General features: G+C 42.5%; 34 protein-coding genes and 2 pseudogenes (1 of these 36 running past the window's edge). 3 read left to right on the top strand and 33 right to left on the bottom strand.

Annotated features, from left to right (window positions below):
• Positions 1 to 240 precede the first annotated feature (240 nt).
• The 4 genes from BXY_RS10290 to BXY_RS10275 form a co-directional block, all read right to left on the bottom strand.
• Entirely contained in the window at positions 241 to 996 is a 756-nt protein-coding gene (locus BXY_RS10290; protein ID WP_004298485.1) for a succinate dehydrogenase/fumarate reductase iron-sulfur subunit, read from the bottom strand.
• A 36-nt stretch (positions 997 to 1,032) separates the two neighbouring features.
• Positions 1,033 to 3,012: a fumarate reductase/succinate dehydrogenase flavoprotein subunit gene (locus BXY_RS10285; protein ID WP_004311072.1), complete on the bottom strand. Its 1,980-nt coding sequence runs from the start codon at positions 3,010 to 3,012 to the stop codon at positions 1,033 to 1,035.
• Positions 3,013 to 3,049: 37 nt separating this feature from the next.
• Complete coding sequence (locus BXY_RS10280; protein WP_004298481.1) at positions 3,050 to 3,754, bottom strand: succinate dehydrogenase/fumarate reductase cytochrome b subunit; 705 nt, start codon at positions 3,752 to 3,754, stop codon at positions 3,050 to 3,052.
• A gap of 211 nt (positions 3,755 to 3,965) precedes the next feature.
• The gene (locus tag BXY_RS10275) at positions 3,966 to 4,835 is read right to left on the bottom strand and encodes a helix-turn-helix domain-containing protein (RefSeq protein WP_015531837.1); all 870 of its coding nucleotides are present in this window, start codon (positions 4,833 to 4,835) and stop codon (positions 3,966 to 3,968) included.
• Between the two features lie 273 nt (positions 4,836 to 5,108).
• Here BXY_RS10275 and BXY_RS10270 point away from each other — a divergent pair, with 273 nt between their 5' ends.
• Positions 5,109 to 6,071: a glycoside hydrolase family 18 protein gene (locus tag BXY_RS10270; RefSeq protein ID WP_008023391.1), complete on the top strand. Its 963-nt coding sequence runs from the start codon at positions 5,109 to 5,111 to the stop codon at positions 6,069 to 6,071.
• A gap of 128 nt (positions 6,072 to 6,199) precedes the next feature.
• Here the strand turns inward: BXY_RS10270 and dinD are convergent.
• The 19 genes and pseudogenes from dinD to BXY_RS10175 form a co-directional block, all read right to left on the bottom strand.
• Positions 6,200 to 6,988: pseudogene (dinD, locus tag BXY_RS10265) on the bottom strand (DNA damage-inducible protein D).
• Between the two features lie 27 nt (positions 6,989 to 7,015).
• The gene (locus BXY_RS10260) at positions 7,016 to 7,654 is read right to left on the bottom strand and encodes an HU family DNA-binding protein (RefSeq protein WP_008023386.1); all 639 of its coding nucleotides are present in this window, start codon (positions 7,652 to 7,654) and stop codon (positions 7,016 to 7,018) included.
• Between the two features lie 690 nt (positions 7,655 to 8,344).
• Positions 8,345 to 9,928: a S41 family peptidase gene (locus BXY_RS10255; protein WP_008023384.1), complete on the bottom strand. Its 1,584-nt coding sequence runs from the start codon at positions 9,926 to 9,928 to the stop codon at positions 8,345 to 8,347.
• Between the two features lie 83 nt (positions 9,929 to 10,011).
• Entirely contained in the window at positions 10,012 to 10,467 is a 456-nt protein-coding gene (coaD, locus tag BXY_RS10250) for a pantetheine-phosphate adenylyltransferase (protein ID WP_004311084.1), read from the bottom strand.
• Positions 10,464 to 12,341 (bottom strand): DNA topoisomerase IV subunit B, encoded by a 1,878-nt coding sequence (locus BXY_RS10245; protein WP_004302623.1) that lies wholly within the window; start codon positions 12,339 to 12,341, stop codon positions 10,464 to 10,466. The genes coaD and BXY_RS10245 overlap by 4 nt, the downstream gene beginning before the upstream one ends.
• Before the next feature lie 10 nt (positions 12,342 to 12,351).
• On the bottom strand, positions 12,352 to 13,488 hold the full coding sequence (locus BXY_RS10240) for a GNAT family N-acetyltransferase (RefSeq protein ID WP_004302622.1): 1,137 nt from the start codon (positions 13,486 to 13,488) through the stop codon (positions 12,352 to 12,354).
• Between the two features lie 178 nt (positions 13,489 to 13,666).
• The gene (locus BXY_RS10235; RefSeq protein ID WP_009038863.1) at positions 13,667 to 15,586 is read right to left on the bottom strand and encodes a sialate O-acetylesterase; all 1,920 of its coding nucleotides are present in this window, start codon (positions 15,584 to 15,586) and stop codon (positions 13,667 to 13,669) included.
• A gap of 18 nt (positions 15,587 to 15,604) precedes the next feature.
• On the bottom strand, positions 15,605 to 16,384 hold the full coding sequence (locus BXY_RS10230; protein ID WP_009038864.1) for a DUF5040 domain-containing protein: 780 nt from the start codon (positions 16,382 to 16,384) through the stop codon (positions 15,605 to 15,607).
• Between the two features lie 2 nt (positions 16,385 to 16,386).
• Positions 16,387 to 19,117: pseudogene (locus BXY_RS10225) on the bottom strand (family 78 glycoside hydrolase catalytic domain).
• Positions 19,077 to 20,471, bottom strand: coding sequence for an MFS transporter (locus BXY_RS10220; RefSeq protein WP_015531832.1), 1,395 nt, complete (start codon positions 20,469 to 20,471; stop codon positions 19,077 to 19,079). The pseudogene BXY_RS10225 and the gene BXY_RS10220 overlap by 41 nt, the downstream one beginning before the upstream one ends.
• Positions 20,472 to 20,481: 10 nt before the next feature.
• Positions 20,482 to 21,651, bottom strand: coding sequence for a glycoside hydrolase family 130 protein (locus tag BXY_RS10215; protein WP_004298408.1), 1,170 nt, complete (start codon positions 21,649 to 21,651; stop codon positions 20,482 to 20,484).
• Positions 21,652 to 21,677: 26 nt separating this feature from the next.
• Positions 21,678 to 23,039: an apiosidase-like domain-containing protein gene (locus BXY_RS10210; protein WP_015531831.1), complete on the bottom strand. Its 1,362-nt coding sequence runs from the start codon at positions 23,037 to 23,039 to the stop codon at positions 21,678 to 21,680.
• A gap of 4 nt (positions 23,040 to 23,043) precedes the next feature.
• On the bottom strand, positions 23,044 to 24,084 hold the full coding sequence (locus tag BXY_RS10205; protein ID WP_015531830.1) for a glycoside hydrolase family 5 protein: 1,041 nt from the start codon (positions 24,082 to 24,084) through the stop codon (positions 23,044 to 23,046).
• A gap of 10 nt (positions 24,085 to 24,094) precedes the next feature.
• On the bottom strand, positions 24,095 to 26,665 hold the full coding sequence (locus BXY_RS10200) for a glycoside hydrolase family 2 protein (RefSeq protein WP_134993198.1): 2,571 nt from the start codon (positions 26,663 to 26,665) through the stop codon (positions 24,095 to 24,097).
• Between the two features lie 18 nt (positions 26,666 to 26,683).
• Entirely contained in the window at positions 26,684 to 27,769 is a 1,086-nt protein-coding gene (locus BXY_RS10195; RefSeq protein WP_004302613.1) for a glycoside hydrolase family 5 protein, read from the bottom strand.
• Between the two features lie 59 nt (positions 27,770 to 27,828).
• Positions 27,829 to 29,001, bottom strand: a complete 1,173-nt coding sequence (locus BXY_RS10190) for a glycan-binding surface protein (RefSeq protein ID WP_004302612.1) — start codon at positions 28,999 to 29,001, stop codon at positions 27,829 to 27,831.
• A 28-nt stretch (positions 29,002 to 29,029) separates the two neighbouring features.
• Positions 29,030 to 30,793 carry a RagB/SusD family nutrient uptake outer membrane protein gene (locus BXY_RS10185; protein ID WP_004302611.1) on the bottom strand — a complete coding sequence of 588 codons (1,764 nt, stop codon included), beginning with the start codon at positions 30,791 to 30,793 and terminating at the stop codon, positions 29,030 to 29,032.
• Between the two features lie 12 nt (positions 30,794 to 30,805).
• Positions 30,806 to 34,057, bottom strand: coding sequence for a SusC/RagA family TonB-linked outer membrane protein (locus BXY_RS10180; RefSeq protein WP_009038868.1), 3,252 nt, complete (start codon positions 34,055 to 34,057; stop codon positions 30,806 to 30,808).
• Positions 34,058 to 34,176: 119 nt separating this feature from the next.
• Positions 34,177 to 35,154, bottom strand: a complete 978-nt coding sequence (locus tag BXY_RS10175; RefSeq protein ID WP_008997599.1) for a glycoside hydrolase family 5 protein — start codon at positions 35,152 to 35,154, stop codon at positions 34,177 to 34,179.
• Between the two features lie 311 nt (positions 35,155 to 35,465).
• On the opposite strand from BXY_RS10175, the gene BXY_RS10170 reads away from it, so the two are divergent.
• The gene (locus BXY_RS10170; protein ID WP_008770544.1) at positions 35,466 to 37,463 is read left to right on the top strand and encodes a DUF2961 domain-containing protein; all 1,998 of its coding nucleotides are present in this window, start codon (positions 35,466 to 35,468) and stop codon (positions 37,461 to 37,463) included.
• Here BXY_RS10170 and BXY_RS10165 read toward each other — a convergent pair.
• On the bottom strand, positions 37,460 to 38,449 hold the full coding sequence (locus tag BXY_RS10165) for a calcium/sodium antiporter (protein WP_004317083.1): 990 nt from the start codon (positions 38,447 to 38,449) through the stop codon (positions 37,460 to 37,462). The genes BXY_RS10170 and BXY_RS10165 overlap by 4 nt on opposite strands.
• Before the next feature lie 127 nt (positions 38,450 to 38,576).
• Here BXY_RS10165 and BXY_RS10160 point away from each other — a divergent pair, with 127 nt between their 5' ends.
• A complete protein-coding gene (locus BXY_RS10160) occupies positions 38,577 to 40,433 on the top strand; it encodes a mechanosensitive ion channel family protein (RefSeq protein WP_004317084.1) in 1,857 nt (618 codons plus the stop codon).
• A 205-nt stretch (positions 40,434 to 40,638) separates the two neighbouring features.
• Here the strand turns inward: BXY_RS10160 and BXY_RS10155 are convergent, their stop codons facing one another.
• The 9 genes from BXY_RS10155 to BXY_RS10115 all read right to left on the bottom strand — a co-directional run.
• Complete coding sequence (locus BXY_RS10155) at positions 40,639 to 41,571, bottom strand: metallophosphoesterase (RefSeq protein ID WP_004317085.1); 933 nt, start codon at positions 41,569 to 41,571, stop codon at positions 40,639 to 40,641.
• 167 nt (positions 41,572 to 41,738) lie between these two features.
• Entirely contained in the window at positions 41,739 to 44,549 is a 2,811-nt protein-coding gene (locus BXY_RS10150; RefSeq protein WP_008997600.1) for a TonB-dependent receptor, read from the bottom strand.
• 191 nt (positions 44,550 to 44,740) lie between these two features.
• Complete coding sequence (locus BXY_RS10145; RefSeq protein WP_004317088.1) at positions 44,741 to 45,229, bottom strand: hypothetical protein; 489 nt, start codon at positions 45,227 to 45,229, stop codon at positions 44,741 to 44,743.
• Between the two features lie 20 nt (positions 45,230 to 45,249).
• A complete protein-coding gene (locus tag BXY_RS10140) occupies positions 45,250 to 45,903 on the bottom strand; it encodes a hypothetical protein (RefSeq protein ID WP_004317090.1) in 654 nt (217 codons plus the stop codon).
• A gap of 47 nt (positions 45,904 to 45,950) precedes the next feature.
• Positions 45,951 to 47,141, bottom strand: coding sequence for a class I SAM-dependent methyltransferase (locus BXY_RS10135; RefSeq protein WP_009038869.1), 1,191 nt, complete (start codon positions 47,139 to 47,141; stop codon positions 45,951 to 45,953).
• Positions 47,142 to 47,210: 69 nt separating this feature from the next.
• Positions 47,211 to 47,990, bottom strand: coding sequence for a M15 family metallopeptidase (locus tag BXY_RS10130; protein ID WP_009038870.1), 780 nt, complete (start codon positions 47,988 to 47,990; stop codon positions 47,211 to 47,213).
• A 211-nt stretch (positions 47,991 to 48,201) separates the two neighbouring features.
• Complete coding sequence (locus BXY_RS10125; protein WP_208946799.1) at positions 48,202 to 51,105, bottom strand: DUF6493 family protein; 2,904 nt, start codon at positions 51,103 to 51,105, stop codon at positions 48,202 to 48,204.
• A gap of 13 nt (positions 51,106 to 51,118) precedes the next feature.
• A complete protein-coding gene (locus BXY_RS10120; protein ID WP_015531826.1) occupies positions 51,119 to 54,106 on the bottom strand; it encodes a DUF6493 family protein in 2,988 nt (995 codons plus the stop codon).
• Positions 54,094 to 55,448 carry the 3' portion of an SWIM zinc finger family protein gene (locus BXY_RS10115; protein ID WP_015531825.1) on the bottom strand. Its footprint extends 1 nt past the window's final position, so 1,355 of the gene's 1,356 nt are visible here — the last part of the coding sequence; only part of the start codon is in view: it crosses the right edge, with 2 bases visible at positions 55,447 to 55,448; the stop codon is at positions 54,094 to 54,096. The genes BXY_RS10120 and BXY_RS10115 overlap by 13 nt, the downstream gene beginning before the upstream one ends.

Raw genomic sequence — 55,448 nt, 5'->3', positions numbered from 1 at the left:
GCGGTAACGAATGATTTTACCTTATTTCAGTCCTCGCTTTCACCCGTAATTCTCTCATTCATAACAGTTTTGGCTATAAGGTGAAATCGGTGAAACTTATGAATTAAAAGTTCATGTTACTGATCCGTATTAATAATAATTGTGATCTACTCATATATAAAGAAATCCCCTGTCGAACTAGCCGGCAGGGGATTCTGTCATTAATCAAATTAAGCTCTCGCTATTGAAATCTAGCAATTTCTAGTCTTTTAATTTTGCGATGATGAAGTCGCGGTTCAAGCGAGCGATGTTGCTGATAGAAATATTCTTCGGACATTCAGCTTCACAAGCACGAGTGTTTGTACAGTTACCGAATCCCAGTTCGTCCATCTTTGACAACATAGCTTTTGCCCGACGCAAAGCTTCCGGTTTACCTTGCGGCAGCAAGTTCAACTGGCTAACTTTTGCAGAAACGAACAACATAGCAGAACCATTCTTACATGCAGCTACACAAGCACCGCAACCGATACAAGAAGCAGCATCCATAGCTTCGTCAGCGATAGGTTTCGCGATCAGGATAGCGTTAGCATCCTGCGGAGCACCTGTGCGTACGCTTACATAACCACCAGCTTGCATAATCTTGTCGTATGCAGTACGGTCTACCATCAAGTCTTTGATGACAGGGAAACCAGCCGAACGCCAAGGTTCAACAGTGATGGTATCGCCGTCGTTGAAACGACGCATATAGATTTGGCAAGTAGTAGCACCTGTTGCAGGACCGTGCGGGTGTCCGTTGATGTAAAGAGAACACATACCGCAGATACCTTCGCGGCAGTCATGATCGAATACTACCGGTTCTTTTCTTTCGCTGATGAGCTGTTCGTTCAGAATATCCAGCATTTCGAGGAAGGAAGTATCACCGGGGATATCTTTCATTTGGTAGGTTTCAAAAGCACCTTTAGCTTTCGGACCAGCTTGGCGCCATACCTTCAGTGTAAATGATATATTTTTATCCATTTTCTTCTAATTCTTTTAAATGTTTAACTTCACCGATTAGCTCTTGTAGTTACGAGTCTGAACCTTGATAGCTTCGTATACCAGCGGTTCTTTGTGCAATACCGGAGCCTTTTCATCATCACCTTGATATTCCCAGCATGCTACATAGAAGAAGTTTTCGTCATCACGTTTTGCTTCTCCTTCTTCAGTCTGGTATTCTTCACGGAAGTGACCACCACAACTTTCGTTACGGTTCAATGCATCGTAAGCAACAAGCTCACCCATAGTGATGAAGTCGTACAGACGGATTGCTTTGTCAAGCTCTACGTTCATACCTTCCTTAGAACCGGGGATAAACAAGTTCGTTTCGAATTCCTTGCGGATTTCTTTCAGTTCGGCGATACCTTTCTTCAGGCCTTCTGCTGTACGTCCCATACCTACATATTCCCACATGACATGACCCAGTTTCTTGTGGATAGAATCAACAGATTCTTTACCCTGGATGCTCATGAACTTGTCGATCTTAGCTTGAACAGCTTTTTCAGCTTCAGCGAATTCAGGAAGATCGGTAGAGAAACGAGGAACAGTGATCTGGTCTGCCAGATAGTTCTGGATAGTGTAAGGCAATACGAAGTAACCGTCAGCCAAACCTTGCATCAATGCAGAAGCACCGAGGCGGTTTGCACCGTGGTCGGAGAAGTTACATTCACCGATAGCGAACAGACCCTTGATAGTGGTTTGCAGTTCGTAGTCTACCCAGATACCACCCATTGTATAGTGGATAGCCGGATAAATCATCATCGGATTATAATACTTTACGCCATTAATTTCTTTTGCCAGTTCTCCCGGATTAACGTCAGTGATTTCTTCATACATATCGAAGAGGTTACCATAACGTTGAAGAACAACGTCGATACCTAAACGGTTGATAGCTTCAGAGAAGTCGAGGAATACGGCCAAACCTGTGTTGTTTACACCGAAACCAGCGTCGCAACGTTCTTTAGCGGCACGGCTGGCAACGTCACGCGGAACCAGGTTACCGAATGCCGGATAGCGGCGTTCCAAGTAATAGTCGCGGTCTTCTTCCGGAATATCACTTCCTTTGATTTCGCCTTTCTGGAGTTTTACAGCATCTTCTTTCTTCTTCGGAACCCAGATACGACCGTCGTTACGGAGAGATTCAGACATCAAAGTCAGCTTAGACTGCTTGTCACCATGTACCGGAATACAAGTCGGATGAATCTGAACGTATGCAGGATTTGCGAATACAGCACCCTTGCGGTAGCAAGAGATAGCAGCTGTACAGTTACAACCCATAGCGTTAGTAGACAGGAAGTAAGCGTTACCATAACCACCGGTAGCGATTACTACAGCGTGAGCGGCGAAACGTTCCAATTCGCCTGTTACAAGATTTTTTGCGATGATACCGCGGGCACGTCCGTCAACGATGACAACATCCTGCATTTCATAGCGGGTATACAGTTTAACAGTACCTACGTTTACCTGACGGCTCAATGCAGAGTAAGCACCCAGTAGCAACTGCTGACCAGTCTGGCCTTTAGCGTAGAAAGTACGAGATACCTGTGCGCCACCGAAAGAACGGTTGTCCAGCGTACCGCCATATTCGCGAGCGAAAGGAACACCTTGCGCTACACATTGGTCGATGATAGCGTTAGACACTTCAGCCAAACGATATACGTTTGCTTCACGGGCACGATAGTCGCCACCTTTTACAGTATCGTAGAACAGACGGTAAACCGAGTCACCATCATTTTGATAATTCTTTGCAGCATTGATACCACCCTGTGCAGCGATAGAGTGTGCACGACGGGGAGAATCCTGAATACAGAAATTGAATACTCTGAAACCCATTTCACCAAGTGAAGCAGCGGCAGAAGCACCTGCCAGACCCGTACCCACAACGATGATGTCCAAACGACGTTTATTAGCGGGGTTCACCAATTTCTGGTGAGCTTTATAGTTGGTCCATTTCTCAGCCACCGGGCCTTCTGGAATTTTTGAATCTATCTTGATCATAATATTATTTACAATTTAATCATTTACAATTTACTATTTAGCAAGCACCGCCACAAATCAGTGTTTTCACGAAGAATACCACTACTACCAGTGCGAAACCGAGTACAACAATCGTAGAATAGATGTTAGAAATACATTTCCAACGATTGATCCATACTTTGTTGTTCCATCCCAGTGATTGCATAGAGCTCCAGAAACCGTGAGTCAGGTGGAACCACAAAGCAAACAGCCAAACGAGGTAAAGAACTACGTAAACCGGGCTAGAGAAAGTCTGCTGGATGTGATAAGCACCGTTAGCGGCATAAGCCAGCGTCAGTGTATCAGCGTGCATGCCCATGTTGTGCATCAGTTCCGGCAACTGCATTTTTGCCCAGAAGTTGAAGAGGTGCAAACCAAGACCTACGATAACGATCAGACCCAGCACCAACATGTTTTGAGATGCCCATTCTACAGTTTTTGGTTTGTCAACCACTGCATAGCGTTCGCTACCACGCGCTTTGCGATTCTGCATTGTCAGCCAGAATGCGTAGATGATGTGAATCACAAAAAGAGCGGCTAGTCCTGCGGTAGCCACTAACGCATACCAGTTTGCTCCCAGGAACTCACAAATCATGTTGTAACCATCAGCCGAGATGATTGCAACCAAGTTCATCGCCATGTGAAATGTTAGAAACAGGACAAGGGCGATACCGGTAACGCTCATCACCACTTTCCTTCCTACAGATGAATTACTTAACCACATAAATGATTGAATTTAAATTATTTAATTGTTAGAACTAAAATTTCGACGTTTTACACCTCTTACGGACTGCAAAAATAGGGGAAATAGATTGATTGAGCAAGGAATTAAAGAAATAATTCTTTAATAATGGATCAATGCGCCAATGTGTCAATATGCCAGCCAGTATGCGCGCATGGTGCAACTGATTGGCACATTAGTAGGATGGGACTGTTTATTGTACCTTTCCGATTTTCTCACCACCGGCTGCTTTTTTGCGTAAAGCGCGTGGGGTATCGCCAAAAGAGTCTTTACAGAAGTGTGCGAAATGCGACAGGGAGTCGAATCCGTATCTGTTACAGATTTCAGTGATTCGCATTTTGGTGTGTTGCAGGTCTTCCAGGATTCCTTCCCGTTTCTTTTCCAGTATCCATTCGTATACGGGCACACCATAGAGGTTTTTGAAAAGTCGGCGGAAAGTAGTGGTCGTATATCCTCCCAGATGCGCAAATTCTTCCACGTTCTTCACGTTGCTGTAATTCTGCATGACGAAATAGTGGAAACTTTCCGTATAAGTGCTGATCGGATAGAAGAATGAACCCAGTTGGGGCAGCGGATAGAAGTTGGTAATCAAGAAAACCAATTCTTTGCATTTTAAGTCGATATACTTGCTGCAAGGGTTTTCTTCAGCGAGGAATTCGGGCATACTGGTGACAAGGTGGTAAAGCCTTTCGCTCATAATCAGTGGAGTGTAGGTCAAAGGAGCTTCCGCCTGTTCCATCATTTCCCTATATCGGTCTTCGCAAAGCAAAGGCAGTTCGTTGAACCAGTAGACAACGTATTCAACATCTGTCAGTGCCAGTATTTCGACCTTGGAGCCAATAGCTTGCAAAACAATTTGTCTCTCGCGTAACGTTATTCCGGGATGCTCTTCGCTATTGATAAGTAATTCGCCCTTTATCATAAAAAGCATACAATTCTGCGTACACTTATCCTTGGGGATATGCTCTCCTTTAGGTAAGTTTCTATATACAAGGATATTCTCAACATTTTTTGGACATCCCGTACAGTTGGTATATTGTATGCAAAATGAATCTCCTGGCATGAGTTTTATGCGTGATTTATTATCTTAACGGAACAAAGATAGGCTTTTTTTGCGGAAAATGGAACTCTTTCTTTTATTTATGTTTTAGTAGAAACCTGCAAATATTATTCTTATCCCTTTGGATGATGTTAAAGAATTCAATATTTATCTGTTTTAAATTTCTGAATAGAAAACTTTATGTTGATTTTTGGAAGTATTATAGTTGTTTTTGAACATCTGTTTGCTTTTGATATGCGTATTTTTGCGATCTAAACGTTTTAATTATCAATCATTATGCTAATGCTAAGAAAAATTGTATTCTTCCTTTTTGTGTTTGTTGGATTATCATTGTTTGCACAACAAGACTATATGGTCAGTTCTTATGTGCGGGGTAATTTTTACAACCGTGGTCGTATTTCTACAGAAAGCTTGCGGGCAAGTAACGACCTTATTTTCTTGAATGTTCATCCTAATAAAGACGGATCATTGTCATTTGAGAATCCACGTGTATTTCAGGGAAAAGGGGTGACCACTTGGGAAGGTTTGATTAAATCGGTTCGTGCAAAAGTAAAAGGTACAAAAGTGAAAATACGTTTGGGTGCTTCCAGTGGCGAATGGAAAGCGATGGTGGCCGATGAGGCCGCTCGTACGACGTTTGCAAAGAACATAAAGACTGTACTGGAAAAGAATAAACTGGATGGCATTGATCTTGATTTTGAGTGGGCGGAAAATGAGAAAGAATATAAAGATTATAGTTTGGCTATCCTGAAGATGCGTGAAGTGTTGGGAGACAAGTATCTTTTCAGTGTATCTCTGCATCCTGTTTGTTATAAGATTAGTAAGGAAGCTATTGAAGCAGTTGATTTTATTTCACTTCAGTGCTATGGTCCTTCACCGGTTCGCTTTCCGATAGAGAAATATTGTTCGGATATACAGATGGTATTGGAGTATGGTATTCCGAAGGAAAAACTGGTGGCAGGAGTTCCTTTTTATGGGGTGACCAAAGATAATTCAAAGAAGACAGAGGCTTATTTCAATTTTGTACAGAATGGATTGGTTACGAGTCCTGCACAGAATGAAGTGATCTATCAGGGAGATACTTATGTGTTTGACGGTCAGGATAACATTCGTATCAAAACCCGTTATGCAAAGGAACAGAAGCTGAAAGGTATGATGAGTTGGGATTTAGCTACGGATTTGCCGTTAAGTGACAGCAGGTCATTACTAAAAACAATGACTGAAGAATTGAGGGAATGACTTAGTTTGCACGACTGCTGCTTGTAAATCCTTTTTATAGATGCTGCCTAACAGGCTCTGTTTTAATAGGTTCCTCCCCTCCTTTATTATAAATCAGATTTATAAAGAATGTGTTAAAACGTTTTTCTTTAGAGAAATACCCCTGCCGCAATATCTTCATTTGCAGGAATTTGTTCAGGAAATATGCCTCTACCAACAAGCATATCTCTGACTGCGACATTATTGTCAACATGTTCATTTTCAATGGCAGTTTGTCCGTATAGGTCTTTTTGCTGAACATTCACAGAGGTCATTTCTGCGGCAAAGTCTTTGGCTTTTATGCTGATGGTCGGAAGAAAATCAGCCAATGGTCGACTATCAGGTACGTCAAGTTTACGTTTTAGCATTTTGGTGTCCATGTGAAACAGTGCTTTATCTCCTTTGGAACGTATAATGGCGAATCCTTGATTGTCAACTCCTCTTTCATATAAAACACCCGAGAGAAGTTTCTCTGTCTCGGCTAGTTTGGTACGTGCTTGGACACGTTCATATTCTATTAAACGTTGCTCTACTAATTCTGCACGGCGCGTTTGTATTGCAAAGTAGTTTTGAGCAAAGGCAATTTCTTGCTTTCGAGAATCTCCATTTTGTGCTACCAGATAGCAGGCATAACGGGTCAGAAAGATGTTATCTACTTCTCTTTCAGCGCCTGAACCTAATATAACCATTTTGCTGACGTCAGCAAAATGGTATGCAATATTTTCTCCGGCATTTTTACATGTATCTTTTGCTTTCTATATGATAGACAGGAAGTTACGCCATTGAGAATATCCTAACAATGGATAAAGTTCTCTCGCACTCCAACATTCCACTTTGTTGTATTCGCAAACAATGCTCTCAAACTGCTTAAATAGCTCTTTTATTTCTTCTGATTTCATTTTATTTCTGTATTATGTTGGTTCCTTTTATTCATCTGTCTTTATCTCTGCCTTGCCATAATATCCTGGCATCGGCACATAAATCGGATTATAATAAGTATTGATATTCTTCAACTTCTTCTCCTCCTCTTTCAGCCGTTTGATTTGCCGTGCGGCAGTGGTAGGGGCAAAGCCGCACAATCCTTGAAAGTCGCGACGGGTTAATACAGGGTTGCTCTTGAAGTAGTTTGTCAGCAATTTGTCTATCTCGTCATTTGAAAGGACAGCCGAATGGGGTTTCAGTTTACTTCGCTCCACATGAACAACACTGACTGACCTTTTTAGTTTGGCATCCGCTTTAAAGCTGATATTGGCTTTGAGTTTTATCTGATTCGCTTTTAGTTTGGGCGAAGTGATAGGTTCTTGACTATTCAGCTTTATCTGGAAATAACCGATGCCATCCAGATGGACGCTTTGTCCTTCCCGAAGACGATCCCCCATAAAATGACTTAGGGATTCGAGAACTGACTTTACATCCCCTTCAGTTAGAGAAGTTGCTATCTGGATTTCTTTTGCCAAATAGTCTGTGTCAATGTGTTGGAAGTTGACTACACGTGCGTGATACACTTCTTTGTCTTCCTCATCCTTGGGACGGGGAGTCTTGTACAATTCAAATTGTATTGCCATTATTTATTTGTTTTTTGCCTTATACATTACTACGTACCTTTAATTTACCGTTGCAAGCCTATAAGGACATTGTTTTCTGTTGTTGCAAAGCTAATCGATCATCTTCGGACTTAGGGGGAGGGTGTTATATAGCTGTTGTTTGTTTGTTATCAAGCGGCTTTTATAAGTTATCCTGCCTTTATTCTTGGACTAAGGCATAGGGATAGTTGTCTTCCGGTGCCTTTATCATTAGTTTCCCACGGCCGTGGAGAGATCTCTTCATGGCTGTGGTAGTATCTTTCCACGGCCGTGGTAGGAATTCGCCACGGCCATGAAGAATGAACTATATCGGTAACAAAGATAAACTATATCAGGGAGAAAAGCAAACTATCTCTGCTTGTTTGAGGTATTTATACGCCTTGTTCTATCTGATAGATATAGGGCAGGGGAGAATTAAACTATTCAACAAAAACAAGCTATCTTATGCATATAGGGCCTTTATTCGGCTATTTTGTAGATGATAGATAACCTGTTTTTGCTGGTAAAAGTATGATAGATACCTTTTTTAAAAGCTATCTGTCATACTTATTTCTTTGATAATGAGAAGAGTATCAAAATGAATGATACTTATGATAGATATTTTTTCACTATAGTGAGTATATATGTCCACCGAACTGAAAAATGATGTCTTATGATTGTTTACTGAATACCTTATTTCAGCTTCTTCTGATACTCATCCGAATTCAGTATCTCCAGCGCCTTTTGTATACTCTCATTGGTGGTATTCATTACCCGGAAATATTCGTTCATATCCCAAAGGTCACGGGCTATCAGTGCTTTAAGCTGTGTTTTGATGAGAGGGAGCGACTTCTGATATTGTTCTTCATTAAATTTCACTCCTTCTTTCTCTCCTATTTCTTTTAAAGTGGCGAGCATATTATCATCAACGACGAACTTCTCATCAAACGATTCGAATTTCTTGTATTTGTTTTTCAACTCTTTCCGGTGCCCTTCGATAAACTGCATGGTGAATTTAATCACAGCTCCTTTAGCCACCAGATTACGGTGATAATCCGTATAAAGAGTAGTATCGATAGGTACGAAATAATCCGGCATGATACCCCCTCCGCCATAAACAGTGCGTCCTAGCTTCTTGGTTTGTACTTTCAGTGAATCCGGGAAGTGAATACTGTCAGCATTCATCAGTTCACCGTGGTTGAAACGTTCTATCAGATCCTTGTTGTAATCGACAGTACTGTCGTACGGTTTCTGGATGGAACGTCCCGATGGAGTATAATAGCGCGCAATAGTCAAACGAATCATGGAACCGTCCGGCAGGTCGATAGGACGTTGCACCAATCCTTTGCCGAAAGAACGGCGTCCTACGATAATTCCTCTATCCCAATCCTGCACTGCACCGCTGACAATTTCGCTGGCGGAAGCCGTATATTCATCTACCAGGATGATAAGGCGTCCATTACGGAAATCTCCGTTTCCTTTGGCGTAGAAATCACTGCGTTTGGCAGTCCGTCCTTCCGTGTAGACAATCAATTCTTTTTGCCCCAGGAATTCGTTGGCAAGGTCGATGGCTGCATTCAGGTAACCTCCTCCGTTTCCTTGCAGGTCGAGAATCAGGTCCTTCATACCTTGTTTCTGAAGGCTTGTCATTGCTTTCTTGAATTCTTCGGCAGTGGTTGCTCCGAAGCGGTTGATGCGGATATAACCTGTTTTAGGCTGAATCATGTAAGAAGCATCGAGGCTAAGGATAGGTATTTTATCTCTTTTCACTGTGAACAATAAAGGATCTTGCACGCCACGACGAACGATAGTCAGGTTGACTTTAGAACCTTTCGGACCACGAAGACGCTTCATAATATCTTCCGTACTCATTTTCACTCCGGCAATGGCGCTGTCATTGACCGCAACAATACGGTCACCGGCAAGGATGCCGACTTTTTCGGAAGGTCCGTTGCTGACGGGTTGCACTACTAACAGGGTATCTTCAATCATCTGAAACTGAACTCCAATACCTTCGAAGTTACCTTGAAGAGGTTCGTTCATTTTCTTCACTTCTTCTGCGTCCGAGTAAGTAGAGTGCGGGTCGAGTTGTGCCAGCATCTTGATGATGGCTTCTTCCACCAACTTGTCTTCATCTACTTTGTCTACATAGAAATGGGAGATTGCGAACTCTGCCATTTGTAGCTTGCGCATGGCTTCAGAACCGAAATTTTGGGCCTGTAAGGCTGATACTGCCCACAGGCAAGCCAAAAGGACGTATATTTTAATCTTATTCATAATCTTACTTTATATTAATAGCCGAGTATTAACAACCGGGTACAGATACGCCTGCATCCTTCTCAACTCTCCATTCTCAACTTTCAACTTATCCTCATTCCTTTGGGAATAAACTGGCTGATATCTTTATTATAAGTCAATAATTCGCGTACAATCGTCGAGCTGACGCAAGTCAGTTCCGGTTCTGTGAAGAGCAGGATGGTTTCAATGCCTGCCAGTTTGCGGTTGATGTCCGCAATCGTTTCTTCATACTCGAAATCTTTCACTGTACGGATACCGCGGACAATAAACCTGGCCCCTACTTCCTGCGCAAAATCAATGGTCAGACAGTCGTAGGACATCACTTTTATACGAGGCTCATCCTTGTAAAGCTCCCGAATCATTTCCTCTCTTTTCTCAATGGGAAAGTATGTATTCTTGTTCTCATTGATACCGATTCCTATCACGATTTCGTCCATAAAGGTGAGTGCACGTTCCACTACCGAATAATGTCCGATGGTGAAGGGGTCAAAAGTACCCGGGAATATTGCTTTTCTCATGATGCCAAGTCTTCTTCTATAACCAGATTGTCTATAATAAAGTTCTGTCGTTCCATGGTATTTTTGCCCATGTAGAATTCGAGTAGTTCTTTTACCGCATCCGTTTTGCGCAGTGTCACCTGCTCCAGACGCATATCTTTACCAATGAAATGTTTGAACTCATCCGGTGAGATTTCTCCCAAACCTTTAAATCGGGTGATCTCCGGATTCGGTCCTAGTTCATTGATAGCATTGATGCGTTCTTCCTCGCTGTAGCAGTAATTTGTCTTTTTCTTGTTGCGTACACGGAACAAAGGCGTCTGCAGGATATATACATGTCCTTTCTTGATGAGATCAGGGAAGAATTGCAGGAAGAAAGTAATCAGCAACAGGCGGATGTGCATACCGTCCACATCGGCATCGGTTGCTACGATTACTTTGTTGTAGCGTAATCCTTCAATACCATCTTCTATATTCAGGGCTGCTTGAAGCAGGTTGAATTCCTCGTTCTCGTAAACCACTTTTTTGGTCAGTCCGAAAGAGTTCAATGGTTTACCACGGAGACTGAATACTGCTTGGGTGTTGACATCACGACTTTTGGTGATGGAACCGCTTGCAGAGTCTCCCTCGGTGATAAAGATGCAGGAGTCTTCCTCCAGTCCTTTGCCTTTCGGATCGTTGAGGTGTATGCGGCAGTCACGTAGTTTGCGGTTGTGCAGGTTGGCTTTCTTGGCACGTTCACGGGCAAGTTTCGTTACCCCTGCAATGGCTTTACGCTCCTTTTCAGATTCTTGTATCTTTTGTTGAATTGCTTCGGCTATGTCCGCATTCTTGTGCAGGAAGTTGTCCACTTCCTGTTTGATAAAGTCGCCTACATACTTATTGACCGTTACGCCACCGGGAACCATATTGGTAGAACCCAGTTTAGTTTTCGTCTGACTTTCGAAGATCGGTTCTTCCACATTGACGGCAATGGCGGCAACCAATCCATTACGGATATCGGTGTAGTCCATGTTCTTGTTGAAGAACTCTTTGATGGTACGGGCAATGTGTTCTTTGAAGGCACTTTGATGCGTACCACCTTGGGTAGTATGCTGACCGTTGACGAAAGAATAATATTCTTCTCCGTATTGTCCGGTATGCGTGAAGGCGATTTCGATGTCTTCCCCTTTCAGGTGGATGATCGGGTAAAGCCCGGTTGCCGTCATGTTGTCGTTCAAAAGGTCTACCAGACCGTTGCGCGACAAGATACGGTGTCCGTTATAGATGATAGCAAGCCCCGTATTGAGATACGTGTAGTTACGTAGCATTGTCTCAATAAATTCGGGCTTGAAACAGTAATTCAGGAATAGTGTATTATCCGGTTCAAAGAAGATGTAAGTTCCGTTTTCTTCTTCGGTATTCTTTGTCTCATCGGTCAGTAAGTTTCCTTTTGAGAAAGTGGCGATACGCACTTTGCCGTCGCGGTAACTGCGTACCTCGAAACGGGAGCTTAAAGCGTTGACGGCTTTCACACCGACACCATTCAGTCCGACACTTTTCTTAAATGCCTTGCTGTCGTATTTACCACCGGTATTCAGCATGCTGACAGCCTCGATGAGTTTTCCCTGTGGGATGCCTCGTCCGTAGTCGCGTACACTGACACGAAGGTTTTCTTCAACGGTAATCTCGATTTTCTTACCGGCTTGCATTTTGAACTCGTCAATACTGTTGTCAATTACTTCTTTCAGGAGGACATAGATTCCATCTTCGGCATGTGCACCGTCGCCCAGCCTTCCGATATACATACCGGGGCGTGTGCGTACATGTTCCATGTCACTCAAGTGGCGGATGTTGTCGTCAGTGTACTCTACTGCATTGTTGTTGTCTACAGGTATCAATTCGTTCTCTTCCATAGCTGTTTTTTTATTTTATCTCTTTGATGAACGCACGGCGGCGCTTATGTTGTTGAGTCTCAAAGTAATCCCATTGTGCCTGAACTTTTCCATTCAGTTCCAGTTCGGGGTTGCTTTCCGCAAAGATAAAACCTAATTTTTGATAAACTGGAATTAAATCGGAAAATAACAAAGCGTTAACACCTTTATTTTGATATTCCGGTTTCACTGCAACGAGTAGCAGATCAAGCATTTTGGCACGACGTTTCATGAATAATGCCTTTAACAGATAGAACCATCCGAGCGGCAACAGACGTCCGTTTGATTTCTGTAAAGCTTCAGCGAGAGATGGCATAGAGATACCTACACAGACTAGTTCATCATTGGCATCAGTAATCAGTGTAACCATCCGTAAGTCAAGGATCGGCAGATACATTTTCACGTATTGGTCGATTTGCCGCTGTGTCAGCGGAGAATAACCATAAAGTGGACTATATGCTTCGTTCATCAGTTCGAAAATCTTCTGTCCATAGTCTTTGGCTATCTTTCTTCCGGAAGTATATTTCTTTATCTTAAGGTTGTATTTTCGTTGGATCAGTTCGGAGATACGCTTATGTTTGTCGGGAATAGCATCCGGTATGTAGATTTTGTATTCCACCCAGTCGGCATCTTTCTCGAAGCCCAGTTTTTCCATGTGTATTGGATAGTACGGGTAGTTGTAGATAGTGGCCATGGTGCTAAGCTGGTCGAATCCTTCGATCAGCATTCCTTCCGCATCGAAATCAGTAAATCCGAGAGGACCGGCAATATGAGTCATACCCCGTTCTTTTCCCCATTCTTCCACTGTTTTGATAAGTGCGGATGATACTTCGGGATCGTCGATGAAGTCTATCCATCCGAAACGAACGTTTTTACATTCCCACTTCTTGTTTGCCTGGTTATTGATAATTGCAGCTACACGTCCTACTATTTTATCGTCCCGATATGCGAGGAAATAATCAGCTTCACAGAATTCGAATGCTGCATTTTTCTTCTTGTTGAAGGTGTTGAGCATGTCGTCATAGAGGTCAGGCACAGAGTAAGGGTTGCCCTTGTACATTCTGTAATTGAAACGGATAAATTTCTTAAGCTCTCTCTTTGTGGAGACTTTCTTGATTGTAATAGCCATATCTCGTATTTATGATTTGAGGAGGCAAAGATACGTGATAATCTTTAAATTACAACGCGCTAGAAAGAGAAAATATAGTCTCTGGACGATTAGGGAGTGGACTGTAAATATGAAGAATACCGGAAATGATGATAATACATTCATTTCCGGTATTCTTTTTCTATTTTTCGTATGCCGTTTATAGGCTGATGTGTCCTTCGAATGGAGAAGCAGGTAAACCGGCTGCATTGTATAAGTTAGCATCATCGGGATTATCTCCCCAAGCATATCGTACAGAGATCGGTTGCTGTATTTCCTTATTCCATACTATTACTTTATTGTTTTCGATTTTAGCCTGTGCCCATTGGTATTTTCCATCTGCGCCGGCAATGGCGAATCCTGATAAATAGCCATATTTATTACGAGCTACTAGTTGCTCTTCACAAGCGTCAAAGGTGATCTCCAGTGTATCTCCAATTCTTTTTACCGACTGGAATATCGGGCCGGTGCAAACAATAGAGTTATATCCGTAATCATTGTGAAGAGCATGCAAAGCAAGTCGTTTACCTACATCTTGTTTGTTGCGGGGATGTATGTCATTTTCTTCCCCGATGTCTATAATGACGGCCTGTCCTGTATGTGGTAAGGCCAGTGTCTTCGACTGTGCAGCCCTCAGGTTTGCCCAATGGCTCTCGGAAGGCTGCTTGGCCGGAGACATGAAGCTGGCTAATTGAACCCAATAGAATGGGAATTCGTTATTCCATTTGTTTCTCCAGTCTTTAATTAAAGCCGGAAATAAATCAATGTATTCGTTGGCACGAGCGGCATTGTTTTCTCCCTGATACCAGATCACCCCTTTCATTCCCAGACCTACCAGCGGATGAATCATTGCGTTGAATAGCAAAGAAGGAAAAGCGTTAGGACCGTATTCTACATAATCATATTGTGCACTCGATACTGCTACTTTATATTTCCAATTATCACACAAAGGGAAAATCCGGTTGTTAACTTTCAGGTATACTTCATCTTTAGGGCCATATAGTCCGCCTCCTCCACGATGGTCGGATATTTTAATAGTGACGGTATTTTGCTCCTTTAATACTTCTGCCGGGATCTTGTATAGACGTTTCAGATCATATCCTATCGTACGTCCTACTTCGTGTCCGTTAATCCAGGTGATGTCATCGTCGTCGATAGTGCCGAGACTCAATTCTGCATCTTGTCCTAAACAGTTGGCCGGTATGGAAAACTGATAAGTAAACCATACAACTCCATCTATACCGGATAACTCTTCATTTGACCATAATGACGGAACAATATGCTCTTTCCAGTTTTCTGTAGAGGTGTTTTCTGAATACCATTTCTCTTTTTCTCCCGGTTCATTTATGATGGCTTGTTCAAATTCCTTTTTGACTTTGTCACTGTGTTTGATGTATTCTTCGAATTCAGAAGAACGCATACGGGCTAATGATTTTTCATATTTTGGAAAATGATCTATCACTTCCATACTCATCCAGGTCTCAATGTCCGTACCACCCCACGAGGAATTAATGAATCCGATAGGAATATTGAGTTTTTGGTATAATTCACGCGCAAAGAAATAGCCGACAGCTGAAAAATTAGAAGCGGAGGCGGGTGAACATACTTCCCATTTACCTTTTAAGTTGGTTTTAGGAGTGTGTCCCATTTCTTGAATTACGTTGAATGAACGGATTTGAGGGTAATTGGCAGTTGCGACTTCTTCGGTAGCATGATTAGCGCTACGCAGACGAAACTCCATATTTGACTGTCCGCTACAGATCCATACTTCACCGATTAAAATATCTGTAAATGATAAAGTCTGCTTGGGGCTTTTTACATTTAGAGTATACGGTCCACCGGCTTGCATAGGAGGTAGGCTGACTGACCATTTCCCATTTTTATCGGTTCGGGTACTCTTTTGAGCATTTCCTAATGTTACGCTAATTCGCTCACCGGCACTGGCAGTTCCCCATATATTGATTGGCTTCTCACGTTGCAGCACCATGTGGTCTGAAAAGAAAGAAGGTACGGAAAGCTGTGCCATTATTTGTGATAGGACAAATAGCAAGCAAACTGTTAATGATAGAAGTTTTTTCATCCGATGAGTATTTGGTGATTATTCATTAATATATTCTTTGGGAAGCAATATCTTACGAAGCGTATCGGCAAAGATTGCAGCCATGCGCTGTTGAATAAATGAATGTTCTCCATGTGGCGGATGCCATCCAAATACTTCTCCATGAGTCTCTTGTGAATCCCCAGTGTAAATTAGGCTATATTGTTTTCCTGTAACCGGATGTTTCTGGTTTTTGGAGAATCCGATGTATCTGTCGAATTCTACTACCGGGAATCCCCATTTTTCTGCCAGTTTTCGGACCGAAGTGTTGAATATCGGACGACTGTCATGCCAATGAGTACATAAGACAATAGAAGCAGGTTTCCCATAAGGAGTGTTGTAATATCTGGATTTTGGATTGAATTTCTGGTTATAACAGTCTGATATGTAGCGCTTGATGACATAATCATAGCAAATGGCATAGTCGGAAGCATCAAAAGGAGTTTTATAATCCTTGTAGTTCTCTTTTAAGTTTGCTTCGTTATATACGTCTTTTTCATGTACTTGCATCAAGACGAATACATCAATGTTATCGAACTCTTCCGGGGTATAGAGAGTGCCGTCCAGCATTTTATTTGCAGTGTGAGCAATAGATTCTGCACTTACAGCCCGATTGATGGGGATGGCGTGAAGGGCACGACATCCCATTTCAAACCACTTATTGTTAGGTTCGGCAAAAGATGCTCCGGATAATAAAATGGTATAAGTGTCTTTATTTTGGGCTATTCCTGCTAAAGCGAGCAGGCAAATGAATGTGAATAAGGTGATTCTTTTGTACATAGTTATCGTTGATTGATTAATTGGTGAATAAAATCAAGTTCAAGTGAATGTTTTCCGGCTTGTAAAGTTATCGATTTTTGGGGTTCTGGCATTGTAAAAGGAACAAATGTTGCAGAAGTACCTGCCGGAATATCGATTGTATAACGGATACAGTCATTAGTTTGACGAACCCAGTTGATATTTAACCAGCCATAGGGAGTATTATAGCGTATGGTAAGTTCATTCATGTCTGCCGGAAAGAAAGGTTTTAGCAAAATATGCTTGAATCCGGGATGTTTTTCATCTATCTGAATTCCTCCCAGTCCTTTGTATAGCCATGCTCCTATTTCTCCGAACATAATATGGTTATATGAGTTGTCGATAACGACATCTGTCCGCCAATTTTCATGTAGAGTTGTAGCACCTTGTTTGATCCAGTACCCCCCAGGAAGGATAGGTGTCTTGTGATGCGACTTTGTAAGCTGTTTCTGCATATCCGTTATCTGACATGGCGGAAAGTAGGGCTTTGCTTCCTAATAAACCGACGTCCAGATGATAATCGTCTTTTTCTACCAATTCATGTAGTCTGGCAGCAACTTTCTTTTTATCTTCTTCCGGAACGATTCCCCAGTATAATGGCATGGCAAGTTCTGTCTGTGTTCCCTCTGCATATATTCCTGTTTCCTTATTGAGAAAACTGGTGTTGATAGCCTCTTTTATTTTTTGTGCCAGCGTGTTATAATAGGAGGCATCTTCGGCATATCCGAAAAGTCTGGCTGCTTTGGCTAGAATACAGACGTCCGTATAATAATAGATAGAGGAAGTCAAGGTTATATTGCTTTTTGAGCGTACAGGTACCCAGTCGCCCAGTCCCCAGTCTGTAAGATGATTGGTTGATATGGATTCTATATAGGAGACATATTTTTTGATTGGTCCGTACATGCGGCGGAGTAATGTGGTGTCTCCGTAAAATCGATAAATTTCCCAAGGGATAATGGCGACAGCACTCGTCCAGTCGACCCCGTTGGCCCAATCATAGCCCCATACAGAAGTTGGGATGATACATGGGAGGATTCCGTTGTCTTTTTGTTCATCACAAAAGTCGTTCATCCATTTCTCATATATAGAGATACCATCGAAATTGTATAATCCTGTTTCTATGGTAATATGTGCGTCTCCTGTCCAGCCATTTTTTTCCCGTTGAGGGCAGTCAGTCGGGTAACCGAACAAGTTGGCTAAATAGGAACTGTTAGTGGCTTTCCATATTTTGTTTAGCAGATCGGATGACGAAGACCAGTAGCCGATGGCCGGAATATCACTGTGCATTTCTACTGCAATAAGATTTTCGTCGGATAATTGAATAGGGGCAGATGATGAGACTTCTACAAACTGAAAACCTTTGTAGTTGAATTTGGGCATGAATCTATCTTGCTTTCCGCTAAGTATGACGATGTCTGTTTGAAAAGGATCGCTGTCGTCTGTCGGCCGGTAGTGATAATCTATATTTGCCATGTTTACCATACCGTTTTTGTCTAAAAGTTCCCCATGTTTCAGGCGCAGTTTTGTTCCTTTTTTCCCTTTCACTTTTAGCTCGGTGACACCTGCAATGTTTTTGGGGAAATGATAGACGTAGCAGCTGTCATTTATTTTTTTGCATTGAGTTGCTGTATAGCGGGCCGTTTCACGAATCGGATGCATAACTTGTGATTTGATCGTTTCCGTAGGCGATTCGGTTTCTTGTGCATGATACCATCCGGTAGCGTTGAATCCGGGGGAGTCCCAGCCTGCTAATTCTTTCTGTGCATCATAATGCTCGGCTGTATAGATGCTGTTGAAAATAACCGGGCTGTCAGTTGTTTGCCAGGTTGAGTCAGTACCCAGATATTCTGTTGTTCCATCTGTGTAACGCAGATGGAGTTGTGCTGTGAATTTAGGGCGGTTTCTCCATGAAGCCTTGTCGAAAAACCATACTGCTGTGGATTGATGATTATACCAGCCGTTCCCCAGTTGTACTCCTATTACATTTTCACCCAGAGATAGTAATGACGTAACATCATGAGTGACTGATAGTATACGTTTGTCGAAATGTGTATACATAGGGTCCAGGAAATGATTTCCTGCCCGTTGCCCGTTGACAGAGAGCTCATGCAGGCCTGCCGATGCAATAGTGAGTAAGGCTTGCTCGATTGTTTTGTCTAATTGGAAGCTCTTTCTATAATAGGGTGCCGGACGGTATGTGATGTCATGTTTGTCAGTAATCCATTTCCCTTTCCAGTTGTCGGGTGATAAACATCCTGTCGTGAAGGAGGATATTGGAGAAAATGTAGTTTTCTGTTTGGAAGAGGTTTGATAGCCTATTTTCCAATAATACGTTGTATATGAATCTAAGGGTTGTCCATCATAGGAGACTCTTATAGGAGCTCCTATGATGGATTTGTTCCAATAACCGGACTGTCTGCCTGATAATTGAGTACTGTCTGTTGATAGCCATATCTCAACTCTGTTGATACTATCTTCCTCTAGCAGCGGAAGTTTCCAGGAGAGTCTGGGAGTTTGAGTATCTACTCCTACAGGAACGGGTATATTCTCACATTTTAATTCAAATGGCGTTTTTAGCTCTTGAGGTGCACATGAGAATAGGGTTGTACCCAATAAATACAAATAGGACCGAATTGAAATATGAGCCATATTGGTTAGTTGGTTAGTGATGAATTTACTTTTTTCTTCTCTCTTCGAGTTCTGTTGATATTTCATATAATCTTTTTTCATTTAACGGATAACGTGAAATGAAGAATGCTGATAGCATGGTGGCAATTGCCGGGAAGATACTCATCATCATACAAATGCCGGTTTGAGCAAAGTCGGATTGGATTACATTTGCTTTGAAACCGAAATAGGCCAGTAGCCATCCGGTCAAAGCACCTCCGATTGTCCAACCGAACTTTTGAGACATGGACGAAGAAGAGAATATCAGGCCGGTTGCCCGTCTTCCGGTTTTCCATTCGGAATAGTCTGATATATCTGCATACATAGACCATAATAAAGGAGAAATAATACCCGCACAGATACTTATTAAGACCTGTAAACAAAGAATTCCCCAGATAAAATCTTTAGGAAGGAAGTAGAATAAAACACTTAGAATGGTAGCGCCAACCATTGCTACAAAATAAGTTTTCTTTTTACCGATTCTTTTGGTGAGTGACGGCACAAACATGATTCCGAGGATATTGGCGGCTTGTCCTAATACCAAGTAGATCGTGATTAGAGTAATGGCACTATTCATGAATGAGAAAGAGAATGTATCGGAGCTGTCTACATAATATTTGAAATAGAATACAGCAGAACCGTCACGAAGAGAATTGAACACTAATGCCATGATTCCTGCGCATAAAAGAATCCACCAGGGTTTGTTTCTGCCCAGATCTTTCAGATCTTCTTTCAGTGATCCTTTTTCTTCCTTTATGGGCTGCACTCTTTCTTTTGTCCATAGAAAAGTTAATAAGAACATTCCACTAGCCATAATCGCAAATACGACTGCAGCCATCTGCCAGCCGAAAGCGATGTCAGGTATATTTTCCGTTATCTTCATTTTACTGAATATATCAACCAGTGGCTCAATGAGGAATAGTACCAGAATACTTCCTCCAAAAGCAAATGTCATGCGGTAGGAGGAGAACTCTGTGCGTACTTGTGGATTGGCAGACATTACTCCTAATAGAGATGCGTACGGAACATTGATTAATGAATATACCATCATCATAAGGGTATATGTGGCATAGGCAAATATTATTTTGGTAGTCATGTTATCTCCAAAAGATGAGAAGGTCAGTATACCACAGATGCCGAATGGTATGGCTACCCATAATAGGTAGGGGCGGAATTTACCCCAGCGTGAGTTTGTCCGGTCGCCTAATATTCCGACAAACGGATCGAGGAAAGTGTCCCAAATGCGTGTGATAAGGAACATTGTTCCTACCACTGCCGAAGAGATACCTACCACGTCTGTGTAGAAGAATAGCAGATACATTGTGAATAACTTCCAAAACATGGAAGAAGCAGCATCTCCTAATCCATACCCGATTTTTTCTCTTAGTTTTATGTTTTCCATGGTGATGTATTTATTGTTTCAGGTATTGTTTATTGTGGTTTACCATAGTAATGATCCGCTTCACAGATTCTATAGAACGGAAACCGTCGGTTGGTGTGTGCAGACAATAATCTACAAGCTGGCTTACTGTTGATTCGGCTACATGAAGACGGGTGTCCGAAGACGCATAATAGATATAAATTTTTCCGTTATCATCTTCAATCCATCCGTTTGAGAATAATACATTCGATACATCACCGATTCTTTCTTCTCCTATAGGGGCCATGAAATAACCTGCAGGTTCAGCTATAATTTCTGTCGGATCTTCTAAAGAAGTCATATATAAGTATAATACATAGCGTAATCCGGCTGCGCATCCTCTTACACCATGTGCTAAATGTAACCATCCTTGTGGAGTTTTAATGGGGTGTGGCCCTTCTCCATTTTTTACCTCCTTGATCGTATGATAAAACCGTTTATTGATGATCTTTTCCTCTTTTATTTCGGCATGACAGATGTCATCTATGAGTGCCCATCCGATACCTCCTCCATTGCCGGCGTCAATAAAACCATCTTGAGGGCGGGTATACAGGGCATACTTCCCATTCACAAATTCCGGATGAAGCACTACGTTACGTTGCTGGCTCGGAGATTTCAGATCCGGCAAGCGTTGCCATGTTTTTAGGTCTTTTGTTCGTGCAATACCTGCAACGGCTACTGCGGAAGATAAATCACCGGCTGGAGCGTTTGTATCTTTGCGTTCCGCACAAAAAATGCCATAAATCCATCCATCTTCATGTGCGGTCAGGCGCATATCGTACATATTGGTATCAGGAATGTCTGTCTCCGGCATTTCTATCGGATAATCCCAAAAACGAAATCCGTCTACGGGACTATTACTTTCTGCTACTGCAAAGAATGATTTTCGGTCTGCTCCTTCCACACGCGCCACAAGATAGTATTTATGATTGATCTTGATGGCTCCCGTATTCATTACAGCGTTGATGCCAATTCTTTCTTCCATGAATGGGTTTTGTTTTTCATCAAAATCATACTTCCAGATGAGTGGTGCATGTTCTGCTGTTAATACAGGGTGGTAGTAACGTTTATATATACCGTTGCTATTGTTACATATCTCATTTTTTCGGTTGATAAGAGCTTCATAATTTTGTGTTAGCTCTTCTAATCTATTACTTTTCATATTCTATAGTTATTTTTCTCGGTTAATTATTCTATAATTAAAACCCAGTCATTTCCTTTTCCCTTTGTGGGAGAGGATACGGGAATGGTATCTGCTGTTGTATTTTGATAGAATGTGATTCTTCCATTGCGAGGATTCATCCACTTTAAAGACCGTTTGGATGCCTTCATTGAAGGCAAATAAATCGTTCTCTCTCCACCTTGTGGAAAATATACTAATAAGTAGTCTTTGTTGCCGAATGCTACGGGATAGTTTTTATTTTCTAAAGGTACATCGCCAAAGATGGTTTGTAGGTTTTTTCCTTGAGTAAAATCAAATTTCTCCCATAATCTGCGAAAGTGAATTAAATCCCAGGCTCCTTGTTTATCCATTGATTGGTACCATGGAGTGTCGGCGTCACATTTAGGCTCATGTCCGGTATCAAACATCTGCCATATATCATTACAGCCGTATGTATATCCACAAGCTCCGCTGAACATACTTTGGTAAAGTGTATGGCGGATATCATCATCTCCAAATCTTCCATTTTCTTTTTTGAAATTGATCGGAATATTTTCATATCGGGGTTCTCCGTCCATGCATGGCTTGTGTGGTTCCTTATTTAAATCGGGCAAAAGCAGACGTTGATAGATTGCGAAATCTTGTTGTGCGTGTCCGGATTGACACATATTAAAATCCAGCCACGAAGCATTGTGAAACCAGAACGAGGATGAGTGCTCTCCATGAGGATGATAGGTCATCAAATGGTTTTTGTCTACACTTTTAATACCGGTTGCTAATGCATTCCAAATGGCAAAGTTTTTTCCGTCTCCACTTCGATCACCTCCTATTATCCATATCAGATTGGGTGCGTTCATATAGCGTTCTCCTAACCATTTGCCGTATCTATATGCATTTTCCGGTGTAAAAATCTCCGGTCCTTTTCCCCATTGTTTGTCTACCTTATCTCCCCAGGTTGGTAGTAGAGCTATGTATAAACCTTTGGCTGCTGCCAGAGAAATAACTTTGTCTACATGAGTGAAATAGCCGGGAGCGGGCTTGTCAATATTGCCGTCAATTAACTTAGGTTCTCCGTTAGATGAAACATCCATATCATCTAATTCATCCAGGATTACCGTTTGTATGACGGTAAATCCTTTTTCTCTGCGATTCTCCAAATATAGTTCAGTCTCTTTGTCATTTAAGCGGCTGATGAGTTCCCATGCTGTATCTCCCATGTAGAGAAAAGGAGTTCCGTCACTGTATTCTAGGTAACGTCCTGAAGAATTTACCCTTAAGTTTCCTTTGGATAGATTCGTGGCGTTTCCTGTCCACCGATCTTCTTGGGCGGAAGTTCCAGTTATACAAAGCATGAGTAAAATATAGCAGATGGAGAATCGTTTGAACATAATTCTATTTTTTTAAGGTACTTGTATATTTCTCAATGATAGGCATTTGCGGTCTGTCTTTCCCGTCTTTGGGGGTAATTGCCATGAAATAGCTATCCCACCACGGACCCGCAGCCCAATATGTACCATTGATTCCGTTTTCTTGTAAATATCCCAAGAATAAGTCGAGGGTTTCATTCCAACGGGGATCATTGTCGGGAATTCCATATTCTCCGATAAAACCATGAAATTTATTTTGTTTGATCCATTCTACAAATGGTTTTACCCGGTCGATACCTTTCTCCGGATAACATTCTTCCTCTTCGTATGAATATTTGTAGGTACCGGATGCATCCTTGTCAAAATATACATGAGCTTCAAAAGCAAGGTTATTAGCCGGGTCTTTTAAATATTTGAGTGTATCACTCTGTTCAATCCAGCGCTCTGCTGATGACCAGTCATTGCCGCCTACCATGATAAGAGTATTTGTGTCGACCTCCCGAATGGCATTGATGGACGCTTGTGCCATGTCGAACCAGCTGGTTTCCGGGGTCAGATCATGTGGCTCGTTCATTAGCCCATAACCATATATGTTTTTAAAAGTCGAGAATTCTTTAGCGATAGCTTGCCAGAAAGAAGCCAAGTCTCCGATCGTTAATCCGTTATTTCCAATGAGGGTATGTTCGTTGTTCATGTAACGGCGACAGTAATTATGTAAGTCAAGAAGAACCACCATATCGCGTTTCTCTGCAGCTCTGACCAGTTCTTTCATTTTATTGAGGTCATGTTGGTTTAGCGGTCCTTTTAAGTCAAGTTGTAGCCGTTCCCATTTGAATGGCAACCGGATAAGTTTCAGCCCTTTCTTTTGCCAATATTCGAGGTCCTGGTCTGTCGGGTAGGTATAGTCTTTATTATATTCCCCGGGAAAGGATGAACCGAAGTCAGCACATGCCAAGTTTACTCCGTAAGGTTCACCTGTCTCTTTTACTGGAGGTTGATTACTTTTACATCCATTTAGAGTAAGAAGGCTGAGTAGTAGAAAAGCCGAAATAAAAACTTTTTTCATAATGTTCTGTTTAATAGGGTGATTGAAGGTTCCAGCCTTTTACAATAACTGGAGATTCCAAATTTATTTTTAATATTTTTGATTCCTGTGGATTAAGCCATATATAGTTCTCTGAAACGATAAGTTGATCCATCTTTTCTGGTGCTTCTATGTGCACTCCGATAGCGGGGTACTTTCCTGTATTTGTTAAAGTCACTATATTACCTGTGCGTTCCATTTTTATTTCTGTCTGGGGCATTGATAAGATGGAGCCCGGACGTACTTCGTAATTGGTAAAGTAATAATTCCGATACATATTCTTGTTGTCTTTGATTATGTCCAAGACAAAGAATAACATGGTCGATTTGGTTTGTTCTCTATTCAGACTTATTTCTCCTAATTTTTTGACAACATTCTCATCGCCAGTGCCGTTAAAAGTATGGGTGGCAACAGTGTCTAGTAGTGCATTGTATATAGACACTTTGACCTGATAAGGCTCTTTCTCCAATATTTGGCAATCGTCGAGTAGATAGACAGGAAGACTGACTTCTTGACTGGAAAGATTGCTGCGGTCAAATAGCATGACTGCCGCTAGCGGAGCAAAAGACTTTTGCACAAAATAGTGGACAGGTTTGATGATACCATAATAGTCTACACATGACCATGATACGCCGGGATAGTTATCGTTCATCTTATAATAAAGTGCTCCGGTAGTATGAGGCCATAATGTGCGTGCCCGTTCTAATGTATGGCGCACTCCTACTACTTGTGCTAACTGTGATCCGAGTATGAAAGAAGCCAGCGAATCCTTCGACATAAAATAACCGGAATATTGAACGAGCTTTTCCATTTCTCTCATTGTTCCGAAGATAGGAGTGTGGTGTGTGAAATTACCGCTCCTTTGGGGAGGCCACACTTCTTTTTCCTCATCCAAATATCTACGCACTGTCTCGATGTGAGGTAATGATGCTATCCCAAATTCTCCCCAAAAAGGAGCGGTCATATTTAAGTTATGATTAAGATGGGCATCGTCCCACCAGCAGTTGTAATTGTGCTGACTACCTCCCCAGGCCTCCCCGCGATGGAAGGGACGTGTTCCGTCAAGTTCAATGCTTAGTCGTCCCATCATATCAATTGCAGGTCCGAATGGTTTATCCGATTCATTTCCTGCTCCCCACATGATAAGAGAAGGGTGATTTCTTAATCGTTTGGTATTTCTTTCCACTGTTTCTTGCAGTATAGCGTACGGTTGCGTGTTATGGCTATTCCAGGCCGTTGGCCATTCTTGCATGACTAAAATACCATATTTGTCGCATAATTCGTAAAAATCATCAGTTTCGGGCATTCCCCCTCCCCAAGCTCTTAGCATTTGTATGTGCTGGCTTTGGGCTATTTGGAGTAAATGTTCATATTTATTTCTTGAGAAGTCCATTAATGCATCCATAGTGCACCAGCCTGTTCCTTTTATAAACATCGGCTTGTCATTGATGACAAATGTCCAGTTATAATAATCTTCTTTAGCACCATCAATTAATGGTCTCATCTCAATAGTCCGTATACCGAACGACGTTTTTGCATGGGCGGTCTTTCCTTTTTGTGGAATGAAGAATAGATTGAGGTCGTATAGTGCTTGTTCTCCTCTGTCATTGAGCCACCAAAGATGCGGATCTTTGATTTGAAGGTCTAAAGATAGAGTTTCCTGTTTCTTCTGACTATTTATGTTGAAATGATAATATTGTTTTACTCCTTTAAAGTTTTTAGGAGATACTTCTGCATATAATACTCCTTTTAATGGAGATGATTCTTTATGCAAATCGAGAGTTAAGCGCATTTGACCATCGAGCGAACGAGTGGCGATGAATGGCGATTCTATTTCTACTGCGGCTTGTTCTTTTAATTGAACGCTACGCCAGATTCCTAATGATGGGATTTGTGCATAATGCCATCCATAAACGCAATTGAATACAACAGTATATTTCCAACTTTCATTTGCGTTGGGAGGCCAGTTTCCCAGAAACATTTGGGGAATGGCTTCTAGTTTTACTATGAGAGTATTTTTATTCTTTAAATATTTACCTATTGAAAAATCGGGGCCTCCGAACATACCTTCGTGTGTTCCCAAAAGTTTTCCATTGAGCCATATTGTACATTTGTTAGCGATTCCGCCAAAAGATAATATACAGTGAGATGAGGGGGAGTCTAGTTCGAACTCCCGCTTCATCCACCATGTTTTGTAAGATTGTTTTTCTGCAATAGAGTCATTCTGTCCGATGTATGGATCAGGTATGATTTCATTTTCTACTAATGCGGTGTGAATACTACCAGGCACACGGGCGGGTATTTGATCTGTCCAGATGGTATGTAAACGTTCTTTTTCACTTCCTCCTTCTGCCAGTTGCCAGGTTCCGTCCAAAGAGATTTTCGCAGGAGTATCCCTGACAAGAGGAATATTTCCTGCTTCAGTCATCTGTATACCTTTTACTTCTATTGGAGATAGCTTTGCTGCAAAGCTTTCCCTGTCTATCTTATCCATTGATTTTTGTGCAATAATCATTGGAGTAGATAGCAGTAAAGTGATAATGGTGATGATTCGAGTTCTCATGGACAGTATTTATTCTGATTATTGTTGTGTACTTTTATATTTCAGGAGCGTGCTTAATTGCGGACGATCCTGTGTGTAATTATTGGTCGGTTGGACAGATAAGGGATAATCACCCCATCGTGGACCGGCAGACCAATAAGTTCCGTTTATTCCATTTTCTTGTAGATATTTAAGTGCTGCATCAAGAATATCCAGCCAACGACCGTCAGTATCAGGTATTCCATATTCACCGACGAATCCACGTTTATTATTCTCTTTCAGCCAGTCAACAAAAGGTTTCAAACGAGCCACCCCTGTTTGAACGGTTGCACCATCTTCATCATATCCTTTATTATAGTTTCCGGAAGAATCCGAATCGAAATATATATGTGCCTGGAATATCAGGTTATTACTTGGATCTGTAAGAGTTTTCAGATTGTCACTGCATTCTTTCCATCGTCTGGCAGAACTGAATTCGTCTCCGCTAACTATGATGGTTGTTTTAGTATCTATAGTGCGGATGGCATTAATGCAAGCTTGGGCTATGTTAACCCACGGTGTCGATGCCAGCATTTCGTAGGGTTCATTCATAATGTCGTAACCCCAGATATTTTTATAGTCTTTAAACTCCTTTGCCAGTTTTTTCCATACGTCACAGAAATTGTCAACAGTGCATCGTGCATTACCAATGATTGCATATTGATTATTTTGTGAACTTTGCCCGTCGCAATATACACAATATCTTCCAAAGTTATGCATATCCAATAGTATCTGTATGTTTCTATCTTCGGCAGCTTTGACGAATTTCTTCATTTTTGCCAGTTCTGTTGCATTTAATTCTCCATTCATTGTGGGTTGTATGCGTTCCCAACGAAATGGAAAACGTACCAGATAAAGACCTTTGGCTTTAAAGTAATCCAAGTCTTTTTCTGTGGGATAACCATAGTGAGTACCATCTACCCCCGGATATACATTCCCAAATTCAGCTCCTGACAGGTTAACTCCGAAATAAGCTGTTTGTTTGGTTGGTTGAGGTTCATCACCATTTTCTTCTTCGTCTGATTTGGAACAAGATGAAAATAGAAGTGCTATAATCGTTAATAATGAAAATAAGTCTTTTAACATAAATCGAATTGTTTTTGTTTATGAGGGAACGCTTTAGTACGAGCGTTCCCTTTTTATTTTTACTTATGAACAAACCTGAAATTACACATACTTAAATCAAAATCTTGAGCAGATTCGGGAGAAAATATGATTTTGAAAGCTGTGTTGGTACTAGGATCGATAGGATTAGGCAACAATGCTTCTGTATCGGCACTGATCCGTACAGTTTGCCATCCACCATAAGTATTAACAGGAATTCCTCCTTTGGAAGGATACCATCCATAATCTCCTAAAATGATACGCGCCTGGGCTGATATCGGAAATTTAGCTCCAGTACAGATTTCAAATCTTAAATCGTAAGATGAAGGGTCTGCGGCTACTTCTGCCGGTACAGTAATATATCCGGCCCACATAACCATCCATCCCCAAGCTTTCACGGAATTATTGAAGCGAATATATTTTCCTCCTTCTACTAATGGTTCCGGTTGTCCTTCTAATGTGCCGTCACATAAGAAATCTTTCGGGGCATCAGGGAATTGGCTGGAATGTGTAAAGGCACCGCTTCCCGGCCAATTATTGAAATCGAAAAGTTGAGATACTCCCGGATCCATGTATGTGAGCTTGTATGCTTCATCCATGTTTGCCCCTTTTATAGTAAGAGTAGATTTCGGAGCGGCATTTGCAGGAATTTCTATTGTCAGCTCTGTACGAGTAGCATCAATTACATTTACTGGTAAATTGCCTAGATTAACAATTGCTTCCTCGATTGTAATACCGTAGAGGTCAAAATTGTCACCTGTAATAACCGTCGTATCTCCCGGCTGGGTAAATTCATTCTTGAGTCCATTGATTGTTAAATCAGGGATGGAAACGACAAAAGGAATACTTAGTTCTCCGTGTTTGGTTGTAATATAAATTGTGTTTGTCACTTCTTTAGGAAGTGCACGGGGAATAGGTGCGAGAAGCATATCGTATGTCGAATATATCTCCTTACTGTCCACCTCGATATCATTGAATTTTAGGGAAGTGATATCTCCGAGGTTTGTTCCCTCGATTCGTACTACTTGTTCGAAATTTGCTCCCTCAATGGGAAATTCAGCATCTGTTGCCAAAACGACTTTGTCTACAGTCGGAGCACCTGTTGACGGTTTGTTTTCTTTGGCTTTCAGATCGTCGACTTCAACAATATCCGTACAGGATGTTAAAGTAAATATGGATGCTGCGATTATTGCAAAATATTTTATTTTCTTCATAATCTGTTTTTTACATGGTTATAAGTGATTAATCCCAGCCAGGATTATTCTCATTAATTCCTTGGTTTGTCAGGATTTCAAGAGTCGGAATCGGGAATAGCAGATGTTTGCTGGAACGTTGTTTTACGTTGTTAGCTTCATCCATTCCGCCTAGAGCATTCATTGCCTGCAAATAAATTCCCCAACGTATTAAATCCCAACGACGATCGCCTTCCAAGGCTAATTCCATTGCACGTTCTTCAAGGATTGCAGAACGCAGGCTGGTTTTATCTGTAAAGTTTGCCAGTTCTTTGCCTGTTGCATTACTACGGGTGCGAACATCATTTAAAGCATCTACCGATTCTTTTGTCGGGCCATTTAATTCATTAGCTGCTTCTGCAAAAATTAGAACAATATCAGCATAACGTAAAAATGGGTAATTGGCATCTGTACGAGGTTGAGTCTGATCGGCTATTTGTTGTGAATATTTGGTCGTGAAAGCGAAGAACTGTTCTGATCCTCCTTCATCACATCTCCATCCGGAGGTTACTTTAGGATTATCGAACGGAGGTTCTTTGGCTTCAACCATACGTTGCCATTTCCCAAAGTTCGGATAGTATGAACCACCCCCCCAACTTGTATCAGAGTTCTGACGTATCCAACAATGCAACACTCCCTTGTCCACGCGGTAGTCTTTTTCTTCAAATAATAGATACCAGTGTTTTCTACATCCTACCGTTAAGCTATTGTCTATATTTCCTGCTGCATTGAGTCTGCCACAGTAGTGCGAGCTGAATAATGTACCGTATAATTCATCACCGGACTTAGTTTGTAAGCTGAATAAATGTTCGCTACAAGTCTTGCCGGAAGGAGACCAAACCAAATCATAGTCCTCAAGTTTGTGTATTCCATATTCTCCTCCTATTATATCTCCTGCAATTTCGTAGGCCAGTCTATAATATTCTTGAGAGGAAAAGCTTTCGTAACCGGCAACTTGATCCTTGGAGAATGTTGTCGGAACAGGTTCTGTATATACTTTGGTCATAGTGCCGTTTACATTCTGCATGACAAACGGTGCGCCGGTTTTTACTGTTATTTGTTCTCCGGTAGCCATGGACGCAGAGCCGATAGTCGCATATACTTTGGCTAACAAACCTGCCGCAGTTGCAGCACAGACTCTTCCGGGTTTAAATCCATTGTCCGAATTTTTATAAATCATATCTTTGGCGTCTTTAAGCAAAGGTATGATTGTTTCCGTGTATACTTGTGCAATTGGAATGCGCGGATTATTAGTATATTGCCCGGATTCGTTTACACTGACGGAATAAATAGGGATAGCTCCATAAGCACGTACCAGATAGAAATATGCCCATGCTTTAAGAAAATAGCATTCTCCTAATGCATTCTTTTTAAATACTTCTGATACATTTTGCATCTTGTTGATTTCAGAAACCGCTATATTTGCTCGGTTAATCAAAGAGTACATTCCGGTCCAAAGTACATCGGCTTGTCCGTCACCTCCCTGGAAGTTACCACTTCCAAATTGGCTGAACTGCCATACTGCACCGGAAATATAGTCACAGTCATAATCCAGCGGACGTGGGAAACTACCGTATCTGAACATGGCTTCGTGTAATGTGTTATATACTCCTGTTACCCACATGTCGGCACCGTTATCAGAATCCTCAACATCTTCAGGGACAATGAAGTCGAAAGGCTTTTCTTCGATCATACTTTCGCATGATGTCATTACTGCTCCGGATAATAGGAGGCTGGATGCCATCAGATATATGAATATATTTTTCTTTTTCATTATTTCTTGAGATTATAACGTTAATTTAAAACCTATTGAATATGTTCTGCTGCTTGGATATGAGAAAATATCAACTCCTCTTCTGGAAGCGTCAGAACCAAAGGCGTTTACATCCGGATCAAACCAACTATAACCTGTAATCGTGAATACGTTTGTTACTGTACCGAAAACAGACAAGTTGCTAATTCCTTTTATGACTGAACCGAAATTGTAGTTTAAGTTGATCGTTTTTAGTCTGAAGTAAGAACCATCTTCTACATAACGGTCGGAGAGTTTCATGTCACGGGTCATTGCAGTAGTGACGCGAGGCCATTTGGCGTTAGCTGCATTCTCTGGTGTCCAGCGGGAATCATAAGCATCTTGAGTGATGTTTGCAATACTGCTCATTCCGATATTTGTCAAGTTACCATTAAAAATATCATTACCATGAGTACCTTGGAAGAACAATCCCAGAGTCAGATTTTTCCATCGTAAATTGGCATTCAGCCCGTAAATAAAGTCTGGATTAGTATCACCGATGATAGCTCGGTCTTCTGACGTTATTTTTCCGTCATTGTTTTTGTCCAGGTATTTGATTTCACCGATCATTCTGCGAGCCTCATCATCAGATGCTTTGGCATATATTGGATCTGCACGGACTTCTGCTATATTATCATAGAAGCCGTCTTCTATATAGCCGAAGAGTGTTCCGATAGGTAATCCATTTCTTTGCAGAAAGACTTCTTTGGCACTATACCATAATTGGTTAGCATATTGATCGGCCGTTAAACCTCCGATTTCATTTTTATTAAAAGAGATGTTACCGTCGAAGTCTAAGGTCCAGTCTTTTTTATCTAATGCAATGATTTTACCGGTTAGCTCAAGTCCTTTGTTTTTTACATGACCGAAATTCGTCCACATGGTAGTATAACCGGTACTATTCGGTATAGATACATTTTGTAGCAGGTCATTAGTTTTTTTATAATAATAGTTAGCTGATAAACTAATCCTGTTATTCCAGAATCCCATGTCGAGTCCGACATTATATTGGTCGGTTGTTTCCCATTTGAGTTTGTCATTCAAAGGACCTTTGTAAGTTTGTCCTGCAAATCCACTGCTCAATGTTCCGTCCAGAGGGTAATTGGATGGTGCAAGTGAAGCGATGGTCTGGTAACTGCTGATCGCTTGATTACCGGTTTGACCGTAGCTGAATCGCAACTTTAAGTTACTGAATATATTTAGGTTTTTGATGAATTCTTCTTCAGATATAGTCCATGCTACTGCTCCTGAAGCGAAGTTCGCGAATTTATTTCCGGGAGCGAAACGGCTTGAACCATCACGACGGAACGATGCTGTGAAAATATAGCGATCCTTGAGTGTATAGTTGGCGCGTCCTAATAAGGAGACTAGAACTGCTTGTCCTCGATAGCTGGCTGGTGTCTCAATATTTAATGCCTGGCTCATATCGAAGTCCTGTGTGATGTCAGTCGGGAAGTTGGACGCATTCATTGTTTTGCCACCCCAGTCTGATTTTTCGTAAGTGAAACCGGCTACTACATTGAGATGATGTAGTTTGTTGAATGTCTTATCGAAAGTAACCAATGATTCTGCTGTTAAGTTCTGCCAGAAATTGTCGCTTTTACCAGCTCGTCCGTTGGAAGCTTTACCTTCTCCTGTTTCACGATTGTAGTAACTTGCACGATCGTTTACTGAATAACTGATACCTAGATTCTGACGGAATTTCAAACAGTCGAAGATTTTAATCTCGGCAAACGCAGAAGTAAATACATTGATTGACTTCAGCTCATCTTTAGCTGTATTAACGTATGTACGTGGATTGGCTGACAACCATGCATAAGAATCATCTTCTGTCTTGTCTCCTACATATAATGTCGGTAAATAAAGCATGGCAGAACGGATGATACTATAATCATAAGAATTTGACTTGGCAAACTTAGTTAACGAACGGGTGAAGTTGATATTTAGTCCCGTATTTAACCAGGGTTTCACATGGCTTCCGATGTTGGCACGAACAGCAAAACGTTCATAACCAGAATTCTTGATAATACCTGTCTGGTCTGTATAGTTGCCTGAAAATGCATAGTTGCTCTTTTCATTTCCTCCTGATACACTAAGATTGTATTCCTGTGTTAATGCATCTTGTAGGATCTCGTCCATCCAGTTGGTACCCTCTACCCATTCTTTATTGCCGTATTCGTCTTCGCGATAACCCGGATTGAGATAATCTTCCGGTGAAGCATAGTATTTACCGGAGTTGGGAACGATTTTATCGTTCTCGTCGCGACGGTAGTTCCATTTACCACGATAAGGAAGGTATGAATAAGGAAGATTGTCATAAGCAGCTCCATTGATTACACCCTCATTTACATAATTAGCATAGGTGTAAGCATCCAGCATTTTAACCATTTTGGCTATTTTGGAAAGTCCGAAATTGGTCGAGAACTCAACTTTAGCGTCTCCGGCACGACCTCTTTTAGTGGTAATCAATACGACACCATTCGCTCCGCGAGAACCGTAAATGGCTGTTGCCGAAGCATCCTTTAAAATGTCGATTGATTCGATGTCATTAGGATTGATCAATGACAGAGGATTAGTGGTGGAGTTGTTGCCCTCGTTGGCTTTACTGCTTGGAGTATCTCCTACTTCAAACGGAATACCGTCGACAATGTAAAGTGGTTGTGAATTTGTAGAGAATGAGTTAGCACCACGGATGGTGATACTTACACCTGAACCGGGAGCACCGTCACTCTGGTTTACTTGTACACCAGCTAATTTTCCTTGTAGGGCTTGGGAGATGCTGGTCGGGTTACCAAGCATCAAGTCATCACTTTTAATAGAAGCAACGGCTCCGGATAAATCTTTTTTCCTCATTGTACCATAGCCGATAACTACTACTTCATCCAAAGATTGAGTATCATCTTTGAGTGAAACATTGATTGTTTTACGGTTTCCTACAGTGACTTCTGTTGTTTTATAACCGATAAAAGTATACTGAAGAACAGATTTTTGGCTTTCTACTGTTATAGTATATTTACCATTTAAATCACTGATGGTACCATTGTTTTTTTTAACTCCTAACTCAACAATATTAACTCCGGGAAGAGGTTCACCTTTACTGTCTGTTACAGTACCTTTAATTTCAATACCTGCTGCTGATGCAGCTGTATTTATCATCCAGAACATAATCAAAAAGAGCCAGACTCCTTTTGATCCTTTTAGCATCCGCACTTTTGAGCGGGGAAAAGAAAAGAGATTCTTTTTCATTTTTATCAAATTTAAAATTAACTTTAGTATAAAATCTCGTATATTTATTATTGATGCAAAGCTAGTAAATAAGGAATGTAAATTATTGACGTTATTTGCCTAAAACTGATATTATTTTATCATTCTTTATTTTTATAAATATGTGAGTTGTATTGTCGGATAAACTTACGGCTTTGACGTCCTGCAGGTTTTATTAAAGACTCGTCCCATCCTCCGTTTTTGTTTGCTCGCGGAAGAATCATGGAGCAAGTTTCGTTCTTGTCTGAAATGGACCAGTTAACCCAGCTGATCTTTTTGCTTTCCAGCCATTCTACCCAACGGGTCCATTCTGGTATATCTAATGGGCCATCGCCAGTACATTCCATGCCTGCACATTCAGACACAAAAATGGGAATTCCTTTTTCCCATGCTGCTTCAGCTCTATCCCGTAACTCTTGTTTATGAGTGGCGGCATAGAAATGGAGGGTATACATTATATTATCGGATCCTTCTAAAGGACTTTCTGCTACCAGGTGTAAGTCTTGGTCCCAGTGTGGGCTGCCTACAAGAATAATATTATCAGGATCATATTTACGTATTTCAGAGATAATATCAGTTGCATATTCTTTCACACTTTCCCAACTGTCTTCCATAGGTTCGTTGTATATTTCATAAATAATATGAGGATATTTTCCGTATTTCTGTGCCATCATTGAGAAAAATGCTTTTGCTTCTTTTTTTTGTGGATAATAAGTATGCCAGTCGATTATTATATAGAGGTCGTTTTTAATTGCCGCTTTAATCACTTTATTCATGCATTTTAATGCAAATTCCGGATTTTCAATGTAGTTGTCTTCAATAACTGTTCCCATGGCGGCGCGTAAAACGGTACATTTCCAATCTTTTTTCAACCATTTCACAGATTGCTTATTGTAAAATCTGGGCCATAGGTTGTGCCAGCCATAACTAACCCCTCTTAATACAATAGGGTCTCCGGTTTGGCTGCATAATTGATTACCTTTTACTTGTAGTTGTCCCCATTGTTTTACAGGATCTTTACTGTAACTGAATAATGATATCATGGAGAATAAGGTGATAAACAAAATGACTTTCTTCATTTTCATAATAAATTAGGTATAACATATAAGATGGACGTTGCAAAGTAAGCACAAAAAAAATATGTAAAAAAGTGCTTTGTTATCATATACTGATACTTTTCTTACTATTTATTTAAGGCAAGAGTATATTACCTTATTATATATATACAAAAAAGATTAAGCCGGAAAATAAATATGATAACAGATGGCTTGAAGGTTAAAATAGTATATTGATTTGATAATAAAGTGGTTGTATGCTTATATAAGTTGCCGTACTTTTATGAATTAAATTTTATAGATAGATTCATGTTTTATTTTATATTTATCACCTTATGAAAAGAAGTATTTTTTTAGTTTGTTTTGTTGTTTTCGGGGTTGTGTCATTGTCGGCAATTGGCTCGATAGTCTCTGTAGCACAGTCGGGTTGGCAGACTGATAGTATATCTTATGGTATATCTCGAATGGTTGATATTGCATCTTTGCCCCTGTTAGATCGTGGAATCTCTGTCCATTATGAAGGTAGTATTGATAAAAGAGGAAAGAATGCCGACTGGGACTGGAGTCTTTACCAGGATCAACGTGGAGAATGGGTAATATTTGATGTTGATGGTCCGGGATGTATTTATAATCTTGTACAACATCGCTATATGAGTTCAAGTGATCCGCTCTTCCGTTTTTATTTTGATGGAGAAGAAACACCTCGTTTTAGTTTACATTTATCTGAATTCGGAGAGAAAGAGCCTTTTATAAAACCTTTGGCTGAAAGTTATATTGGCCCGTTTGATAACGGAAGAGGGCCCATACGTGTTGCACGGAGTTTTGTTCCAATGCCGTTTAACAAGGGATGCCGTGTAACTACCGATGTGAAACTGGAAGGTTATGAAAGAACCAAAGGTGAAGGAGGTTGGGGACATGTTGTATACCACACTTATGCGGACAATGGTATCAAGACCTTTACCGGGAAGGAGAATTATGATACTTTGATACAATTATGGAAGAAACAAGGTAGTAATCTTTTGTGCAAAGATCAATTGGCATATCATCGTAAGTCGGAACAAAAGATTAATGCTGGCGAATCCATTACTTTATTGGATGAAAAAGGAGAGGGAGCTATTGGTTCTTTAAAATTTTATCTTCCGGAGATTAATGAGCAGCACTTGCAGGATGTATGGATTCATATGTTTTGGGATGCTCATCAGCAACCCGATATTTCTTGTCCTTTAGCGTGTTTGGGAGGCAACTCTTTGGGCTTTCACGATACCAACTATTTGCTGTCAGGATATAACACAGACGGTTGGTTTTATAATTATTTTCCAATGCCATATTGGAAGCATGCGAAGATAATAATTGAAAATCGTAGTGGCGTTCCTGTTTCTTTGGGATTCTCAGAAATAGCTGTTTCCAGGTCGGTTTATCCCACATCTAATACCGGATACTTTCGTAATACACCATATTATACCCGAAAACATGTGGCAGGAATAGATAGTCCGATAGCTGCTATTCAAGGAAGAGGGAAGATGGTTGCTGCTCATGTTACATGTCATGCCGAACGTTCACATATCATTTCTTGCGAGGGGGATGTTCGTGTATATATTGACGGCAAACGAACACCACAAGTTGAGAGTGACGGTTCTGAAAGTTATGTTTGTTATGGTTGGGGATTCCCGACCCCGCCTGAAGTGCATCCAATGGGAGGGTATGACGGTCTTTCGGATAACCCATGGTCTATGACTCGTTTTTGTATAGGCGATAGTTATCCTTTCTATTCAGAACTGAAGTTTGGAATAGAGTCGGGCGAATATAACAATCAGTATTTGGAACACTCGGGTACTATATTCTATTATGGTCAAGATAAAAATGTACTGGTGAAAACTGATAGTTTGGATTTAAACTCTTCTCGTTCTATTAAACGGCACTCTTATAAAGCTATGGGTAATGTACGCAGAACAAAATTGGAAAGTTTCTTTGAGGGAAATGAGGATCGTATTTTATATGTAGGAGAAACCGTCCGGTTTGAAAGTTTTAGTAGTTTTAGAGTGAATATATCTTCTCAAAATGAAGGAGTGCGTTTGCGTAGGTTGAGCGACCAAAACGATGTTCGACAAGCAGCCCGTGTTTTTGTTGATGGTGAAGAGGTTACAGAACGTTTATGGTATGTAGCTGATAGTAACCCTTATAAACGCTGGCTGGAAGATGACTTTGAAATTCCAGCCAAGTATACTAAGGGAAAGAAATCATTAAATATTCGTATCGTACCAGTTTCTATGTCTAAAGAGGGAAAAAATACTTGGAATGAAGCTGAATATCAGGTGTTTTGTTATAATAATTAAATATTATAAATCAATACCACCGTGTACGCCACATAACAAAGTATCATAATCCCTCCTTCGATTCTTGTGATAGTCCTTTTGGCAAAGAACAGCCCGAATAACCAGAGCAGGATACCGGAACCTACTAGCGTAAACAGGTCGAAGTTGGTAATTCCGCTAAGACGGAGAGGAGTGATGCTGGCGCTACATCCCAGTACAAAGAATATATTGAAGAGGTTACTACCGATCACATTTCCAATGGCAATTTCCGGATTCTTCTTTAATGCGGCAACGATAGACGTAGCCAGTTCAGGAAGAGAAGTACCTCCTGCAACCAGTGTCAATCCGATAATCGATTCGCTGACACCCAGGTTGCGGGCGATGCCTGTGGCGCCGTCAACAAACAACTGACCTCCAAAAATGAGGGCAGCCAAACCTCCGATGATATAAAGAATGGATTTCCACCAGGGGAGTGATTTGATTTCTGTCTCCTCTTCTATGGTCGGAGCTTCTATCTGTCCCGCCTGTTCTGTTGTGCTCGGCTTGGAGGCGATGGCAAAGGTGTAACCCATGAAGATAACAAAAAAACAAAGCAATAATAAGCCGTCTACTCTGTTCAGGATATTCTCCGGAGCTTTATCCAGGAATACATCATTGGCACAAATCAGCAAGACAATAGAAGAAAGTATGCAGAGTGGTATCTCTTTTCTAAGTGTATTGCGGGTGATGACAATCGGGGCGAATAAGGCCGTGCAGCCCACAATCATCAACGTATTGAAAATGTTACTTCCCACCACGTTGCCTATGGCAATATCCGCGCTGCCTTTGATGGCAGAAGATACACTGACCGTCAGTTCCGGGGCAGAAGTGCCGAATGCAACGATGGTAAGTCCGATCACGATGGGAGGGATATGAAAACGCTTGGCTACCGAGGCGGCACCGTCTGTTAATCCGTTGGCTCCTAGAAGAATGAGGATTAATCCCCCGATAAGTAATAATATATTCATGCTTTTTTCTCTTTTAGTGGCAAAGATAATCAATTTGGAAATGGTAATGTCAAAAACAATCCGTATGTTTGCTCTGTTTTTAATGAAATGTTAGATTAACCTTAATTATAATCAAGGAATATAAGGTATGGAAATAAATAAAATAAAACGGTCGTTACTGGTGTTGTTCTTTTCTTTCCTGGCAATCGGGGCGCAAGCACAGTTGGAACAGGCGGTTAAGAAGATATTTGCCGGAGATACAATAACGGGCGGACATGTTCCTTTGAAACGGGATTCGGACTCTATCCATCTGGTAAATATGCAGAAATCATTGGAAGAAGCCCGGCTCAATGAGGCGAATATGAGGATGGAAATGGAGCAGATGAAACTCCAGATGGCTACCGCCGACTCCGTAAAATATGCACAGCAACGACAGCGTATCGACTCCCTGCGGCAGTTCACAAAAGGAATACCGGTAGTGGCGGACGGTGATACCTTATTTTACCTTTTCACCAAACGGGGTGGATATACTCCCCAGCAACGTGCCCAAATGACCGGTGCGGCAATTGAAGAAATAGGAAGACGCTTCAATCTACAACCCGATTCTGTGGCTATCGACCATTCGGACATAGTTTCCGATTTGATGTACGGCAGCAAAGTATTGCTTTCTCTTACCGATCAGGATGCCTTATGGGAAGGAGTTTCCCGTGATTCGCTAGCTAAGGAAAGACAGCAGAGTGTCATTACCAAACTGCATGAGATGAAAGCCGAGCACGGACTTTGGCGAATGGCAAAGCGTGTGCTCTATTTTGTGTTGGTAATTACAGGACAGTATTTCCTGTTCCGCTTGACCAACTGGTTGTTCCGTAAACTGAAAGCGCGTATCCTGCGCCTGAAAGACACGAAGATAAAACCGGTAGCCATCCAGGGATATGAATTGCTGGATGCGCAGAAACAGGCGAATCTGTTAGTATTCCTGTCCAGTATCGGGCGGTATATACTGATGGGATTGCAGCTACTGTTTACCGTACCGTTGATTTTTATCATCTTCCCACAGACAGAAGGACTGGCATATCAACTGTTGGGCTATATATGGAATCCGATTCGCGGTATCTTTGTGGGTATTATCGATTATGTGCCCAAACTGTTTACCATCATCGTCATCTGGTATGCCGTGAAGTATTTGGTACGTCTCGTCTTGTATCTGGCACGTGAAGTGGAAGCAGGACGACTCAAAATCAACGGCTTCTATCCGGACTGGGCGATGCCGACTTTCCATATCGCCCGTTTCCTGCTCTATGCATTTATGATTGCGATGATTTATCCTTATCTTCCGGGCTCCGATTCCGGTGTGTTCCAAGGGATTTCGGTATTTGTCGGATTGATCGTTTCGCTCGGATCAAGTACGGTTATCGGTAATATTATTGCCGGACTGGTGATTACTTATATGCGTCCGTTCAAGATGGGCGACCGGATCAAATTGAATGATACCACCGGAGATATCATCGAAAAAACTCCTCTTGTCACCCGCATCCGGACTCCTAAAAATGAGGTTGTGACTGTTCCCAATTCATTTATCATGTCGTCTCATACAGTAAACTACAGTACTTCAGCGCGTGAATATGGATTGATTATTCACTCGGAAGTATCTATCGGTTATGATATTCCCTGGCGGCAGGTTAATCAGATACTGATTGATGCTGCGTTGAACACTCCCGGAGTGGTGGATGATCCGCGTCCGTTTGTGTTGGAAACTTCGTTGAGCGACTGGTATCCGGTCTATCAAATTAATGCTTATATCAAACAGGCAGATAAGATGGCACAGATTTATTCGGATTTGCATCAGAACATTCAGGATAAATTTAATGAGGCCGGCATTGAAATTATGTCACCGCACTATATGGCAGTTCGGGATGGGAATGAATCGACAATTCAGAAAGGCGCTGTGAAAAACAGCGGTCCTGCGAAGACAGCGGAGCAGGGTGATGTATCGGAAAAGGCATAGAGTTACGTCCCGATGATGATTGCGCATCCGGAGAACACTAATAAGATGAAGTAAGTAGCTGACTATTGGTTGGCTGCAAACGTATATTATCCCACAAAATAGGTTCAAGGGTAATTATATAAAGAAGCGTCCCTTTCATCGCGAAAGGAACGCCTCGGGTTGTGTGTTTTTTCACTGAGAGTAGAATTTATATCATCAAGAGAATTTATTTCTTTCGGGTCACCGTATAAAGTATATTCCCTTTTTTATCTATCATACGAAGGTTGAGCTCTTTTTTGTCGATAGAGCAGACAGAGAAACCCGGTTCGGGGCTGCAGAACTTTGTACCTTCGATAGGTTCCACTTTGCGTGCCAGTGAGCCGGAGGAGTTAACGACATAATCGATGTCACTTCCCGGAACCCGGATATGCTGGAAGTTATGGATGTGTCCGCAGATGTACATATCTACCTTGTGCTTGCGTAAGATGGTGTCAACCCGTTTCTGCATGTCCAGTCGTTCGCTTTCCTCTTTGGGAGTATAAGCGTAGATGGGATGGTGTCCGGCTACGATAACCCAGTCTTCTTTTGCATTGGCAAGCACAGATTCCAGCCAGGATAGTTGCTTGTTGACATCCTGTTTGCAGGCATCGGGATATTTATCACTTTCCTGGCGGTATTTCTCAATCAGAGGAGTCGTGTCAATCCAGACGATGCGGATGGTGGCACCTTTCTCTTCGAATGTTTGGGTGTAATAACGGGCGGGCATTGTCCAGCGGCGGCTGATATGGGTGTAATCCAATACGGCTTGCGTGTTTCCGCGATATTCATGGTTTCCCAGGATAGGGAACCAGTCGATCATTAGTTCCGGATGGGAGTAGATTAATTCGTAGTTGGTCATCCACAAAGGGTCGTTCACGCTGCGAACTCCTTCGAAGTGATGGACATCTCCGGTGGCCAGAACAAATTCAGGACCGATCTCTTCGCCCATCGTACCCATTAATTCGGCTATTGGCTTTTGGTCGTAATATCCGTTGCGGCCTAAATCATTCGCTACGTAGAAGTTAAACTTCTTGTCAAATATAGAGTAGTCCGTCAACTGTGCCTGAACGAATGTACAGACGGAGACTAATGCGAGAATCAATAAACTCTTAATTTTCATATTCATATTCTGTTGTATATTAGTTGTTTATATATAGATAGTTATTCTGAATCTTTTGGCTTGTTGGTTTAAAAGGAAGAGAACGTTTCTTTTAAACCAATGCTCTGTTCCTTTTAAACCAACGGGGGCTTCCTTTTAAAGGAATGAATATCGTTGTTTGGCTCGCATCAGAAGTTCACTTTTACGCCGGCGTTTATCTTTACACCGTAGTGTTCAGACTGCATGGTACGGTCTTTAGTGCCCTGATAATAACGCAATGGTTGGTTCAATAAGTTGGTAGCATCTGCGTAGAATGTTGTTTTGAACTTCTTGCCGAATGTATAGCTTGCGTTCAGGTCCATATAGTTCACGGCATCATAGTAACGGTCTAGTGCGGCAACTTCTCCCATTTCGTCGATAAAGCTGGATGCAAAGTTGTAGGAGAGACGTACGTTAAAACCTTTCTTTTCGAAGTAGAGTGAGGCGTTTGCCGTATGTTCGGGAGAACCGGGTAAGGAGAGGTCTTTCTCATTTTCGCGCCCTTCGAAATTGAAGTTGTTCACTTTGGTGTGAGTGTAGGTGTATGTACCGTAAAATCCGATGCATTTCAATGCCGGAGCGATGAAGCTGAAATCACGTTGATAAGCCAGTTCCACACCAAGCAAGTCGGCATCACCTGCGTTTTTGGGTTGGGTGAACTTCTTGTATTCATTGTTTTGGTAGGTATAGTCACCAATCACCTGATCGACAATGAAATCGTTGATTTTCTTATAGAAGATACCTGCACTGACCAGACCGACGCTCTTGAAATAGTAATCGGCACTTAAATCGAAGTTGTATGAGAGGGTGGGAGTCAGGTCAGAATTACCCATCACGAGTTCATTGTCGCTGCGGTTGATATTGACACATGGAATTAATGCGGAATATTTGGGGCGGCTCAATGTTTCTGTGAAAGAGGCGCGAACTTTGAAATCATCGGTCACATCGTATTTCAATAATACGCTGGGGAGCCAGTTGACATAGTTGTTTTTATGATCTCCGGTCGGTTCAAGCGTTTCGTTTTCCTCTTCATCCACCATCCAGTTCCAGCCGTCGTATTTGATATGAGTGGCTTCCATGCGGAGACCCAGCATCATTTTTAGTTTCTTTCCCAGGTTTTGGTCGAAGCGGAAAAAAGCGGAAGTCACATTCTCTTTAGCATGATAGTTGCCGGAAGATTCTTCGAGCACCTGTTCACCCTCCATGTTTTTCAGGTCGAGCGAACCCAGATATTCTTTGGATACGAAATCGGTGGCTTTATACTGATTGCCGGGCATGAAGCCGTCGCGAATCTCACTCGTGAGGTTGTCCATATACGCTGTTTTGTATGCATCCTTGTAGGCGTCTGCGTAGTCGTAGACGGTTACATCGCGATTTTTAGTCTTGGATGCATATTTGGCTCCGAATTTCAGGCTGTTTCCATAGATTCCGTTGGCCAGCGGCAGTTCGAAATCTACTTTGAACTTCAGGTCTTTTTCGTAGATTTCCTGGTTGCTTTCGGTTAGTTCTTTCACTTTCCATTTTCCTCTTTCACCGTCCACTTCTCCGTTGTGCAGGTTTACATCGGTTGTCACATACGGAAAACGGCCGCCTGCATCCACGATGTCAAATCCGAGAAAGTCTTGTTTCAGATTGAAGTATCTTTCGTTCGGACGGTCTTCGCTGGCACGTGCGTAAGAAGCTCCCCAGTTCATTGACAGTTTGCCGAACTGATGTTCTCCGCCCAGGCTGAAATCCATTGTCTGTTGCAGTTCCAAGCGGGCGTTTTTGTTGTTGGGAGTACCTCCCTTAGTCTCTATTTGGGCAGATTGCTGCATTTCGCCTTCATCGTCCGGTCCTGTTTTGTCGAGGTCTTTGTAGGTGACGCGATAGCGGTTTTCCCAGTCGTGACGGCGGTTGTAGATGCCTTGCAGTGTCAGTCGGTGATTCGGGTTTATTTCGTAATCGAAAGCCAGTGAGTAGCTTTGGCGTTCACGTGTCACGTAGTACTGGCGTTTTTGTGCTTCTACCATTACTACTTCTCCTTTCTTATTCACATCGTATTCAAATTCTACATCATCCGAACCTACCGGAGCATTTTGATAAGAAACGGCTGCCATCATTCCCAATTTGTCGTTGAAGAAGCGGTCGCCATAAGTGAAACCCAGGTTCAGTTGGGCTTTCTGGCTAATCCAGTTGTATCCGGTTCCTGCTGTGGCACTGATGGTTCGTTTATAAGGAGTACTTTTAGTAATCAGATTGATAGAACCGCCAATGGCATCTCCATCCATATCCGAGGTGACTACCTTGCTTACTTCGATGGTTTGTATCATATCGGCAGGAATAAGGTCGAGCTGCACATTACGTGTGTCGCCTTCGGCAGAAGGGAGACGGTTGCCGTTGATTGTTACAGAACTAAGATCGGCCGAAGTTCCGCGTACTTGTCCGAAGCGGGCTTCTCCCTGATCGTATTGTACGTTAATACCATTGATACGCTTCAGTGCGTCTCCGATATTGGAGTCAGGGAATTTACCCACCTGATCGGCTGAAACGACATTGGTGATCCCTAGTGTGTTCTTCTGCGAGTTGATGGCGCGGCGTTGCCCCTGAAAAGCTCCGCCTACTACTACCTCTTGCAGTTCGAGTCCTTCATTCAGGATTACGTCTTTTTCGAGTGTCTTTCCGGCCGGAATGGTGATTTTCATTTCAACGGGTGAGTAGCCTACGTAGCTTACTTTTACGGTGTATGTGCCCGGAGTAAGATTGGCGAAAGTATAATAACCGTTGACATCACTGGTCACCCCGGTATGTAGCTTTTCGATATAGATGGATGCTCCCGGAAGGGTCTGTTTGGAAGTATCTACGATGCGTCCGCGGATAGTGCCTTGTTTGACTACGTTCACTTTTTCTTCTGCGAAAGTGTTACCGCTTGTGCTCATGACCAAAAGAACAAATGAGACAAATTTCAAAAATCGTTTCATAAATGTTAGCGTGCGTTAATTATTTGCTGCAAAAGTAGAGGGTTGACGTTTCTTACTTTTTACAGTTGGTTGAAGAACGCGTAACAAATATGCTACGTTTGTATTACAGCTTCCGGAACCGGTGATTGACGGGTTTTCTATCCTGGGAAACTATGGATTTTGCGGAAATGCATAGGCTGTATCAGATTATATCAGGATTGGGCTCCGGTATTACTGTTGTGTTCCGTATAATGAATATCAAAACGTCCGTTAGTCAGCCGTTTGCCGTTACCGAATGTGACACTGATAATTTTCATTTCTGTGTCGAAACGGCTTATGAAAGCTGTTCCGTCTTCCAGCTCTTCTCTTCCGAACTCTATATCGGTAATCGTTGATTCTTTGCCTTCTTGGGGCGATAAAATAGTGAAAGATAGATTGATACCGGGCTTTACGGAAACACTAACAGAGAGTTTGTCTTCTTCTGTGTAATAGTGGAATGAATCATACGTCCATACATACGAGTGTCCCCAATTCAGGTATCGCCCTCCCACATAAATCCAGCCGTCCATCAGGCAACCGAATGTGTTGGCTCCTGTAGTGGTGGCAGAAGGCAAAACGGTGATGTCGATCGATTCATCTTCCGTTTCTTTACAGCTCCAGAGGCTGATGATGGAAAAGAGAATGAGTATATATTTCTTCATAGTGCTTTTTTTAGTGGATGTTAGAAATAATAGGATAATCCCGTAGTGATGTTTAGTCGCGTGAGGTTGACATCATCATTTGAATTGAGTTTTACAGTAACCTTTTCTTCGTGATAGTAAGTCCTTATTCTAAGTAGCTCACTATACATATATTGTACTCCTAAACTGACTCCCAGGTTGGAATTCAGCTTATAGGTAAGATTGGCATTGGTGAGGAGACCGATAGTGAAGGCTCTCACTTTTCGTGTGTTGCCGAATACCTCGCTGTTGTTCCGCAGAATGACTCCGCCGGGACCGGTTGTCACCCGGATTTGCCAATGTTTGGTATTGGCATTACACATTCCGATTTGCGTGCCGATGAAATGAACCCATAAATGGTCTTTTCCTTCAGGATGGCTTCCTTTGGAAGAAAATCCGGTGTAGATTCCTCCGAAGATAAAGCGTTTGAGAGGACGGAAATGGTATTGTCCATCCCAGCTTACGCCTTGTGCAAGTGTACGTTGGTAGCTGTGGGTACTTAACGTTAGTGTGGGAGGATTATGAAACATCACACCGTAGCCGGCATGGAACGAGAACTCATGTCGCTCAAAATCTCTCTGTGAGAAAAGTGGAGTGTGACAGGACAGAGTGAATACGATTAATAATAGAATCGCTTTTATGGGTGTTTGATTCATCTGAATTAGTTTAGATTGTGTTTCTTTTCGCAAAAATAGCAAATAGTTCAGACTTTCTCACAGCGGATGATAACTTTTTGTCCATTATTTAATGTGCTGGCAAATAAGTAGGTATCTCCTCCCTCTGTCAGATGGAGCCGTTTGCGAAGTTCGGCTACTGTGGCGGGAAAGTTGCGGACAGTCACATTTGCTTTTTTCAGGTCTGCCAGATTCTCTTTTACTTCTTTTTTATTGAAACTGCACTGGTTGACAATCCGGAAGATTCTTCCGGGGAAGTTTTCAATAAAAGTATCGGAGGTATAAAGATGACTGTTGGGATGCAGTTTCCGGACGGGGTAGGCTGCGGCAATGCTGCGGAAGGCACCGGCTTTCAGAAGAGATGCATTCGGTTCGTAAAGGTAATCGCCTAAAGAATCGGTATAAGTACATTGGCTACGCTGCTCCTGTTCGCGGGTGAATACGAAGTGCTGTTCTTCTTGAGTCCCTTTCGTGAAGAGGTTTACACAATGAATGGTGATTTCCGCCGGTGATGTTTGTCCGAGTAGGATGAGTAGTTCCTTACATTCGTTGTTGACGGATAGGATATGAACTTCCTGTGTATGTTTCAGCTCTTTCAGTGCCAATGAAAGATCGAGCATGGGAGAGAGTTTTATCATTATCCGGCTGGCTTTGCTAAGCAGAAGATCTTCAAGCTCGGCTACGTTCGGTTCGCAGTCGGCGATGGAGACCGTTTTTCCGCCGTGTTCATTGCGGCGGGCAGGGTCGAGGAAGATACAATCTACGGGGGACATTGTTTGCAGATAGGCTACTCCATCCTCATTTCTTACGTTTATATGGTTTAGATTCAGGATGGGAAAGTTGTGTGCCGCTATTTCACAAAGCTCTTCCTGGCGTTCTACATAAGTGGCGGACTTGAATCCGGTGGCAAGAAAAGAACAGTCTATGCCGAAGCCTCCGGTGAGGTCGGTCAGCGAATCTCCCTGAAAAAGACGGGCTTTGTAGCGGGCAGTGATTTCAGAAGAGCATTGCTCTAGCGACAGATGTTTCGGATACCATATCTCTTCTATTTCTCGCCATGAAGGAATCTTTTCGGCGGCAACCTGTCTTCCTGCAATTTGGGTGATGGCAGTCGGCATATTTATATCCGGATACTTTTTAGCTTGTAAAGCTAGTGTACGTACATCGTCCGATGAATGTTCGCGGATAAAAAGTTGAGTTTCGGGGGAGATTTGTATCATGGCGTTATTGTGTTATAGGATATTACAATGAATCGTTGAGCACCGGTTATGATCTTGCTGAGCGCCGATTTATGGTATTAACTTATATTTCTGTCTGGCTACATCCCGGCTGCAAAAATTGAAATGCCACCACTCGCTGGGTAATGCACGAAACCCGGCTTCTTTCATTACTTTTCGCAGCAGTATCCGGTTCTGACGTTCTGTTTCACTCATTTTTCCGTTATGTACCAGTTCGTTTTCGTTTGTGATGTGTGCTTCCACACCTAAATGGTCTACTTGGGTTCCCATAGGTAAAGGCTGCCCTAAAGAGTCTTGAATACTGATGTCTACTGCCAGTCCGTAGTTGTGTAGTCCGCCTCCACGGTTTGGGTTAGAGACATATTTGTATTTGGATGTTCCTTTCACTACGTTCCACATCTTCTTTTGTACCGACATGGGGCGGGCTGCATCGTAAATGATAAGACTATAAGACGGGTGAAGCTCTTTCAAGGCTTTTTGTGCTTCTATAAGAGCGTATGCCGCATCCGGATGCAAATAGGCTTCCGTTAAGTTGTCGTAAAGCACTTCGCCAGTGAAATTATCAGCTTGCGTATACATTAACTTAACAACGAGGCTGCTATCCAGATCGGTTACGTTGACGAGTCCCAGTGAATCCATGTAGAGAGCCATTGCGCTTCGCTTTGGCGGTGGCGGTAAGACGGTGGCACTTTCTTCGCCGGATTGCATATCGTCCGTCGTATATTCATATTCCGTCAGGGCGGGGTTCTCCTTTTCCTTTTGGCTGGAAAAGAAGGAGCATCCTGTCAGCAGCAAACAGAAGATAGCTAAACTATATTTTAGAATAATCATTCAACCTTTTGTATTTAGTGTGCCAAAGATACTTCTTTTTGGCTTTTGCTCCAATAAGCTACCTTTAAATCCTGATTGTTTAAGTGGTCAGGTCGTGCCACTATATTGGCACAGTTATGTCTCTACGTTGGCACAACTTTGCCACTTCGATGGCACAGCCGTGCCAATACGGTGGCACAAAGTAAGAGATTAAGTAGTTGCAACAATCTTCTTAATGTTGGATATTAGCCACTGCTTTCTTCAGATTAGCGCCCCCTTTCCAAACATCCAACAGGTGCAAAACCTGTTCGTCTTTGGCTTTGCTGTGGTTGATTGATAACAGTTCCGCATAGATCTCCAACAACTTCTTTAAATCTTTGATCGGCTTCTCCGGAAGTCCGGTCAGCATTGCTACGATTAGATTCTCCAATTCCCGGTTGTGCAGGGGACTGACATTCATCATTTGTTGCTGTATCAGGTCGGTGAGTCTTTTCAGCGGTCCCCAGCCGGTATGTTGATGTGAACCTAAGATTTTACCTATGCGCTTACTGTCTATGCATCCTTTGCCGACACGGTCTATCCAGATTTCGGCGGCATAAGAACGGGAAGTCTTATCTGCTACCAACATACAACTGGCTTCCAGTATGTAAGACGCCTCATGCCAGGTGTGTCTTAACTGATGAAGTGCTTCGATGGTGGCTTTGGTGATGCCTATTTCCCTAACCTCATTTAACATCGGATCGTAAATGGCACTGCGGATACACCATACTAATAATGGTTCCGGCATATTGGGAGTTAACCATGCTAAACGTGGCAAGTCATTTTGTATATCGTCGAAGCGCTCTATCAGCGGATACATTTCGACCACTAACGGATGCGAATCGTATGAATGGTAACTGATTCTCTCATTATATTCATCTTTATTGACGACATGAGAGTTTTTGCTTTCCGGAATATCGAAAGTAAGAGTTGCGGAGGTCCATTCTACTACTTGCTTGTTGTAATCGGTATATGAGTGAGTACGCAGATAAGTTCTCCACGTAAAGTTTCCAGTCAGGAACTCGCGTGGACCTTTATTGTATGAGAAATCTTTGAATTCGGAGTAGATTGTTTCCGGCGACTTGATTAGTCCTGCTGTCATCCACCAGGAAGGATGGGTGAAGGGTGCTTGAGGGAGTGCGTTTTCTGCTCCCAACAAGAAAGAAAGTAAATGTTGGTATTCTCCCTTTAAGTCTTGAAGGAGGATAGGGAGCTCTTGTGATGAATCATCCAGTGCCATTCGCGAGAGTGCCGTTTGCATATCCATATCGTCTGGCTCGGCGTTTGCCTGCTGATATTGTTTTAATCTTTCTATCAGGGTTGCCGGGGCAATAAACATAGGCATATGGGTGGGAGTGGACAATAGGGGTAAAGGTTTCTCCTTACTCTCCAAAAGATCTAGTGTCCGGCATAATAGCTGCTTGTGAACAGGGAATTTCTCTTTTTGGTTCGTTTTCTGACGGATGGTGAGTTTCTGCAGATTACGATAGTTCCATTTACCTTTCTGCAGTTCGTCTTTCTGTACCATTTTCTGATGCAAGTCACTTAGCTCTTTTGCTTCTTTAGGGAAGCGTTTAACCAGTAGCTTTGCATAGTCAAGGAGGAAAGTTGCCATTAGTTGGTCTAATAGGCCGTTTCGTGAACTTCCTCCGCTTATCAGTAGTTTGTAAGCGCGTTGAAGGATGGGTGTCCATTGTGAGATTTGTTTTGTGTCTTGTTGATGGTCCCATTGCACTAAGGCGCCGAGGAGCAGGTCGAAATGATAGATCTCGTTCCCATCCAGCACTTGGCTGGCAAGAAATAGCAGGTCTTCGGGGGAAGCAATTTCCTGTATTCGGTTGTCCTCACGGATGATGGGGAGTATCGGTTCATACATGAAAGAGGCGGAATTGTTGTCGGGCTGTCCGAAGTGTGCGGGAGTCGCCTTATTATGGGCAGAAGTATCGTCAGACTCGTTATTCTCCAGATAAGCCTTCAGTTCTTTTTTAGTGTTTGCCAACATCGTTTCTGTATATACGGAGAGTGCTTCTCTTAATGTGGCAGATTCCGTCTCTCCATACGCCAGGATCAGTTTGACTATTTTGCTTTGAGTAGATTCTTCCCGGCTCATCAACCCTTGTGCGGCAACACAACAGATGGCGTCACGAAATTCTTTTCTTTCTTTTGCCAGTTTATTGAGTACGGCCAATGTGTTTTGGTGAATTGCCTTCACATCTGAAGCGAAAAGAACGGAAGTCTGACTTAGAAACTCTTCGATCCGAAATTGCGGATGATTGCATAAGCCCTTCAGCAGTCCGAGCATGATATTGACCGGGCGGCTGTGAGGGGCGGACAGGACGGCTAATATTTCCGGTTGTAACGCGAGTTGTTCTTCTATGCTGGGGGTAAGTGCGGTAAACATGCCTGCAAACCAGCCGCATAGGTTCTTGTTCATATTTCGGTTGACAGCGAGCAGAGATTCTCTTAATACACGCATACGGTCTAGTTTCCCGTTTTCGATAAGATATTTGTAAGGATAGTAGGGGTGTCCGCCATTTCGGTTATCCATCCAGTTCTGTCCACAGTCGTACTCAAAGAGATACCAAATATGTTCTTTAAGTGTGATTTCGCGTTTTTGCAGTATAGCAGTGGTGTTGATGTAGCTTACCAGATAACCCGCAATGGTTTGTGGAGAAGGTGTCACAGTAAGTATTCCCTGCTCTATCCAATCCATCAGGACTTCGTAATCCATTCCGTAGAAACCGCCGAATTCTTTGCCTTCACCTTCTTTGAAGAAGCTGTCGAGCCAGGAGGGGACGTACCACGGGATCAATTCATTCAGTTGCTCGGTGTTGATTCCCCATTGGTGTTTACGGAATTCTTTCAGCGAATAGATAACGAGAGCGGTAAGATTGATGATACGATGCTGTGCGGAAGTCCCCCGTGTACCGTATGTGTTCTCGTTAAGTTGCACGAATTTACTGTAGTATTCTTCCAGTTTGTTCAGGCGGGGTACCAGGCTCTTTCGTTCTTCCTGTGTGAGTCCTTGCAGAAAGGGGATGATGGCATCACCCTGTTGCTTTTCTACTATTTCGTTGAGGCGTTCTTCTAGGGTCATAATCATGAATTAATTATAGTTTGTTGAGTGAAGTGGTCACTTTCTTCAAATTGCTGTTCGTTGCCCATTCTTGCAGGCGTTGCAAGAGTTGTTCGTTTGTAACTTTGCTGCGGTTGATGGTCAATAGTTCCAGATAGAGTTCGAGCAGTTGTTTGAGTCCGGTGACGGGTTTGTCGGGCAATCCGCTGATAAATACAGTGAGCAGTTCTTCCAGTTGGCGGTTGTGGAAAGCGCTTCGTTTGTACATGCTTTCGTACACTTGTGTGGTGAAGCGTTTTAACGGAGCAAGTTCCATGTTGATAAGCCGGGCCAGGATTTCTCCTACCCGGTGGTTGTTTATTCTTCCTGTGGAGAGTCCTTCTACCCATAACTCCGCTGCATAGGAACGGACTGTTTTGTCTACAAAAAGTAGCGAGCCGCTTAATAGGAGTAGACTCATTTCTTTGAGCTGGCAATGGAAAGACAACAACATGCGCAAGGCACAGGCAAGGGTACGTTTGCTGTCTTCCTGTGGACTGCCGAAAGCCATGTAATGGGAGATAATCTGGGCTATCAACGGTTCCGGACGGTTAGGGTAACAACACAATAGAGGTTCCATGTAGCGGGAGTCATCCATGTTGTATTTACTGTTAATAATCAGATGTTCCTGCCATAGCTGATGGCTGTTGCGTTCGATATATTTGTGCCATTTGTGAAAATCAAGTTGGAGCAGGCGTCTGTCCGTTTCGTATGAGTTTTCTTTGGGTTTCACTTCTTTCCACTCGTAGTCTCCTGTCAGATGGTTGTGTGGCAATGTGTTACAGGCGAAAGACTTGAATGCTTCAAATTCCGTCTCCGGTGCTTTTACCAGTCCGGCGGCTACCCAAGCGGTCGGATGGTTGTAGGGCGGTTCGGGTTGCGTGTTTTCGTCCAATAGGAACAGGCAGAGATGCAGGTACTCATCTTGTAACAGTTGCCGGGTGGTGACGATGGCTTCTTCTTTGTCTTCCAGAGCACAACGGGCAATAGCCAGTTGGAAATCCCACGAACAAGGTTTCTTTCCTGCTTCCTGATATACGGCAAGCCGGCGTATCAGTTCGGTGGCTTGTAGGTATGCCGGGGTATGGGTGGGAGTAGAAAGCAGAGGCAATGAATTTCCTCCTTTTATTTGGCGGATCACACCCAGCCATAACTGTTTGATAGGGGTGAAACAGGTTGCGTTGCTGTAACCGGGTTTCCAGTTGGCAAGTCGTTTGAAGGAACGTTCGTCGTAAGCTCCCCTGTTTTTATCTATTCCTTTCAGCCTTTCTTCCAGCCGGGTGAACATGTTTCTCAAAACTCCTGTGTTGGAGTTGTCTGTCTGTGCCCATAAGCGTTGGTATTCCAACAGGAAAGTGGCAAGAAGATCTTCGTATGGTTCCCAACTATTGGCAACAATATTGGCTGCCCGTTGGAAAATAGGTTCCATCCGGTTGAGGTCTTCTTTATCCAGTTGGGGATGGAAAGCAATGATAGCGGCAATCGTTGTTTCTATCTCCCAGTTCTCCTCCATGTCGAACAAACGGCTAAGCTGAAACAGGAAATCTTCTTTGTCGGCAGGGAATGGAATACGGTTGTCTTCCCGGCAAATGCGGATGGCTTCCAGAGATGGCTCTTCGGAGAGGAGGGAGTTATCGGTACTATTTTCATCTGTACTATTTCTTTCTGTATTCTTTCCTTCTGTATGAAGAATGTCTTCTGTCACACCTGTATCTGTTGCATTTGCTTCTTTTGCAAGGTGTGGTTCTGTAGACTGTGAATCTATAGACTGTGGCTTGAAAGATGCGAGTATCGCTTGCACGCTTTGAAACATCTCCGGTTGATAAGACTGTAGTGTTTCTTGGAGATTGGACGAAGAGGCATCCCCATACTTTGAAATAAAGTTGGCAGCTTTCTTTTGCAGGCTTTCGTCCTTCTTCAAGAATAGTTGGCAGAGAGTGATACAACAAGGCTCTTTCATCTCGGAATGTTGCGCAACGATCTTTTCAAAGATGGAGTAAATGGTTAATAGCGAGTTTTTGGGACTGGAGAAGAAAAGGATGGTTGCCCGTTCGATGAATTCCTGATAACGGAATCCTTCTTCGTCTGCAATGCTCTTCAACTGTTGCAACATTATATTTACCGGCTTGGTGTAGGAAGAAGTGAATGTTTGCATGATCTCTTCCTGTAAGGATAACGATTCTCCGGTGGTCGGTTGCAGCGTTTCAAAGAATCTGGCAAACCATCCTGCCATGTCTTTTTTGAAGCTCCGGTGAAAAGTGGCGAGGGTGGCTCTTAGTAGCCGTTCTCTATCCAGATGGCCGTCCAGTGAAAAGCGATAGAGGGCCGCGCTGATACTTTCATCCCGTATTGTGATTCCTTTTTTATAAGCATTTTTGGCACAATCATCCTGATAACCGATGATTGATTCGTGTTCGAAAAGCGTCCAGATGTGTTCTTTCAGTGTAATATCCCGTTTGAGTAGTAGTTCACTGTTGAAAGTATCGTCTCCTTTGGGATTCTTATTTCTGATGCGGGTAATCCAGGGGAGTACATGTGCAATACGGCTTGGAGCGATTTCTTTGAGGTAACCCATATCCATGAGCTGCATCAGTTCTTCGTAATTGAGATCGAAATTGAACCATGTTTTGTCATCGTTGATAAAATCTGTCAGCCAGGCAGGGTTGTAAAGCGGGAGTAGTTTGCAAAGCATATCAAACTTCACATGATATGCCATATCCATCTCCCGTCTGTTGGCACATACAAACTGTACTGCCGATAGAAAATGTGCCCGTGCCGCACTACAGGTTGTCTCACTGCTGAAACCAGCGAACCTGCCTTTTATCCATTGCAATTCCCGGATAAGCGGCAGCAACTTCCGCCTGTCCTTCATTGGCAACTCCAATAATCTCTTGATAAAAGGGATTAATATCTTCTCTTCATTCTCCGGAGTATCCACATAGGCTTTGGATAACTTCTCCAGTTCTTTTTTTAGTTCTTCCATTGCGCTAGTTTCTTTACTGCCAGAATATGTTTGCAAGCTCCCCGTTCTCCCTGATTACTGCTGAACCAAGTGCAAGTGCAACGTTCTTTTTCGTTCTCCCTGTCCAGAATGACGGTATGCCTCACTCCTCCGCTTCCTGTAACACGGGCTTCCGTCCGGTTGCCATCATTCGCAATGATTTCTACTTTGTCTTCTTCCAGCAACTTTTCTGCAGCTATCATTCGCGGGTTGAGGCTCAAAATACGTTCGGTTTTGAAAGGCAGGCGGCGGTAGAAGAAACTGTTTTCATCCAAATCGAATCCCAGCAATCCCATTGCTGCCAATCGTGCCGAGAGAGAATCTACCTTATCCAGGTCAATATGTTCTTCTATGGCAAAAAGCGTAGGGTTGAACTGTTGGTTGGCGTAACTGTATTTATCCATCGCCTCTATCCATCTTTCAGGTACGTCTTCGAGCAAAGATTCCAGTGCGGCACCTTCTCCGGAGAATCCTCTCCAACATTCGCGGGAAAGGGAAAGACTGAAGCGGACCGGACCGAAATAGAGTTGCCAGATAGTAGATTGCATAGTAGGATGTGCAAATACTTTCAGTTCATCGGCAAAGGGAAGCAAAGGTTCAAGCAAGCGCAAACGGTGGAGTCCTCCGATGCAGATGCCATTCATACTTTTCACCGGTGAAAAGGCCGGTTTTTGACCGCGCATCACTAAAAAATAGTCACATTTCACACTACTTTTCGGTAGTGTCTGGAAGAGTTGTAAGGTTTGTATGCGATTGAAGGAATAGACCTTTTCGGCAACGGATTGATAAATCTGTACCGTAGTCAGTCCCTTTATCCATTTTACGGGAAGAGGCACTTTTCGCTCTATCACCTTCTCACCTTTATTATAGAGTCCCACTTCTTTGGGGCCGACCGACATTACTACATTTTCTTGTCTGCCTATTCCTCCTAAAGCGGAAATCATTCCGGGATTAAAATCTACATTCGTTGTCCCGTTTTCCAAGAATTCTCCGTTGTGTCCGTCAGGAAGTACATCGACCCTGGCGTATACACCTGCACAATTAGAAAATCCTTCAAAGCGCAGACGGTTATTTCCAGCTGTTACAATCGGATCTTTCAGCATTGTAAGTTGTGCCGGTGTCAGGTTGAAACTGGACTGCACAACATTGGATAACGCAATGAGGCAGCGTGCCGTCATATAAGGTTGCGTCAGCTTTCCCCAAAAGAAACAGGGGGCTTCTCTCTTTTCTATTTCGCTATATTTGGCAAGAAACAGTTCGTCCTGATCGGCCGACCGTTGCAATGTGGAAGGAGCTGCATATTGATAAGAAATAGTATCAGTCA

Source organism: Bacteroides xylanisolvens XB1A (genome assembly GCF_000210075.1).
Classification (GTDB): domain Bacteria; phylum Bacteroidota; class Bacteroidia; order Bacteroidales; family Bacteroidaceae; genus Bacteroides; species Bacteroides xylanisolvens.
This window is presented reverse-complemented; position numbering and strand designations above follow the sequence as displayed.

What these genes read in the sequence shown, in the direction of transcription:
- BXY_RS10125 (WP_208946799.1), bottom strand. Translation starts at nt 51,105, where the DNA reads ATGACCCTAGAAGAACGCCTCAACGAAATAGTAGAAAAGCAACAGGGT.
- BXY_RS10200 (WP_134993198.1), bottom strand. Translation starts at nt 26,665, where the DNA reads ATGAGAACTCGAATCATCACCATTATCACTTTACTGCTATCTACTCCA.
- BXY_RS10130 (WP_009038870.1), bottom strand. Translation starts at nt 47,990, where the DNA reads ATGATTATTCTAAAATATAGTTTAGCTATCTTCTGTTTGCTGCTGACA.
- coaD (WP_004311084.1), bottom strand. Translation starts at nt 10,467, where the DNA reads ATGAGAAAAGCAATATTCCCGGGTACTTTTGACCCCTTCACCATCGGA.
- BXY_RS10245 (WP_004302623.1), bottom strand. Translation starts at nt 12,341, where the DNA reads ATGGAAGAGAACGAATTGATACCTGTAGACAACAACAATGCAGTAGAG.
- BXY_RS10290 (WP_004298485.1), bottom strand. Translation starts at nt 996, where the DNA reads ATGGATAAAAATATATCATTTACACTGAAGGTATGGCGCCAAGCTGGT.
- BXY_RS10275 (WP_015531837.1), bottom strand. Translation starts at nt 4,835, where the DNA reads ATGCCAGGAGATTCATTTTGCATACAATATACCAACTGTACGGGATGT.
- BXY_RS10165 (WP_004317083.1), bottom strand. Translation starts at nt 38,449, where the DNA reads ATGAATATATTATTACTTATCGGGGGATTAATCCTCATTCTTCTAGGA.
- BXY_RS10195 (WP_004302613.1), bottom strand. Translation starts at nt 27,769, where the DNA reads ATGTTAAAAGACTTATTTTCATTATTAACGATTATAGCACTTCTATTT.
- BXY_RS10120 (WP_015531826.1), bottom strand. Translation starts at nt 54,106, where the DNA reads ATGGAAGAACTAAAAAAAGAACTGGAGAAGTTATCCAAAGCCTATGTG.
- BXY_RS10270 (WP_008023391.1), top strand. Translation starts at nt 5,109, where the DNA reads ATGCTAATGCTAAGAAAAATTGTATTCTTCCTTTTTGTGTTTGTTGGA.
- BXY_RS10255 (WP_008023384.1), bottom strand. Translation starts at nt 9,928, where the DNA reads ATGAATAAGATTAAAATATACGTCCTTTTGGCTTGCCTGTGGGCAGTA.
- BXY_RS10145 (WP_004317088.1), bottom strand. Translation starts at nt 45,229, where the DNA reads ATGAAGAAATATATACTCATTCTCTTTTCCATCATCAGCCTCTGGAGC.
- BXY_RS10205 (WP_015531830.1), bottom strand. Translation starts at nt 24,084, where the DNA reads ATGAAAAAAGTTTTTATTTCGGCTTTTCTACTACTCAGCCTTCTTACT.
- BXY_RS10170 (WP_008770544.1), top strand. Translation starts at nt 35,466, where the DNA reads ATGAAAAGAAGTATTTTTTTAGTTTGTTTTGTTGTTTTCGGGGTTGTG.
- BXY_RS10190 (WP_004302612.1), bottom strand. Translation starts at nt 29,001, where the DNA reads ATGAAGAAAATAAAATATTTTGCAATAATCGCAGCATCCATATTTACT.
- BXY_RS10240 (WP_004302622.1), bottom strand. Translation starts at nt 13,488, where the DNA reads ATGGCTATTACAATCAAGAAAGTCTCCACAAAGAGAGAGCTTAAGAAA.
- BXY_RS10175 (WP_008997599.1), bottom strand. Translation starts at nt 35,154, where the DNA reads ATGAAGAAAGTCATTTTGTTTATCACCTTATTCTCCATGATATCATTA.
- BXY_RS10210 (WP_015531831.1), bottom strand. Translation starts at nt 23,039, where the DNA reads ATGTTCAAACGATTCTCCATCTGCTATATTTTACTCATGCTTTGTATA.
- BXY_RS10185 (WP_004302611.1), bottom strand. Translation starts at nt 30,793, where the DNA reads ATGAAAAAGAAAAATATATTCATATATCTGATGGCATCCAGCCTCCTA.
- BXY_RS10280 (WP_004298481.1), bottom strand. Translation starts at nt 3,754, where the DNA reads ATGTGGTTAAGTAATTCATCTGTAGGAAGGAAAGTGGTGATGAGCGTT.
- BXY_RS10230 (WP_009038864.1), bottom strand. Translation starts at nt 16,384, where the DNA reads ATGTACAAAAGAATCACCTTATTCACATTCATTTGCCTGCTCGCTTTA.
- BXY_RS10180 (WP_009038868.1), bottom strand. Translation starts at nt 34,057, where the DNA reads ATGAAAAAGAATCTCTTTTCTTTTCCCCGCTCAAAAGTGCGGATGCTA.
- BXY_RS10235 (WP_009038863.1), bottom strand. Translation starts at nt 15,586, where the DNA reads ATGAAAAAACTTCTATCATTAACAGTTTGCTTGCTATTTGTCCTATCA.
- BXY_RS10220 (WP_015531832.1), bottom strand. Translation starts at nt 20,471, where the DNA reads ATGGAAAACATAAAACTAAGAGAAAAAATCGGGTATGGATTAGGAGAT.
- BXY_RS10215 (WP_004298408.1), bottom strand. Translation starts at nt 21,651, where the DNA reads ATGAAAAGTAATAGATTAGAAGAGCTAACACAAAATTATGAAGCTCTT.
- BXY_RS10135 (WP_009038869.1), bottom strand. Translation starts at nt 47,141, where the DNA reads ATGATACAAATCTCCCCCGAAACTCAACTTTTTATCCGCGAACATTCA.
- BXY_RS10150 (WP_008997600.1), bottom strand. Translation starts at nt 44,549, where the DNA reads ATGAAACGATTTTTGAAATTTGTCTCATTTGTTCTTTTGGTCATGAGC.
- BXY_RS10260 (WP_008023386.1), bottom strand. Translation starts at nt 7,654, where the DNA reads ATGGCAATACAATTTGAATTGTACAAGACTCCCCGTCCCAAGGATGAG.
- BXY_RS10140 (WP_004317090.1), bottom strand. Translation starts at nt 45,903, where the DNA reads ATGAATCAAACACCCATAAAAGCGATTCTATTATTAATCGTATTCACT.
- BXY_RS10160 (WP_004317084.1), top strand. Translation starts at nt 38,577, where the DNA reads ATGGAAATAAATAAAATAAAACGGTCGTTACTGGTGTTGTTCTTTTCT.
- BXY_RS10155 (WP_004317085.1), bottom strand. Translation starts at nt 41,571, where the DNA reads ATGAAAATTAAGAGTTTATTGATTCTCGCATTAGTCTCCGTCTGTACA.
- BXY_RS10285 (WP_004311072.1), bottom strand. Translation starts at nt 3,012, where the DNA reads ATGATCAAGATAGATTCAAAAATTCCAGAAGGCCCGGTGGCTGAGAAA.